The 56,273-nt window shown below is 71.5% G+C and carries 52 protein-coding genes and 1 riboswitch (2 of these 53 cut by a window edge); of the genes, 33 read left to right on the top strand and 19 right to left on the bottom strand.

Annotated elements, in window-relative coordinates:
- From ACGFYU_RS17890 to ACGFYU_RS17870, 5 genes are all read right to left on the bottom strand, one after another.
- A protein-coding gene (locus ACGFYU_RS17890) for a hypothetical protein (protein WP_393828226.1) crosses the window boundary here: on the bottom strand, window positions 1-666 show its 5' portion. It extends 48 nt beyond the left edge of the window; only the first 666 of its 714 coding nucleotides appear in the window; its start codon is at window positions 664-666; its stop codon lies off the left edge, out of view.
- The gene (locus ACGFYU_RS17885) at window positions 663-2,561 is read right to left on the bottom strand and encodes a phosphatidylglycerol lysyltransferase domain-containing protein (protein ID WP_393828225.1); all 1,899 of its coding nucleotides are present in this window, start codon (window positions 2,559-2,561) and stop codon (window positions 663-665) included. Before ACGFYU_RS17885 ends, ACGFYU_RS17890 begins: the two co-directional genes overlap by 4 nt.
- Window positions 2,562-2,645: 84 nt before the next feature.
- Window positions 2,646-3,710: a nicotinate-nucleotide--dimethylbenzimidazole phosphoribosyltransferase gene (gene cobT, locus ACGFYU_RS17880; RefSeq protein ID WP_393828224.1), complete on the bottom strand. Its 1,065-nt coding sequence runs from the start codon at window positions 3,708-3,710 to the stop codon at window positions 2,646-2,648.
- Between the two features lie 33 nt (window positions 3,711-3,743).
- A complete protein-coding gene (locus ACGFYU_RS17875) occupies window positions 3,744-4,640 on the bottom strand; it encodes a DMT family transporter (RefSeq protein ID WP_393828223.1) in 897 nt (298 codons plus the stop codon).
- 41 nt (window positions 4,641-4,681) lie between these two features.
- A complete protein-coding gene (locus tag ACGFYU_RS17870) occupies window positions 4,682-5,914 on the bottom strand; it encodes a bifunctional adenosylcobinamide kinase/adenosylcobinamide-phosphate guanylyltransferase (protein WP_393828222.1) in 1,233 nt (410 codons plus the stop codon).
- Window positions 5,915-6,007: 93 nt separating this feature from the next.
- On the opposite strand from ACGFYU_RS17870, the gene ACGFYU_RS17865 reads away from it, so the two are divergent.
- Window positions 6,008-6,220 carry a hypothetical protein gene (locus tag ACGFYU_RS17865; protein ID WP_393828221.1) on the top strand — a complete coding sequence of 71 codons (213 nt, stop codon included), beginning with the start codon at window positions 6,008-6,010 and terminating at the stop codon, window positions 6,218-6,220.
- A gap of 166 nt (window positions 6,221-6,386) precedes the next feature.
- Here ACGFYU_RS17865 and ACGFYU_RS17860 read toward each other — a convergent pair whose 3' ends face one another.
- Complete coding sequence (locus tag ACGFYU_RS17860) at window positions 6,387-7,094, bottom strand: class I SAM-dependent methyltransferase (RefSeq protein WP_393828220.1); 708 nt, start codon at window positions 7,092-7,094, stop codon at window positions 6,387-6,389.
- A 74-nt stretch (window positions 7,095-7,168) separates the two neighbouring features.
- Window positions 7,169-7,777, bottom strand: a complete 609-nt coding sequence (locus tag ACGFYU_RS17855) for a DUF3043 domain-containing protein (protein ID WP_393828219.1) — start codon at window positions 7,775-7,777, stop codon at window positions 7,169-7,171.
- A 243-nt stretch (window positions 7,778-8,020) separates the two neighbouring features.
- Between ACGFYU_RS17855 and ACGFYU_RS17850 the strand changes: the two genes are divergently transcribed.
- Window positions 8,021-8,815, top strand: coding sequence for a PspA/IM30 family protein (locus tag ACGFYU_RS17850; RefSeq protein ID WP_078987145.1), 795 nt, complete (start codon window positions 8,021-8,023; stop codon window positions 8,813-8,815).
- A 13-nt stretch (window positions 8,816-8,828) separates the two neighbouring features.
- On the top strand, window positions 8,829-9,107 hold the full coding sequence (locus ACGFYU_RS17845; protein WP_393828218.1) for a hypothetical protein: 279 nt from the start codon (window positions 8,829-8,831) through the stop codon (window positions 9,105-9,107).
- Window positions 9,108-9,169: 62 nt separating this feature from the next.
- On the opposite strand, the gene ACGFYU_RS17840 is transcribed toward ACGFYU_RS17845, so the two are convergent.
- Window positions 9,170-9,940, bottom strand: coding sequence for a hypothetical protein (locus ACGFYU_RS17840; RefSeq protein WP_393828217.1), 771 nt, complete (start codon window positions 9,938-9,940; stop codon window positions 9,170-9,172).
- 70 nt (window positions 9,941-10,010) lie between these two features.
- On the opposite strand from ACGFYU_RS17840, the gene cobS reads away from it, so the two are divergent.
- Window positions 10,011-10,832 (top strand): adenosylcobinamide-GDP ribazoletransferase, encoded by an 822-nt coding sequence (gene cobS, locus ACGFYU_RS17835; protein ID WP_393828216.1) that lies wholly within the window; start codon window positions 10,011-10,013, stop codon window positions 10,830-10,832.
- Between the two features lie 21 nt (window positions 10,833-10,853).
- Here the strand turns inward: cobS and ACGFYU_RS17830 are convergent, their stop codons facing one another.
- Window positions 10,854-11,750 (bottom strand): alpha/beta fold hydrolase, encoded by an 897-nt coding sequence (locus ACGFYU_RS17830; RefSeq protein ID WP_393828215.1) that lies wholly within the window; start codon window positions 11,748-11,750, stop codon window positions 10,854-10,856.
- A gap of 116 nt (window positions 11,751-11,866) precedes the next feature.
- On the opposite strand from ACGFYU_RS17830, the gene ACGFYU_RS17825 reads away from it, so the two are divergent.
- Together ACGFYU_RS17825 and ACGFYU_RS17820 are read left to right on the top strand one after the other, a co-directional pair.
- On the top strand, window positions 11,867-12,592 hold the full coding sequence (locus ACGFYU_RS17825) for a response regulator (RefSeq protein ID WP_393828214.1): 726 nt from the start codon (window positions 11,867-11,869) through the stop codon (window positions 12,590-12,592).
- 137 nt (window positions 12,593-12,729) lie between these two features.
- A complete protein-coding gene (locus ACGFYU_RS17820) occupies window positions 12,730-15,858 on the top strand; it encodes an efflux RND transporter permease subunit (protein WP_393828213.1) in 3,129 nt (1,042 codons plus the stop codon).
- Window positions 15,859-15,978: 120 nt separating this feature from the next.
- Here ACGFYU_RS17820 and nadA read toward each other — a convergent pair whose 3' ends face one another.
- The gene (nadA, locus tag ACGFYU_RS17815; RefSeq protein WP_393828212.1) at window positions 15,979-17,166 is read right to left on the bottom strand and encodes a quinolinate synthase NadA; all 1,188 of its coding nucleotides are present in this window, start codon (window positions 17,164-17,166) and stop codon (window positions 15,979-15,981) included.
- Between the two features lie 293 nt (window positions 17,167-17,459).
- Here nadA and erpA point away from each other — a divergent pair, with 293 nt between their 5' ends.
- Window positions 17,460-17,816, top strand: a complete 357-nt coding sequence (erpA, locus tag ACGFYU_RS17810; protein ID WP_030010511.1) for an iron-sulfur cluster insertion protein ErpA — start codon at window positions 17,460-17,462, stop codon at window positions 17,814-17,816.
- Window positions 17,817-17,917: 101 nt separating this feature from the next.
- Here the strand turns inward: erpA and ACGFYU_RS17805 are convergent, their stop codons facing one another.
- Window positions 17,918-19,366, bottom strand: a complete 1,449-nt coding sequence (locus tag ACGFYU_RS17805) for a hypothetical protein (RefSeq protein ID WP_393828211.1) — start codon at window positions 19,364-19,366, stop codon at window positions 17,918-17,920.
- A gap of 74 nt (window positions 19,367-19,440) precedes the next feature.
- Window positions 19,441-19,677 (bottom strand): hypothetical protein, encoded by a 237-nt coding sequence (locus ACGFYU_RS17800; RefSeq protein WP_393828210.1) that lies wholly within the window; start codon window positions 19,675-19,677, stop codon window positions 19,441-19,443.
- 132 nt (window positions 19,678-19,809) lie between these two features.
- On the opposite strand from ACGFYU_RS17800, the gene ACGFYU_RS17795 reads away from it, so the two are divergent.
- Window positions 19,810-20,784, top strand: a complete 975-nt coding sequence (locus tag ACGFYU_RS17795; protein WP_393828209.1) for a carbohydrate kinase family protein — start codon at window positions 19,810-19,812, stop codon at window positions 20,782-20,784.
- Between the two features lie 176 nt (window positions 20,785-20,960).
- On the opposite strand, the gene ACGFYU_RS17790 is transcribed toward ACGFYU_RS17795, so the two are convergent.
- Window positions 20,961-22,340: a cysteine desulfurase/sulfurtransferase TusA family protein gene (locus ACGFYU_RS17790; RefSeq protein ID WP_393828208.1), complete on the bottom strand. Its 1,380-nt coding sequence runs from the start codon at window positions 22,338-22,340 to the stop codon at window positions 20,961-20,963.
- A gap of 283 nt (window positions 22,341-22,623) precedes the next feature.
- Here ACGFYU_RS17790 and coxB point away from each other — a divergent pair, with 283 nt between their 5' ends.
- The 4 genes from coxB (at window position 22,624) to ACGFYU_RS17770 (ending at window position 27,080) form a co-directional block, all read left to right on the top strand.
- Complete coding sequence (gene coxB / locus ACGFYU_RS17785) at window positions 22,624-23,598, top strand: cytochrome c oxidase subunit II (RefSeq protein ID WP_393828207.1); 975 nt, start codon at window positions 22,624-22,626, stop codon at window positions 23,596-23,598.
- Window positions 23,595-25,322, top strand: a complete 1,728-nt coding sequence (ctaD, locus tag ACGFYU_RS17780) for a cytochrome c oxidase subunit I (RefSeq protein WP_393828206.1) — start codon at window positions 23,595-23,597, stop codon at window positions 25,320-25,322. Before coxB ends, ctaD begins: the two co-directional genes overlap by 4 nt.
- The gene (locus ACGFYU_RS17775; protein WP_382645177.1) at window positions 25,319-25,717 is read left to right on the top strand and encodes a cytochrome c oxidase subunit 4; all 399 of its coding nucleotides are present in this window, start codon (window positions 25,319-25,321) and stop codon (window positions 25,715-25,717) included. The genes ctaD and ACGFYU_RS17775 overlap by 4 nt, the downstream gene beginning before the upstream one ends.
- A 115-nt stretch (window positions 25,718-25,832) precedes the next feature.
- A complete protein-coding gene (locus ACGFYU_RS17770) occupies window positions 25,833-27,080 on the top strand; it encodes an Ig-like domain-containing protein (RefSeq protein WP_393828205.1) in 1,248 nt (415 codons plus the stop codon).
- Between the two features lie 79 nt (window positions 27,081-27,159).
- On the opposite strand, the gene ACGFYU_RS17765 is transcribed toward ACGFYU_RS17770, so the two are convergent.
- A complete protein-coding gene (locus tag ACGFYU_RS17765) occupies window positions 27,160-27,564 on the bottom strand; it encodes a hypothetical protein (protein ID WP_393828204.1) in 405 nt (134 codons plus the stop codon).
- A 198-nt stretch (window positions 27,565-27,762) separates the two neighbouring features.
- Here ACGFYU_RS17765 and ACGFYU_RS17760 point away from each other — a divergent pair, with 198 nt between their 5' ends.
- From ACGFYU_RS17760 to ACGFYU_RS17735, 6 genes are all read left to right on the top strand, one after another.
- Window positions 27,763-28,383, top strand: a complete 621-nt coding sequence (locus tag ACGFYU_RS17760; RefSeq protein ID WP_382645170.1) for a heme-copper oxidase subunit III — start codon at window positions 27,763-27,765, stop codon at window positions 28,381-28,383.
- A gap of 76 nt (window positions 28,384-28,459) precedes the next feature.
- A complete protein-coding gene (locus ACGFYU_RS17755; protein ID WP_393828203.1) occupies window positions 28,460-29,269 on the top strand; it encodes a c-type cytochrome in 810 nt (269 codons plus the stop codon).
- Window positions 29,266-30,324 carry a Rieske 2Fe-2S domain-containing protein gene (locus ACGFYU_RS17750; RefSeq protein WP_393828202.1) on the top strand — a complete coding sequence of 353 codons (1,059 nt, stop codon included), beginning with the start codon at window positions 29,266-29,268 and terminating at the stop codon, window positions 30,322-30,324. The genes ACGFYU_RS17755 and ACGFYU_RS17750 overlap by 4 nt, the downstream gene beginning before the upstream one ends.
- Entirely contained in the window at window positions 30,321-31,952 is a 1,632-nt protein-coding gene (locus tag ACGFYU_RS17745) for a cytochrome bc complex cytochrome b subunit (protein ID WP_393828201.1), read from the top strand. The genes ACGFYU_RS17750 and ACGFYU_RS17745 overlap by 4 nt, the downstream gene beginning before the upstream one ends.
- Window positions 31,953-32,126: 174 nt before the next feature.
- Window positions 32,127-33,218: an anthranilate phosphoribosyltransferase gene (trpD, locus tag ACGFYU_RS17740; RefSeq protein WP_393828200.1), complete on the top strand. Its 1,092-nt coding sequence runs from the start codon at window positions 32,127-32,129 to the stop codon at window positions 33,216-33,218.
- Between the two features lie 117 nt (window positions 33,219-33,335).
- Window positions 33,336-33,452, top strand: a riboswitch (SAM riboswitch).
- A 226-nt stretch (window positions 33,453-33,678) separates the two neighbouring features.
- The gene (locus tag ACGFYU_RS17735; RefSeq protein WP_393828199.1) at window positions 33,679-35,073 is read left to right on the top strand and encodes an aminotransferase class V-fold PLP-dependent enzyme; all 1,395 of its coding nucleotides are present in this window, start codon (window positions 33,679-33,681) and stop codon (window positions 35,071-35,073) included.
- A 651-nt stretch (window positions 35,074-35,724) separates the two neighbouring features.
- On the opposite strand, the gene ACGFYU_RS17730 is transcribed toward ACGFYU_RS17735, so the two are convergent.
- Both ACGFYU_RS17730 and ACGFYU_RS17725 read right to left on the bottom strand, forming a co-directional pair.
- On the bottom strand, window positions 35,725-36,006 hold the full coding sequence (locus ACGFYU_RS17730) for an Lrp/AsnC family transcriptional regulator (protein ID WP_008738815.1): 282 nt from the start codon (window positions 36,004-36,006) through the stop codon (window positions 35,725-35,727).
- Window positions 36,003-36,737, bottom strand: coding sequence for a rhomboid family intramembrane serine protease (locus tag ACGFYU_RS17725; protein WP_393828198.1), 735 nt, complete (start codon window positions 36,735-36,737; stop codon window positions 36,003-36,005). The genes ACGFYU_RS17730 and ACGFYU_RS17725 overlap by 4 nt, the downstream gene beginning before the upstream one ends.
- A 111-nt stretch (window positions 36,738-36,848) precedes the next feature.
- On the opposite strand from ACGFYU_RS17725, the gene ACGFYU_RS17720 reads away from it, so the two are divergent.
- The 7 genes from ACGFYU_RS17720 (at window position 36,849) to ACGFYU_RS17690 (ending at window position 45,741) form a co-directional block, all read left to right on the top strand.
- Window positions 36,849-37,091 (top strand): hypothetical protein, encoded by a 243-nt coding sequence (locus ACGFYU_RS17720; RefSeq protein WP_215020373.1) that lies wholly within the window; start codon window positions 36,849-36,851, stop codon window positions 37,089-37,091.
- Window positions 37,092-37,130: 39 nt separating this feature from the next.
- Window positions 37,131-38,495 (top strand): NYN domain-containing protein, encoded by a 1,365-nt coding sequence (locus ACGFYU_RS17715; RefSeq protein WP_393828274.1) that lies wholly within the window; start codon window positions 37,131-37,133, stop codon window positions 38,493-38,495.
- 253 nt (window positions 38,496-38,748) lie between these two features.
- Complete coding sequence (locus ACGFYU_RS17710) at window positions 38,749-39,777, top strand: NlpC/P60 family protein (RefSeq protein WP_393828197.1); 1,029 nt, start codon at window positions 38,749-38,751, stop codon at window positions 39,775-39,777.
- A gap of 253 nt (window positions 39,778-40,030) precedes the next feature.
- Window positions 40,031-41,092, top strand: coding sequence for an NlpC/P60 family protein (locus ACGFYU_RS17705; RefSeq protein WP_393828196.1), 1,062 nt, complete (start codon window positions 40,031-40,033; stop codon window positions 41,090-41,092).
- 25 nt (window positions 41,093-41,117) lie between these two features.
- Window positions 41,118-42,248, top strand: a complete 1,131-nt coding sequence (locus tag ACGFYU_RS17700) for a hypothetical protein (protein ID WP_393828195.1) — start codon at window positions 41,118-41,120, stop codon at window positions 42,246-42,248.
- Between the two features lie 353 nt (window positions 42,249-42,601).
- Window positions 42,602-43,744 carry a glycosyltransferase family 4 protein gene (locus ACGFYU_RS17695; RefSeq protein ID WP_393828194.1) on the top strand — a complete coding sequence of 381 codons (1,143 nt, stop codon included), beginning with the start codon at window positions 42,602-42,604 and terminating at the stop codon, window positions 43,742-43,744.
- A gap of 380 nt (window positions 43,745-44,124) precedes the next feature.
- Window positions 44,125-45,741, top strand: a complete 1,617-nt coding sequence (locus tag ACGFYU_RS17690) for a GMC oxidoreductase (protein WP_393828193.1) — start codon at window positions 44,125-44,127, stop codon at window positions 45,739-45,741.
- On the opposite strand, the gene ACGFYU_RS17685 is transcribed toward ACGFYU_RS17690, so the two are convergent.
- A complete protein-coding gene (locus tag ACGFYU_RS17685; RefSeq protein ID WP_393828192.1) occupies window positions 45,738-47,534 on the bottom strand; it encodes an AMP-dependent synthetase/ligase in 1,797 nt (598 codons plus the stop codon). The two genes, ACGFYU_RS17690 and ACGFYU_RS17685, sit on opposite strands and share 4 nt — an antisense overlap.
- Before the next feature lie 230 nt (window positions 47,535-47,764).
- On the opposite strand from ACGFYU_RS17685, the gene ACGFYU_RS17680 reads away from it, so the two are divergent.
- The 6 genes from ACGFYU_RS17680 to ACGFYU_RS17655 all read left to right on the top strand — a co-directional run bounded on the left by ACGFYU_RS17680 (window position 47,765) and on the right by ACGFYU_RS17655 (window position 52,745).
- Window positions 47,765-48,541: a metallophosphoesterase gene (locus tag ACGFYU_RS17680; RefSeq protein WP_382645131.1), complete on the top strand. Its 777-nt coding sequence runs from the start codon at window positions 47,765-47,767 to the stop codon at window positions 48,539-48,541.
- Window positions 48,542-48,620: 79 nt separating this feature from the next.
- On the top strand, window positions 48,621-49,061 hold the full coding sequence (locus tag ACGFYU_RS17675; RefSeq protein WP_393828191.1) for an SRPBCC family protein: 441 nt from the start codon (window positions 48,621-48,623) through the stop codon (window positions 49,059-49,061).
- 82 nt (window positions 49,062-49,143) lie between these two features.
- Window positions 49,144-50,382 carry an ArsA family ATPase gene (locus tag ACGFYU_RS17670; protein WP_393828190.1) on the top strand — a complete coding sequence of 413 codons (1,239 nt, stop codon included), beginning with the start codon at window positions 49,144-49,146 and terminating at the stop codon, window positions 50,380-50,382.
- A gap of 76 nt (window positions 50,383-50,458) precedes the next feature.
- Complete coding sequence (locus ACGFYU_RS17665; RefSeq protein WP_393828189.1) at window positions 50,459-50,905, top strand: DUF5304 domain-containing protein; 447 nt, start codon at window positions 50,459-50,461, stop codon at window positions 50,903-50,905.
- Between the two features lie 61 nt (window positions 50,906-50,966).
- Window positions 50,967-51,908, top strand: a complete 942-nt coding sequence (locus ACGFYU_RS17660) for an ROK family glucokinase (RefSeq protein ID WP_393828188.1) — start codon at window positions 50,967-50,969, stop codon at window positions 51,906-51,908.
- A 72-nt stretch (window positions 51,909-51,980) separates the two neighbouring features.
- Window positions 51,981-52,745: an endonuclease/exonuclease/phosphatase family protein gene (locus ACGFYU_RS17655; protein WP_393828187.1), complete on the top strand. Its 765-nt coding sequence runs from the start codon at window positions 51,981-51,983 to the stop codon at window positions 52,743-52,745.
- Window positions 52,746-52,998: 253 nt separating this feature from the next.
- Here ACGFYU_RS17655 and ACGFYU_RS17650 read toward each other — a convergent pair whose 3' ends face one another.
- Both ACGFYU_RS17650 and ACGFYU_RS17645 read right to left on the bottom strand, forming a co-directional pair.
- Window positions 52,999-53,553: a hypothetical protein gene (locus tag ACGFYU_RS17650; RefSeq protein ID WP_393828186.1), complete on the bottom strand. Its 555-nt coding sequence runs from the start codon at window positions 53,551-53,553 to the stop codon at window positions 52,999-53,001.
- On the bottom strand, window positions 53,546-54,325 hold the full coding sequence (locus tag ACGFYU_RS17645) for an alpha/beta hydrolase (protein ID WP_393828185.1): 780 nt from the start codon (window positions 54,323-54,325) through the stop codon (window positions 53,546-53,548). The genes ACGFYU_RS17650 and ACGFYU_RS17645 overlap by 8 nt, the downstream gene beginning before the upstream one ends.
- A gap of 172 nt (window positions 54,326-54,497) precedes the next feature.
- Here ACGFYU_RS17645 and ACGFYU_RS17640 point away from each other — a divergent pair, with 172 nt between their 5' ends.
- Together ACGFYU_RS17640 and macS are read left to right on the top strand one after the other, a co-directional pair.
- On the top strand, window positions 54,498-55,232 hold the full coding sequence (locus ACGFYU_RS17640) for a lysophospholipid acyltransferase family protein (protein ID WP_393828273.1): 735 nt from the start codon (window positions 54,498-54,500) through the stop codon (window positions 55,230-55,232).
- A 32-nt stretch (window positions 55,233-55,264) separates the two neighbouring features.
- Window positions 55,265-56,273, top strand: the 5' portion of a protein-coding gene (gene macS / locus ACGFYU_RS17635) for a MacS family sensor histidine kinase (protein WP_393828184.1). 209 nt of this gene lie beyond the right edge of the window; 1,009 of the gene's 1,218 nt are visible here — the first part of the coding sequence; the start codon lies at window positions 55,265-55,267; its stop codon lies beyond the right edge, outside the window.

The following is a 56,273-nucleotide window of genomic DNA, read 5'->3' as shown; positions in this document are numbered from 1 at the left end:
GCGCTCCGGGCCCCACTGGGCCCGGACCACGCAGACCGCCATGACGGCGGCGATGGCGGCCAGGTGTTCCTTGCCCGCCAGGTTGTCCTTGATCAGCACCTCGCCGATCATCACCAGGATCACGGCGGCGCCGGTGAGGTAGGCCCGGTAGCGCCAGCAGACGTAGATGGCGAGGCCGACCACCGCCGCCGAGGGCCCGGTGTCGTTGACGATCCGGTCGGACACCGGCAGGCCGAAGGGGTGGTCGGGGCCGAGCGAGAGCCCGATCCGCGCGTACGTGGTCCCGGCGAGCGTGGCGACGTAGCCGATCAGCAGGGTGCGCCACCAGCCGATGCAGATCTCGGAGATGCCGAAGACGAGCAGGATCTGCGCGAGCGCGCCCCACACCGGCAGGTCCAGGGCGGGCACGAACAGGGACAGGGGGGTGCGCAGCAGGGCGAGCCACAGGGGGTCGACCGCTTTGACCGACCCCAGGTTCTGGACCGGCTGGAAGCCCCACGACGTGTTCTGCACGATCTGGAAGACCGAGGTCAGGCAGACCGCGCCGAGGGTCATGGGGATCGCCCGCCACTTGTCGTGGACGAGCGCGTCCCGGACGGTCCAGAACAGGGGCCCCCACTCGCGGCGGGCGAACCGCCCGAGTGAGGAGGTGGCCAACGCTGTCAACGGCGGGTCTCCAGGTGTCTGCGGTGCAGCCACTTCGGCAGGCCGGGGGCCTCCAGGAAGCCCTCGGCCCGGCCCGCCGCGATACCGATCCGCAGCAGGTCCGAACTCTTCTCGAAGAGCATGAACCGCGGTTCCCAGATCGGCCGGTATTTGGCGTTGGCCCGGTAGAGGGACTCGATCTGCCACCAGCGGGAGAAGAAGCTCAGCAGCGAGCGCCACATCCGCAGCACCGGGCCCGCGCCGAGCCGCGACCCGCGCTCGAAGACGGACCGGAACATCGCGAAGTTCAGCGAGACCTGGGTGACCCCGATCTCCTTGGAGCGTTCCAGGAGTTCGATGACCATGAACTCCATCAGGCCGTTCTCGGAGTCCCGGTCGCGGCGCATCAGGTCCAGCGACAGGCCCTTGGGGCCCCACGGTACGAAGGACAGCACGGCCCGCAGGTCGCCGTTGCCGTCGGTGCACTCCAGCATCACGCACTGGCCGTCGCCGGGGTCGCCCAGTCGGCCCAGCGCCATGGAGAAGCCGCGCTCGGTCGCGCCGTCGCGCCAGTCGTCGGCGCGCTCCAGCAGGACGTCCATCTCGTCGGCCGGGATGTCGGCGTGGCGGCGGATCCGCACCGTGTAGCCGGCCCGCTTGACGCGGTTGTAGGCCTGCCGGACGGTCCGCATGGCGCGGCCCTCCAGCGTGAAGTCGGCGGTCTCGACGATCGCCTCGTCGCCCAGTTCCAGCGCGTCCAGCCCGTGCCGGGCGTAGATCTGCCCGGCCTCCTCGCTCGCGCCCATCACGGCCGGCACCCAGCCGTGCTCGCGGGCTTCGGCCAGCCAGGGCTCGATGGCCCCGGGCCAGGCCTCGGGGTCGCCGATCGGGTCACCGGAGGCCAGCGAGACCCCGCCGACGACGCGGTAAGTGACGGCGGCCTTCCCGGTGGGGGACCAGATGACGGACTTCTCGCGGCGCAGCGCGAAGTAGCCGAGCGAGTCGCGGTCGCCCTGCTTGGCGAGCAGGGCCCGCAGCCGGTCCTCGTCCTCCTCGGAGAGGGGGTCGACGGCGCGCCGCGAGCGGAAGGCCGCGAACAGCACGGCCAGCAGCAGGAGCATCGACATGACGTTGATGAAGACGTCCACCCAGCCGGGCGTGGTGATGGTCCGATAGGTCTTGGCGTCCGGGTCCAGGGTGATCAGGCGCATCACGCCGTACCGCCAGCGGGACAGGAAGGTGGCCTCGGCGCCGGCCGCCGCGGTGTTGGTGGCCCCGACGAGCAGGGCCGCGATCAGCGAGGTGACCAGCAGGCCCGCGGTGGCCACGATGGTGGCGAGCGCGGGGTTGGAGCGGTCGCCCTTGGCGTAGAACTCCCGGCGGCCCAGCAGCAGGGCGCCGACGAACAGGGCGGTCAGGACGAGCGAGACCCAGTTCTGCGTGTGCTCGCGGAACTCCGGGTAGCACAGGTTGAACTCGCCCCACTGGACGCACGGGGCGAAGGCCGCCCGCAGGAAGGCCAGCAGCAGCATGCCGCCCAGTACCAGGTTCAGGATCCACGCGGCGCGTTTGCGGCGGCCCATGGTGACGGCCAGCATCAGCGAGAACAGGCCGGACGCGAAGCCGGCGGTGAGCAGGTACGGGGTGTAGAAGTCCTCGATGTTGTGCTGGCGCAGATCCTGGCCGAGCGAAACCCACACCGCGCTGAGGAAGTTGACGAAGGTGACGGCGCGCAGGTACCAGACCGCGAACGCGGCGCTGCGCCGTGAGCGGGTGCTCCCCCGGCCGGTCTCCCGGCCGCCCCCCGCCGCCTTTCCGGCGGAGTCGCCGCCGGTCTCTTTCCTTCCGGATGCCGGCCCGGGCGCCCCTGCGGCGCCGCGGTCGGTTTCTACGCTGGTCAAACGGACCTCTCCCATAAAAAGCGATCATATGGGGCGTCGCGATCCATGGCGGGCCAGTCCGGGGACTGCGGCCTGGTCAGGACCGCGGGCCCCGGTGACTCATTCCGTCGGCTCCTGCGCCGCCTGCTCCGGGAGTTCCGCCGCGAGTGCGGCAGCCGCCTGGACCAGGGGGAGTGCCAGCAATGCCCCGGTACCTTCGCCCACTGTGACGCCGTGGTCGAGCACAGGGTTGAGTGCCATCCGGTCCAGTGCCTTCGCCTGGCCGGGCTCGCCGCTCGCCTGGCCGGCGAGCCACCAGTCGGGCGCCCGGAACGCGGCCCGCTGGGCGACCAGTCCGCAGGCCGCCGAGACGACGCCGTCGAGGATGACCGGCGTACGGCGCACCGCGCACTGGAGCAGGAAACCGGTGATGGCGGCCACGTCGGCGCCGCCCACCGCGGCCAGCAGCGCGATCTGGTCGCCCAGCACCGGCCGGGCCCGGCGCAGCGCGTCGCGGATCGCCGCGCACTTGCGCATCCAGGCCAGGTCGTCGATGGGCAGGCCGCCGCGGCCGGTCACCACGGAGGCGTCGGTGCCGCACAGGGCGGCGACCAGGGTGGCGGCGACGGTGGTCCCGCCGACGCTCAGGTCGCCGAGGACGACCAGATCCGTACCGGAGTCGGCCTCCTCGTCGGCGATCCGCATCCCGAGACGCAGCGCCGCCTCGGCCTCCTCGGCCGTCAGCGCGTCCTCCACGTCGATCCGGCCGCTGCCGCGCCGCACGCGGTCGCGGACCACGTCCTCGGGCAGCAGCTCCGGGTCGCAGTCGAGCCCCGCGTCGACGACCCGCACCGTGGTGCCGAGCCGGCCGGCCAGGATGGCGACGGGGCTGGTCCCGTCGAGCACCGCCCGTACGAGCTCGTGGCCGGTGGACGCGGCGCGCGCGGAAACGCCCTCGGAGGCGATCCCGTGGTCGGCGGCGAACAACACCACGCGCGGGTGCTCGATCGGCTTGACCGGCACCCGCCCCTGAGCGGCGGCGAGCCACTCGGCGAGCTCGTCGAGCCGGCCCAGCGCGCCGGGCGGCACCGAGAGGCGTTCACGGCGTTCCTCGGCATCACGCCGGACGCCCCCGTCGGGGCGCTCGATCAGATCGGAGAAGTCGTCGAGATTCAGCGTGCTCATCTGCCGAAGCGTACAGCCGGTGAGGCCCTCCCCTCAGGGGGTGCCCCGGTGCCGGCCGGGCCTCAGCGCTCCGAGGTGCACACCCGCCATCACGAGGGGCGCGCCCAGCAGCAGACCCACCGTCAGCTCCTCGTCGTCGAGCCAGGCGGAGAGCACGATCGTGACCACCGGGATCACGACGAAGACGTAGGCGGCGCGCGACGCGCCCCAGTGGCGGACCACCACCAGGTAGAGGACGAACGTCAGCACCGAGCCCGCCACGACCATGTAGGCCAGGGCCCACCAGGTCGCCGTCCGCTCCGGCAGCCGCCAGGTGTCCCCGGCGGCGAACGAGCCGGTGAGCAGCAGCGCCGTCGCGGCGCTCATGCCCACCGCGTTCATCGTCACCGGGTGGACCGGCGGCAGCCGGTGCACGAGCACGGTGGCCTCGGCGAAGGACAGGACGGCGCCCAGCACCGCCAGCAGGGACAGCACCGGCACATCGCCCTGCAGCGGAGCCCGCGAGGCCAGCGCCACCCCGGTGGCGGCGACGAGCGTGCCCGCCAGCGCGGACTTGCGGAAGGGCTCCTGCCGTTGGGCCACCACCAGCAGCAGCGCCACCAGCGGCACCAGGGCCAGCAGCGTCTGCCCCAGCCCCGCGTGGACACGGACCAGCGCGTAGTAGGCCAGCGCGAAGGTCACCCCGAAGTTGAGGACCCCGTACAGGACCGCGCCGGCCAGAGCCCGCCCGCGCGGCAGCGCGAGGCGCAGCACGGCCATGACCGCCAGCAGCACCACCGCGGACGCCCCGAACCGCAGCGACGCGCCCCACAGCGGGTCCAGTTCGCGGTTGCTGAACCGCACGCCCACCGCATTGCCGCCACCCAGCAGGCAGCACCCGGCGAAGGCGGCCAGCCCGGTCCTCTCTCCGGCGGATCTCGAGGGCTTCACGGCGTCACCCCTGCCATTTCCCGAGGCGCTGCTGTTCCTTGCTATTCCTTGAGTACGAGCACCTGCCCCGCGACGACGAGGAGCACCTGCTCGCACTCGTTCCCCACCGCGGTGTTGAGGCGGCCCAGCTCGTCGCGGAAGCGGCGGCCCGACGCGGTCGCCGGGACGATCCCGGACCCCACCTCGTTGCTGACCAGCACCACCGTGCGGCGGGTCGCGCGCACCGCGGCCACCAGCTCGGCCATCCGGTCGGCCAGCTTCAGCCGGCCGGTGGCGGCCCACTCCGCGTCGTCCCAGGCGCCCACCCGGTCCATCGCGTCCGTCAGCCACAGCGCCAGGCAGTCGATCAGCAGCGGCGGACCCGTCTCGGCCAGCAGCGGGACCAGGTCGCAGCTCTCCACCGTCCGCCAGCTCGCGGGCCGGCGCTCCCGGTGCAGGCCGATCCGCTGCGCCCACTCCGCGTCCCCTTCGCGGGTGCCGGCGGTGGCCACGTAAACCACCCCGGGGAAGGCCTCCAGCCGCCGCTCCGCCTCGTAGGACTTGCCGGAGCGGGCCCCGCCCAGCACCAGCGTGCGGCGCGGCAGGTCCGGCACCGCGTGGTACTCCCCGACGATCAGGGTGCTCCCGTCCGGCACGGCCCGGGCCCCGGCGGCCGCGCACCGGCGCTCCAGCTCCCGGCCGGGCGGGGTGTCGTGGTCGAGGTGGACGGCGACCACGTCCGTGGCCGGGCCCACCGCGCCGCTCGCCCGCAGCCGTGCCAGGGCCTCGGGCCGGCCCAGCACGTCGGCGAGGACCATGTCGTACGGCCGCTGCCCGGTCGCCCCGCCCCCAGACTCCGTCCGGGGGGACCCCCATGTCCCGGCCGGCGCCCCGCCGGGCGGGAGGTACAGCAGCCGGCCGCCGTCCGGGCCGGTCACCTCGTAGCCGGTGCCCGGCGCGTCCATCGGTACCGCCCGCACCCGGTGCCCGGAGATCACCGACAGCTCCCGCCCGTCGGGCACCCGCCCGGCGGCCGGCAGCCCGGGCGGCAGCTCCACCGCGGGCCCGTCGTGCGGGTGGGTCAGCAGGACCTGTCGTACGCCGGCCAGCGAATGCCCGGCCCGGGCGCCGGCCAGCACCGCCCCGGGGGTCAGGTCCAGCAGCAGCGCCCCGTCGACGAGGACGGCCGTCGCGGCGCGGGAGCGGGTGCCGACGGAGACCGCGCAGGCCGCACAGGGACAGCCGGGGCGGGGCAGGCCCTCGGGTGTGCCGGTGCCGAGCAGAGTGAGTTCCACAGGATGATCCTCCCGCGTCGCCGAGAGTGGTGCGCGCCCGGCTACTCTGCGGGCAGACTCAAGGCGAGCAGCGGACGAGCAACGGAGGCGGACATGGCGTGGACGTGGCGGTTCGAGACGGCCGAGGGCGCGGAGACGAGCCCGTCGGTGGTGCCGGAGGAGTTCACCACGCAGGGGGACGCGGAGTCCTGGATCGGCGAGTACTGGAAGGACCTGCTGGACGGCGGCGTCGAACAGGTCCGCCTGTCGGACGACGGCGGTACGGAGATCTACGCGATGTCGCTCCGCGAGGCCCTGGGGGCCTGATCCCCCGCGGCGCCGTTGCGGGGGCTCCGCCCCGCACCGGCGCACCCGGGCGGGCAAGATCCAGGCCCGCCTGGGGGCACCTCCCAGCGGTAGCTGGGGGAGTTTGAGACGCGGGGTCTGGGGCGGAGCCCCAGGTCCCGGCGCAGCCGGGCTCCCCGCAGCGGGGTCAGCCCCGGACACCGCACAGGTGCAAGAGGGCGGCCACACCCCGGTAGGGATCGGTACGGCCCGCCCGGTCCTCCGCGGCCAGCAGCCGCTCCAGCTCCTCGTCGGGCGGCAGCGTCTCGCCCGCCTCGGTGCCGTCGGTGAAGACGCGCACCCCGTACCAGGAGTGCAGCGGCGCCCCGATCCCGGCCAGCGTGGCCGTCAGGCCGGCCAGCCGGTCGGCGCGCACGTCCAGGCCGAGCCGGTTCGTGTAGTCGATGCTGTCGAAGGCGGCCAGCGCACCCTTCCAGTCGCCGTCCAGCCCCGGCCGCATGGCGAGGGCGTCGCCGTTGCGCACGAGCAGGGACAGCAGCCCGCCGGGGGCCAGCATCCGGGCCAGCCCGGCGAGCATGGCGTCCGGCTCGGGCACGTACATCAGCACCCCGTGGCACAGCACCACGTCGAAACTGCCCGGCAGGAAGTGCGCGCCCGTCTCGCGGCCGTCGCCCTCCATGAGCCGGACCCGGTCGCGGATGCCGGCGGGCTCCCGTTCCAGCGCCTCGCGCGCGACGGCGAGCATGGCGGGGTCCTGCTCCAGGCCCGTGACCTTGTGCCCGGCGCGGGCGAGGCGCAGCGCCTGCGTGCCCTGGCCCATGCCTACGTCGAGCACGCGCAGCCGCTGTCCCACCGGGAAGCGGTGCGCGATCTGCTCGTCGACCTGGCGGCCCACGAGCTCCTGCCGGACGGCGTTACGGAGCCCGCCCAGACCCTCCAGCCAGAGGCGGGCGCCCTCGGCGAATCCGCTCAGGGCCGCTCTCCACGCTTGACCTGCGGCTTCGGCAGGCGCAGCCGGCGCATCTGGAGGGTGCGCATGAGGCCGTACGCGACGGCGCCGCGGCGCGGCTCGTTCGCGAAGCGCTCGTTCAGCGCCTTGCGCAGGCGGAACACCAGGCCGATGGAGTCGACGATGATCAGGGCGATCACGGCCAGCCACAGCAGCAGCGCGATGTTCTGGATCGACGGCACCCGGATCATGCTCAGGACGAGGATGACCACGGCCAGCGGCAGGAACATTTCGGCGACCGAGAAGCGGGAGTCCACGAAGTCGCGGACGAACCGGCGCACGGGGCCCTTGTCACGGGCGGGCAGGTAGCGCTCGTCGCCGTTGGCCAGCGCCTCGCGCTGCTTGGCCATCTCCACGCGACGGCGCTCACGGGCTCGCTTGGCATCCTCCTTGCGGTTGCCGGTCGAGGCCACCACGGCCTTGCGCTGCGACTGGGCCACAGCACGCTTCGGCGTAGGGCGGCCCTTCGGGGCCTGCGGGTCACGGGGCTGCGAGAGGTCGGCGCTCACCTTGTCGGCGGCGGCGTCCTTCTCTTCCTTGGAGGAGCGGTTCCCAAACACAAAACCCAAGCCTACGTGGTTGCGGGCACGGGCCCCACCCCGGCGGGGAACGATCCGGCAACGGCGGGCGTCTTCCCATTGCACGGTTCGGGGGCCCACCTACTCCTTACGCCTGACACGGCGAGGACGCAGTCGTCCTGGAGGAGGAGCGCATCCGTCCTCGAACAGTGCGGTAATGGAGACAGGGCCCGTACTGTGGGTTCTGTCGGTGACCTGGAGCACAGTCCGTCTAGAAGGGGGCGCGCGAAGCCCATGAGCGGTGTCATGAAGCGTATGGGGATGATCTTCCGCGCGAAGGCGAACAAGGCCCTGGACCGGGCCGAGGACCCGCGCGAGACCCTCGACTACTCGTACCAGAAGCAGCTCGAACTGCTGCAGAAGGTGCGCCGCGGAGTCGCCGACGTGGCGACGTCCCGCAAGCGCCTGGAGCTTCAGCTGAACCAGCTCCAGGGGCAGTCCGCCAAGCTGGAGGACCAGGGCCGCAAGGCCCTCGCCCTGGGCCGCGAGGACCTGGCCCGCGAGGCCCTCTCCCGCCGTGCCTCGCTCCAGCAGCAGGTCAGCGACCTGGAGGTGCAGCACCAGACCCTTCAGGGCGAGGAGGAGAAGCTCACCCTCGCCGCCCAGCGGCTCCAGGCCAAGGTGGACGCCTTCCGCACGAAGAAGGAGACCATCAAGGCCACCTACACCGCGGCGCAGGCGCAGACCCGGATCGCGGAGTCCTTCTCCGGCATCTCGGAGGAGATGAGCGACGTCGGCCTGGCCATCCAGCGGGCCGAGGACAAGACCGCCCAGCTGCAGGCCCGCGCCGGCGCGATCGACGAGCTGCTGGCCTCCGGCGCGCTCGACGACCAGAGCGGGCTCGGCTCCAAGGACGACATCCAGGCCGAGCTGGACCGCCTGTCGGGCGGTACGGACGTGGAGCTGGAGCTCCAGCGCATGAAGGCGGAACTGGCGGGCGGCCCCTCCGCCCAACAGCAGGCCATCGAGGGCGGTGCCCCGGGCAGCGCCCAGCAGCCGCAGACCCAGCACCGGTTCGACAAGCAGTAGGACGGGGCCCGTCATGATTGTCCGCATCATGGGGGAAGGCCAGGTGAAGGTGGCCGACAGCCACTTCGCCGAGCTCAACAAGCTGGACGACGAACTGCTCGAGGAGATGGAGAGCGGTGACGAGGAGGGCTTCCGGCGCACGCTGGGCGCACTGCTCGATGCCGTACGGCGGCTCGGCGAGCCGCTGCCCGATGAGGCGCTGGAGCCGTCCGAGCTGATCCTGCCCGGGGATGACGCGACGCTGGACGAGGTCCGGGAACTGCTCGGAGACGACGGGCTGATTCCGGGCTGATTCCGGGCTGAAGCACCACGATGACGGGCCCTCCCCCTCCCGGGGAGGGCCCGTCGCCGTTCTCAATGCGTGGGCGGCTTCTCCACGGCGGCCCGTTCCGGGTCGGGGGTCCCGCCGATGAAGTTCTCGAACCTGCGCCGCGGCGCCGCCCAGCGCCGGTCGTGGTGGAAGGCCCGCAGTCCGGCCTTGGCGCGGGCGCGCGGGCGGTTGGCGTAGAACTTCTTCGCGTACGGGGACCCGGGCCGGGCCAGCCGGATCGCGCCGATCAGGGCCACGAAGGGGACGACCACGCCGAAGAGGGCGGTGCGCGCCTTGCCCTTCCACAGGGCGATCAGGGCCAGGAAGAAGTTGGTGGCGGTGTTCATGGCGACCAGCCCGCGGCTCTGGCGCTCCTCGGCGGTCAGGTCGTTCACCCCGAAGGGCACGAATCCGCCCAGGACCAGCGCCACCAGGGCGGCCGTCAGGACCACGATCTCCACGCTCTTGCGGCCCTGCTCGCTCCAGTAGACGTCGTCCAGGTGCAGGATCAGCGCGAACTCGTCCAGGACCAGGCCGGCGCCCAGCCCGAAGATGACGGCCGAGACCATCGCCCCGAAGCCGTAGCGGCCGCTGCCGACCGCGCCGAAGCCGCCGATGATCACGAGGATCACGCCGGGCACCACGTGGTGGACGTGCACGCCGCCCGGGGTGATGTTCTTGAAGGGGCCTCTCCCCGCCCGGATCAGCCGGGTGATCACGCGGGTGACCAGGAACGACAGCACGAAGGAGACCAGGGCGAGGAGCAGAGGGAGCTTCCCCGGTTCGACGATGTTGCGATACCACCAGTGACCCATCCCACTGACTCCCTATTTGGTACGTAATGGGTAATTTACCGTCCGTGGTGAGCGGGTAGCGTTCGCGCCGATGACAGATTCGTTCGAAGACCAGCCGCCGACGCCGCCCCCGGGGCGCGCCTCGCTGCCCGACGGCCTCCGCTTCGCGTTCGGCACCCTGACGGTGCTGCCCGCCCGCATCACCCGCTGGGACCGCCCCGCGGCCCGCACCGGGATGGCCTGCGCCCCGCTCGCCGGCCTGGTCGTCGGCCTGCTCGCCGCCGTGCCCGGGGTGCTGCTGCTCCTGCTCGGCGGGGGCCCGATGCTCGCCGCGGCCGTTACCGTCGCCGTACCGGCCGCCCTGACCCGCGGCCTGCACCTCGACGGGCTCGCCGACACGGCCGACGGGCTGGGCAGCGCCAAACCCGCCGGTGAGGCGCTGCGCATCATGAAGCAGTCCGACATCGGCCCCTTCGGCGTCGTGGCCCTGGTCCTCCTGCTGCTGGTGCAGGTGGCCGCCCTGTCCGAGGCGTACGCCGGCAGCTGGACCCGCGGCGCCCTCGCCGCCGCGACCGCCGCCGTGACCGCCCGCCTCGCCATGACCCTGGCCTCCCGCGAAGGGGTTCCGCCCGCCCGCCCCGAGGGGCTCGGCGCGGCGGTCGCCGGGGTGGTCCCGCGGCGGGCGGCCGCCGCCGTCGCCGCGCTCACCGTGGTCCTGGCCGCGGCCGCCGCACTCCCGCTGGGCCTCCCGGCCGCCGGTCGGCACGCCGCGGCCGTCCTGGCCGCCCTGCTCGCCGCGGAACTGCTGCTGCGCCGCTGCGTCCGGCGCTTCGACGGGGTCACCGGCGACGTCTTCGGAGCCCTGGCCGAGGTCTCCGCGACCACCGCCCTGATCGTCCTCGCCCTGGGCTGACGGCCGGGCGGTCACTTCGGGTCAGCCCCCGGTGCGCGATCGCTCCGCGTCGTCGAGGAACCCGGGAACCCGGGCGTTGAAGGTCCGCACGGGGATGCCGTGTCCGGCGCCGGGGACGACCTCGGTCCGTACGTCCGGGATCAGGCGGCGCGCACGGGCCTCGGCGCGGCGGGAGTCCACGATGCGGTCGGCGCCACCCAGCAGCACGAGGGTGGGCGCGGCGAGCGAGCGCAACTCCTCATCGCTCATGCGCTGCGGCCGCGGCAGTCGGATCCGGAAACCGCGGATCGCCTCCAGCGACAGCAGCATCCCCGCCTCGGCTTCCTCCGGGGACGCGCCCGTATCGCCGATGAGGTCGGCGAACCAGCGGCGTTGGACCTTCTCGGAGCCGCTCGCGAAGGCGGCGACGGAGCTCAGCAGGAAGCCCGGCTTGAGCGGGGCCAGGGCCCGGGGCGGTTCGTACACCGTGACGGAGACCGCGCGTTCGGGCTCGCGTACGGCGTGCTGCAGCGCGACGCCGCCGCCGTACGAGTGCCCGATCAGGTGGACGCGCCCCAGGCCCAGCCCGGCGAGGGTCTCCTCCAGCCAGGCGGCCGTGTCGTCGGCGTCGCCGATCCGACGGCTCTGCGTGCTGTATCCGGGCTCGCCCACCCGGTCGACGGCCAGCACGCGGCGGCCCTCCCGGGCCAACACGGCGACATGCGGGGCCCATTCGGCCGGGGTCGCGCTCTGCCCGTGCAGGAGCACCACCGGCGTCCGGTCGCCCGCACCGTAGGTGTGGACCCGGGTCGTTCCGAAACGGGTCGGGACGTCCCGCTCCTCGCGCGGCTCGGGCCAGAACGCCATGGCCCGGTCGTAGGCGGCCAGGACGCGCGCCCGCGCGGCGTCGTCGGTGAAACGGCCGATCGGTGCGGCCATGGTTGCCCTCCCCCTGTCCGGCGGCCCGTGCGGCCACCCGCAGAAACGATCTTCGCAAGGGCCGGCAGGGGCACGGCCCACCGGGGGCCGGTACGACGCGCACCTACTCTGGGCGTATGACCGAGCCCGTGCACGCCAGCCCCGCACGCCAGATCCGAGTGCTGCTCGCCGACGACCAGGCACTGCTGCGCAGCGCCTTCAAGGTGCTCGTCGACTCCGAGCCCGACATGGAGGTCGTCGGCGAGGCCTGCGACGGGGCCCAGGCCTTCGAACTCGCCCGCCGCGCCCGCCCCGACGTCGTACTCATGGACATCCGGATGCCCGGCACCGACGGACTCGCCGCCACCCGCATGATCAGCGGCGATCCCGAACTCGCCGCCGTGCGCGTGGTGATGCTGACGACCTTCGAGGTCGACGAGTACGTCGCCGCCGCCCTGCGGGCCGGCGCCTCCGGCTTCCTCGGCAAGGGCGCCGAACCGGAGGAGCTCCTCAACGCCATCCGGGTCGCGCACGCGGGCGAGGCCCTGCTCTCCCCGGCCGCCACCAAGGGGCTCATCGCCACCTTCCTCGCCCAGGGCGGCGGCGCCGACCCGGCCGCCGCCGCGGCCGCGGCCGGCACCCACGCGCAGCGGCTCGCCGCGCTGACCGTCCGGGAGCGGGAGGTCCTCGTACACGTGGCCGCGGGACTGTCCAACGACGAGATCGCCGGACGGCTGGAAGTCAGCCCGCTCACCGTCAAGACCCACGTCAACCGGGCCATGGCCAAGCTCGGCGCCCGCGACCGCGCGCAATTGGTGGTCATCGCCTACGAATCGGGACTGGTCCGGCCCCGCTCGGAGTAGCGGCGCAGTAGTGCGGCGTACTGCGGACGCGGTATGCCGCAGATAAGGACGGGACCTGCGAGCGACGCGGCGGCGCCACGGCATGGACCAGGCTGAAAAGGCCCTCGCCTTCGCCACTGCAGAGAGATCCCATACCCATGTCCTGGCTGTCCCGCTTCAGCCTTGCCCAAAGGGCGTTGATCGGCCTCGTGTCGCTCGTCGCGCTCCTCTTCGGCGCCATAGCCATCCCGCAGCTCAAGCAGCAGCTGCTGCCCTCCATCGAACTGCCCATGGTGTCCGTGCTCGCGCCGTACCAGGGCGCCTCGCCCGACGTGGTGGAGAAGCAGGTCGTCGAACCGATCGAGGCCACGCTCAAGGGCGTCGACGGCATCACCGGCATCACCTCCACCGCCAGTGAGGGCAACGCCCTCATCATGGCCACCTTCGACTACGGCGACAGCGGCACCAAGCAGCTCGTCGCCGACGTCCAGCAGGCCGTCAACCGGGCCCGCGTCCGGCTGCCCGCCGAGGTGGACCCGCAGGTGGTGGCCGGTTCCACCGACGACATCCCGACGGTCATCCTGGCCGTCACCTCCGACAAGGACCAGCAGGCGCTCGCCGACCAGCTGGAACGTTCCGTCGTCCCCGTCCTGTCGGACATCGAGGGCGTGGGCCAGGTCACCGTCGACGGCGTCCGGGACCTCCAGGTCACCGTCACCCCCGACAACGCCAGGCTCGCGGCCGCCGGCCTCGACGGTGCCACCCTCGCCCAGGGCCTCCAAGCGGGCGGCGCGACCGTCCCCGCCGGCTCCTTCGACGAGGAGGGCAAGAACCGGACCGTCCGCGTCGGCGCCGGCTACACCTCCCTCGCCCAGATCGAGGACCTGCGCCTGAGCGCCGGCCCCGGCAAGCCCGCCGTCCGCCTCGGCGACGTGGCCACCGTCCAGCAGGAGGCCGCCAAGGCCGTCTCCCTCACCCGCACCAACGGAAAGCCCAGCCTCGCCCTCGTCCTCACCATGGACAAGGACGGCAGCGCCGTCGCCATCTCCGACGCCGTCAAGGACAAGCTGCCCGAGCTGCGCTCCACCCTCGGCGCCGGAGCCGAGCTCACCGTCGTCAGCGACCAGGGCCCGGCCGTCGCCAAGTCCATCTCCAGCCTCACCACCGAGGGCATGCTCGGCCTGCTCTTCGCGGTGATCGTGATCCTGGTCTTCCTCGCCTCGCTGCGCTCGACGCTGGTCACCGCGGTCTCCATCCCGCTGTCCGTCGTCCTCGCGCTCATCGTGCTGTGGACCCGCGACCTCTCGCTCAACATGCTGACGCTGGGCGCCCTCACCATCGCCATCGGCCGCGTCGTCGACGACTCGATCGTGGTCCTGGAGAACATCAAGCGGCACCTCGGCTACGGCGAGGAGCGCGAGACCGCCATCATCACCGCGGTCAGGGAAGTGGCGGGCGCGGTCACCTCCTCCACCCTCACCACCGTCGCCGTCTTCCTGCCGATCGGCCTCGTCGGCGGCATGATCGGCGAGCTCTTCGGCTCCTTCTCGCTCACCGTCACCGCCGCCCTGCTGGCCTCGCTGCTCGTCTCGCTGACGGTCGTACCGGTGCTCTCGTACTGGTTCCTGCGCGCCCCGAAGGGTGTGGCGTCGGGGGACGCCGAGAGCGCCGCGCGGGCCCGGCGCGAGGCCGAGGAGAAGGAGGCGCGCAGCCGCCTCCAGAAGCTCTACGTCCGCGTCCTGGGCTTCGCCACCCGGCGCCGCCTGACCAGCGTGTCGATCGCGGTCGTCATCCTCGTCGGCACCTTCGGGATGACCCCGCTGCTGAAGACGAACTTCTTCGACCAGGGCGAGCAGAGCGTCCTGACGGTCAAGCAGGAGCTGGCCCCCGGCACCTCGCTGGCCGCCTCCGACGAGGCGAGCCGCAAGGTCGAGAAGGCGCTGGCCTCGGTCGAGGGCGTCAAGAGCTACCAGGTCACCGTCGGCTCCTCCGGCTTCCTCGCGGCCTTCGGCGGCGGTACGGGCTCCAACCAGGCCTCGTACCAGGTCACCCTGAAGGACTCGGGCGACGCCGAGGCCGTGAAGAAGCGGATCGAGGGCGAGCTGGCCAAGCTCGACGGCATCGGCGAGACCCGGATCGCCGCCGGCGACGGCTTCGGCAACCAGAACCTCAGCGTGGTCGTCAAGGCCGGAGACGCCGACGTCCTCGCCAAGGCCGCGGAGCAGGTCCGCGCCGAGGTCGCCACCCTCAAGAACGTCACCGACGTGCAGAGCGACCTGTCCCAGTCCGTGCCCCGGATCTCGGTGACCGCCACCCCCAAGGCCGCGGACGCGGGCCTGAACCAGGCAGCGCTCGGCGCGATCGTCGCCCAGGCCGTACGGGGCAACCCGGCGGGCAAGGCCGTACTGGACAACACCGAGCGGGACATCGTCATCCGCTCCGCGCAGCCCGCCACCACCCTGGCCGAACTGCAGGCGCTCCAGGTCGGCCCGCTCAAGCTCGGCGACATCGCCGACGTCAAGGTGGTCCCCGGGCCGGTCGCGATGACCCGGATCGACGGCGCCCGCGCCGCCACCATCACGGCGAAGCCGGTCGGCGACAACACCGGCGCGGTCAGCTCCGACCTCCAGACGAAGATCAAGGCCCTGGACCTGCCGGAGGGCGCCACGGCCTCCATCGGCGGCGTCTCGGAGGACCAGGACGAGGCCTTCGCCTCGCTGGGCCTGGCCATGTTCGCGGCCATCGCGATCGTGTTCATGCTGCTCGTCGCGACCTTCCGCTCGCTGGTCCAGCCGCTGATCCTGCTCGTCTCGATCCCGTTCGCGGCGACCGGCGCGCTCGGCCTGCTGTTGGTCACCGGCACTCCGATGGGCGTACCGGCGATGATCGGCATGCTGATGCTCATCGGCATCGTCGTGACCAACGCGATCGTCCTGATCGACCTGGTCAACCAGTACCGGGCGCAAGGCCTGGGCGTCGTGGAGGCCGTCGTCGAAGGCGGCCGCCACCGGCTCCGCCCCATCCTGATGACGGCCCTGGCGACGATCTTCGCGCTGCTCCCGATGGCGCTGGGCGTCACCGGCGAGGGCGGTTTCATCTCGCAGCCGCTCGCGGTCGTGGTGATCGGCGGCCTGGTCAGCTCCACCCTGCTGACCCTGCTCCTGGTGCCGACGCTCTACACGATGGTGGAACTCCGCAAGGAACGCCGCCGCGCGAAGCGCGCGGCGCGCGGCGCGGCCAAGCTGAGGGTGGTCTCCCCGAGGGAGGAGACCCCGACCGGCGTCTGACCGGACCGGACCGGACCCTGACGGGTCCGGGCCCCACCGCATGCCGAAAGGGCGGTCCCCGTACGGGGACCGCCCTTTCGTGTGCCTACGAGCCGGGGCCCGCTTGCTCGTATCCCGCCCCTACGGGAGCGCGAGCATCCGCTCCAGCGCGAGCTTCGCGAAGCTCTCCGTCTCCTTGTCGACCTGGATCTGGTTGACGAGGTTGCCCTCGGCCAGGGACTCCAGGGTCCACACCAGGTGCGGGAGGTCGATGCGGTTCATCGTCGAGCAGAAGCAGACCGTCTTGTCGAGGAAGACGACCTCCTTGTCCTCCGCGGCGAAACGGTTCGCCAGGCGGCGGACCAGGTTCAGCTCGGTGCCGATGGCCCACTTGGAGCCGGCCGGGGCCGCCTCCAGCGCCTTGATGATGTACTCCGTCGAGCCGACGTAGTCCGCGGCCGCCACGACCTCGTGCTTGCACTCGGGGTGGACCAGGACGTTCACGCCCGGGATCCGCTCGCGCACGTCGTTGACCGAGTCGACCGAGAACCGGCCGTGGACCGAGCAGTGGCCGCGCCACAGGATCATCTTGGCGTTCCGCAGCTGCTCGACGGTCAGGCCGCCGTTCGGCTTGTGCGGGTTGTACAGGACGCAGTCGTCCAGGGACATGCCCATGTCGCGGACGGCGGTGTTGCGGCCCAGGTGCTGGTCCGGGAGGAAGAGCACCTTCTCGCCCTGCTCGAAGGCCCACTCCAGGGCCTTCTTCGCGTTGGACGAGGTGCAGATCGTGCCGCCGTGCTTGCCGGTGAAGGCCTTGATGTCGGCGGAGGAGTTCATGTACGAGACGGGGACCGTCGCACCGGCGACGCCGGCCTCGGTGAGCACGTCCCAGCACTCGGCGACCTGCTCGGCGGTGGCCATGTCGGCCATCGAGCAGCCGGCGGCCAGGTCCGGCAGGACGACCTTCTGGTCGTCCGAGGTCAGGATGTCCGCGGACTCGGCCATGAAGTGCACGCCGCAGAAGACGATGTACTCGGCTTCCGGCTTGGCGGCCGCGTCCTTGGCCAGCTTGAAGGAGTCGCCGGTGACGTCGGCGAACTCGATCACCTCGTCGCGCTGGTAGTGGTGGCCGAGGATGAAGACCTTGTCACCGAGCTTCTCCTTGGCCGCGCGGGCGCGCGCCACGAGGTCGGGGTCCGACGGCGAGGGCAGGTCGCCGGGGCATTCGACGCCGCGCTCGCTCTTGGGGTCGGCCTCACGGCCGAGCAGCAGCAGGGCAAGGGGCGTCGGCTGGACGTCCAAAGGCTGGGCGGTGGTCACTGCACGCACCCTTTCTGTTCTGCGACAAGGGACTGCTTGAGGTATCGCTTCGAGTTCTCGTCTATTTGACGCTATCTATCATAACCTCTTCATGTCAGTTTGACGATGTCCATAGTGTCGATGTGACGCATCAGCCCACGGATCGATCGGCTCCGCCCCCCGCGCGGTGTGCGAGCATGAATATCTGAAACAAGCGTCGGGTCCCGGAATGAATCCGCGGTCCCGCTCGTTGCCACCGACGGCAAGAGTCCGACGTTTCCCCGCCCCCGGCGGGGAGCCGCCCACTTCGGGAGTGAATGCAGATGTCCGTACAGGACGACAAGACCACTGTGAGCGACGGCATCCTCCTGTCCGACGCCGCCGCCGAGAAGGTCAGGACCCTGCTGGAGCAGGAAGGCCGCGATGACCTGGCGCTCCGCGTCGCCGTCCAGCCCGGCGGCTGCTCTGGCCTGCGCTACCAGCTCTTCTTCGACGAGCGGTCCCTCGACGGCGACGTCGTCAAGGACTTCGACGGCGTGAAGGTCGTCACGGACCGGATGAGCTCCCCGTACCTCCACGGTGCCTCCATCGACTTCGTCGACACCATCGAGAAGCAGGGCTTCACGATCGACAACCCGAACGCCACCGGCTCCTGCGCCTGCGGCGACTCGTTCAGCTAAACCTGTACGGCCTGTACGACGACGAGGGCCCGCCCCCCGGTCCGACGAGACCGGAGGGCGGGCCCTCTCGCATGCCCCGGGGGTTCCCGGGGCCCTGTGGGCTACTGCCGGGGGAGCGACTGGCCCGAGGTCGCGTCGACCACCTTGCGGTCGCCCAGCGGCTGCTGGAGGGTCACCGTGAGGGACATCTCCTTCGCGATCATGATGCAGGCCTGGCCCGGCTTGTTCGGGGTGTCCGTGATCCTCACCAGGACCGACTCGGGCTGCTCCCGCGCCTCCAGGGCGTAGGTGCTGCACACGCCGCCCCAGAAGTTCACGGTCAGCGTCCGGTCGGAGGCCGCGTACGAGAATCCGGGCACGGTCGGACCGTCCTTCCGGCCGGGAGCGGGCGTGGGCCCGGTGTCCTGGGCGGAGGCCGGCTGGGCCACCGTGTGGCCCGGAGCGCCGTCCTTGCCCGCCACCTCGAAGAGCCAGGCGGGGACCAGGCCGCGGGCCCCGTCCACCGTCCCGGGCGCCAGACCGAGCGCGGCGCCCTTGACCGTCTCCGTGCGCGGCGGCTTCATAGGCCGCGGCTCCGGATTGCAGGGCGGTACGTCCGTCGGCCCCAGGGGGGTGTCCGGGTCCAGCGGCACCGAGGTCGCGCAGCCGCTCGGCCCGGTGTCCGTGCCCTTCGTGCCGCCCGATTTCGCGTTCAGCCGGGCCAGCGCCTCCACGGCCCCGACCACCGGCTGCTCGGCGGCCCGTACGGGGGTCTTCAGCTCGCCGCTGCCCGCCACCACCGAGGCGTCGGCGCCCACGCTCACCTTCGTGGACCAGCCCTGCGTGGCCAGGCCGCCGACCACCGGGTCCGCGGTCACGACCCGCACCGAGCGCTGGGTGAGGCGGGCGTCCAGCCGTGCCCCGGTCTGCCCGACGGCGGCCAGCACCGGGGCCGCGGCGGCCTTCGCGGCCTCCTCGGACACCGGCTTGTCGGTGCCCGGCCCGGCGTCCCCCTGGGGGAGGGTCGCGGGGCCGCAGGTGTCCTTGCCCCGCACGCAGTCGTCCCCGGCGCCGTTGCCACTGCCGTCCCCCGGCACCTGGAAGCGGCTGAAGTTCCAGGTCCCCGGAGCCTTGCGGGTCACCGTGAGCCGGGGCCCGGAACCGTCGGCGGCCTCTCCGGCCAGCCAGACGTCGCCGTTCTGTCGCGGGGCGCCCGCGATGCCGAGCGCGGCGGCGAGCCTGGCCACCTCCTCCGAGGTGACCTCCCCGGACACGGCGAAGGAGGGCGCGCTGTCCGGCCCGTCCGGCAGCTTCACGTCCGCCCGGTAGACCACCCCGCCGCCGGACGGGTCGGGCTCCCCGGGCGCGATGCCGGGCCCCGACGGGGTCCCCGCGTCACGAGGCGCGGAGGCCGCGCTGTCGGCCGTACGGGGAGAGCCGTCGCCGTACGCGGTGGAGGCCCAGTACGCGGTACCGCCGCCGGCCAGCAGCACGGCGGCCGCGATCGAGCCGACGGCCCAGGCCGGCCGCCGTCGTGTGCCGCGTGATGTCTCGGGTTGTTCGCTGGTCACCGCATCGCTCCTTCGCCTGTCCCGGCGTGCTTGATGCGGGTGTGACGGAACAGACGCCCGACCGGTTCCCCGGATCAGTCCCCGTAGGCCGCCGTGGAGGCGATCAGACGCGCCGAGGCCGGCGGGACGCTGATCCCGTGGATCTGCGAGGGGGCCACACGGGTCGGCAGCGGGGCCGCCGGAACGGCCCAGTGCGGGGCCATCCGGGCGCAGTCACCCAGCAGGCGGGCGAAGCCGGGCCGCCGCGAGACTTCCGCGCCGCGCGTCTCGGCGGTGTACTCGGTGTAGCCGAAGCCATCGGTGTAGGTCATGAACGCACCGTAGGCACCGCGCCTCATGCGAAGAAAGACCTACTACGGGGTAGTTTCGGCCGTTCGGCCCGGGGCCCTCGACCGGGTAGTTTTGACTGTCCCCTTACTGTCCTCCGCAGGAGCGTCCACGCCGTGCGCATCGCAGTCACCGGCTCCATCGCCACCGACCACCTCATGACCTTCCCCGGCCGTTTCGCCGACCAGCTGGTCGCGGACCAGCTGCACACGGTCTCCCTGTCCTTCCTCGTCGACAACCTCGACGTCCGGCGGGGCGGTGTCGGCCCGAACATCTGCTTCGGCATGGGGCAGCTCGGCATCCGCCCGATCCTGGTCGGAGCCGCCGGCTCCGACTTCGACGAGTACCGCGCCTGGCTGGACCGGCACGGCGTCGACACCGAGTCCGTCCGGATCTCCGAGGTGCTGCACACCGCGCGCTTCGTGTGCACCACGGACTCCGACCACAACCAGATCGGCTCCTTCTACACGGGCGCGATGAGCGAGGCCCGACAGATCGAGCTGAAGGCCGTCGCCGACCGCGTGGGCGGGCTCGACCTCGTCCTGATCGGCGCGGACGACCCCGAGGCGATGCTGCGCCACACGGAGGAGTGCCGGACGCGGGGGATCCCCTTCGCGGCCGACTTCTCGCAGCAGATCGCCCGGATGGACGGCGAGAACATCCGCACCCTGATGGAGGGCGCGACGTACCTCTTCTCGAACGAGTACGAGAAGGGCCTCATCGAGTCGAAGTCGGGCTGGTCGGACGAGGAGATCCTGGCGAAGGTCGGGACCCGGGTCACGACGCTGGGCTCGCAGGGCGTGCGGATCGAGCGCGTCGGGGAGGAGCCGATCGTCGTCGGCTGCCCCGAGGAGACCGCGAAGGTCGACCCGACGGGCGTGGGCGACGCCTTCCGCGCGGGCTTCCTGACCGGCCTGGGCTGGGGCGTCGGCCTGGAGCGCGCCGCGCAGGTGGGCTGCATGCTGGCGACCCTGGTCATCGAGACCCTGGGCACCCAGGAGTACACCCTGGCCCGCGCGCACTTCATGGAGCGCTTCACGAAGGCGTACGGCGACGAGGCCGCGGCCGAGGTCCAGGCCCACCTCTCCTGACCCCTCCGCCGGGGTAACGGGGGCCTCCGCATGCGTGCGGCCCGTTCCGGAGGTTCCCCCCAGCCCGCTCCGGTCCCGACCGGGGGCAAATCCAGCCTCGCCGGCGTTTGAGGCGCGGGGGTGCGGGGGCGGAGCCCCCGGAGCGGCGCCGCAGCCGGACGAGCCCCGCCCGGGGGTCACCGCAGGCGGCGGACCGTGTAGGCGGAGCCGGACTCGCGGGGGGTTTCGCCCACGTACTCGTGGCCCCGCATCGCGCACCACGCCGGGATGTCCAGCCGCGCCACCTCGTCGTCCGACAGGACCGTCACCGTGCCGCCCACCGGAACGGTGACGATGGCCCGGGCCAGCTCGATCACCGGCTGCGGGCAGCGCAGCCCCAGCGCGTCCACCTCGACCGAGTCCGCCACCGGCGCCACCGCTGGCGGGGCCGTCACGCCCAGCCGCTCGCGCACCCCGGACACCGCACCCGGCAGCACCTCCAGGAACGCGTTCACCTCCTCCGCCGTGGTCCCCGGCGGCAGCGAGACCCGTACGTTCCCCTCCGACAGCACCCCCATCGCCCGCAGCACGTGACTCGGGGTCAGAGTGGAGCTGGTGCAGGAGGAGCCGGAGGACACTGAGAAACCCGCCCGGTCCAGCTCGTGCAACAGCGCCTCCCCGTCGACGTAGAGGCAGGAGAAGGTGACCAGGTGCGGCAGGCGCTGGTCGGCGTCCCCGACCACCTCCACGTCCGGGACGAGACGGACCACCCGCCGCCGGATCCGGTCCACCAGGATCCGCAGCCGGGCCGCCTCCGCGTCCGCCTCGGCCCGTACGGCCCGCAGCGAAGCCGCCGCCGCCACGATCGCCGGCAGGTTCACGAATCCGGGGGAGCGCCCCGACTCCCGCTCGTCCGCCGGGCCTTGGGCCGCGAAGCGGACCCCCTTGCGGACCGCGAGCAGGCCGACCCCGGGCGGGCCGCCCCACTTGTGCGCGCTCGCCGCCAGGACGGACCACGCGCCCTCCACCGGACCCCAGCCCAGCGACTGCGCCGCGTCCACCAGCAGCGGCACCCCGGCGGCCCCGCACGCCTCGGCCACCTCCGCCACCGGCTGGACCGTGCCCACCTCGTGGTTGGCGGACTGGAGGCAGGCCAGCGCGGTCGCCGGACCGAGCGCCCGCGCGTACTCGGGCGGGGTCACCGCCCCCGACCGCTCCACCGGGACCTCCGTCACCGTCCCGCCGCGCGCCGCGTGCGCCTCGGCCGCGTGCAGGACAGAACTGTGTTCGACCGCTGATACGACCAGATGGTCGCCGACGCGCCGGCGCCCGGCGAGTACCCCCGCGACCCCCGTGTGAACCGCGTGCGTCCCCGAAGGAGTGAACACGAGCTCGTCGGGCCGGCACCCCACCGCCTCCGCGGCCGCCTCCCGCGCCGCGTCCAGCAGCAGCCGGGCCCGCCGCCCCTCCCGGTACAGCCGGGCCGGGTCGGCCCAGCCCTCGTCGAGGGAGGCCTGCAACGCCTGCCGGGCCACGGGGTGCAGGGGAGCGGCGGACGCGCTGTCGAAGTACGGCATCCGGTCACGCTAACCGGCGGCCGCGTCCGTTCGAGGTCAGGGGGTGTCAGATGTCTTCCGGAGCCCATCATTCAGGGCCGTTCGCGCCATCCCCCGTACGGCGGATCCATCCCTTCGGGGGCTGTAGCGGCGCGTTGGGCACCCTCCCCGCGCGACCCCAAATAGCGTCCAGTAGGGTTTGGTCCGCATAAACATCCAAACCCCTGCCTGCGTCAGGGCCGGCGACCGACCCGAACACGGCCGCGGCCGGCCGCGCGGGCCGAGACTCTCGGGAAGGCGCTACGTGAGTCCCTACGGCTCCGACCGCTCGCCGCGGCGCCCGATGCGGCGGAAGCTGCTGCAGGCGCTGACTGCGGGCGTGGTCCTGGCGACCGCAACTGGTTGCTCGTATACCTGGAAAAACTTCCCCCGCCTCGGATTGCCGACTCCGGTAACCGAGGAGGCGCCTCGCATCCTCTCCCTGTGGCAGGGATCCTGGGCGGCCGCGCTCATCACGGGCATCCTGGTGTGGGGCCTGATCATGTGGAGCGTCATCTTCCACCGGCGCAGCCGGACGAAGGTGGAGGTCCCCCCGCAGACCCGGTACAACATGCCCATCGAGGCGCTGTACACCGTGGTCCCGCTCATCATCGTCTCGGTGCTCTTCTACTTCACCGCGCGTGACGAGTCGAAGCTGCTCTCCCTCTCCGCCAAGCCGGCGCACACGATCAACGTGATCGGCTACCAGTGGAGCTGGGGCTTCAACTACATCGAGAACGTTGACGGTGACGCCGCGACCCCGAAGGCGGGCGAGGTCCCCAAGGAGCTCTCCGCCATCCCGGACCGCTACACCAAGGACTTCCCCGCGGGCGCCGAAGGCGTCTACCAGAAGGGCGTCCCCGGCGACCGGAACCCGGACACCAACAACCCCGGGCCGACCCTCTGGCTGCCCAAGGGCGAGAAGGTCCGCTTCATCCTGTCGTCGAACGACGTCATCCACTCCTTCTGGGTGGTGCCCTTCCTCTTCAAGCAGGACGTCATCCCGGGCCACACCAACGTCTTCGAGGTCACCCCGACCGAAGAGGGCACTTTCGTGGGCAAGTGCGCCGAGCTCTGCGGTGTCGACCACTCCCGGATGCTCTTCAACGTCAAGGTGGTCTCGCCCGAGCTGTACCGGGCGCACCTGAAGGAGCTGGCCGAGAAGGGGCAGACCGGCTTCCTCCCGGCCGGCATCAAGCAGACTGACCCGGCCCGGAATGCGGAGACGAACAAACTGTGAGCATCCTCAACGAATCTCAGGGTGCCGCCGCCGACTCGTATGAAAACGAGCTGCCGGTGCGGCGCAAGCAGCCGGGCAACGTGGTCGTGAAGTGGCTCACCACCACCGACCACAAGACCATCGGCACGATGTACCTGGTCACCTCGTTCGTGTTCTTCCTCATCGGCGGCCTCCTCGCGCTCTTCATGCGCGCCGAGCTGGCCCGTCCGGGTTCGCAGATCATGTCGAACGAGCAGTTCAACCAGGCGTTCACGATGCACGGCACGATCATGCTGCTGATGTTCGCGACGCCGCTGTTCGCCGGGTTCGCGAACTGGATCATGCCGCTGCAGATCGGCGCGCCCGACGTGGCGTTCCCGCGGCTGAACATGTTCGCGTACTGGCTCTACCTCTTCGGCTCGACCATCGCGGTCGCCGGCTTCGTCACCCCGCAGGGTGCGGCCGACTTCGGCTGGTTCGCCTACTCCCCGCTGTCGGACGCCGTCCGCTCGCCGGGCATCGGCGCCGACATGTGGATCATGGGTCTGGCCTTCTCCGGCTTCGGCACGATCCTCGGCTCGGTCAACTTCATCACCACCATCATCTGCATGCGCGCACCCGGCATGACCATGTTCCGCATGCCGATCTTCACCTGGAACGTGCTGCTGACCGGTGTCCTGGTCCTGCTCGCCTTCCCGGTGCTGGCCGCCGCGCTCTTCGCACTGGAGGCCGACCGCAAGTTCGGTGCGCACGTGTTCGATGCCGCGAACGGCGGGGCATTGCTGTGGCAACACCTCTTCTGGTTCTTCGGACACCCAGAGGTGTACATCATCGCGCTGCCATTCTTCGGAATCGTTTCCGAGGTCATCCCGGTCTTCTCCCGTAAGCCGATGTTCGGTTACATCGGTCTGATCGCCGCGACGATCTCGATCGCCGGTCTCTCGGTGACCGTGTGGGCCCACCACATGTACGTCACCGGCGGTGTGCTGCTGCCGTTCTTCTCCTTCATGACCTTCCTGATCGCGGTACCGACCGGTGTGAAGTTCTTCAACTGGATCGGCACCATGTGGAAGGGCTCGCTGTCCTTCGAGACCCCGATGCTCTGGACGATCGGCTTCCTGGTCACCTTCACCTTCGGTGGTCTGACCGGCGTCATCCTGGCCTCGCCCCCGATGGACTTCCACGTCTCCGACTCGTACTTCGTCGTCGCGCACTTCCACTACGTCGTCTTCGGCACCGTGGTCTTCGCGATGTTCGCCGGCTTCCACTTCTGGTGGCCGAAGTTCACGGGCAAGATGCTGGACGAGCGCCTCGGCAAGATCACGTTCTGGACGCTGTTCATCGGCTTCCACGGCACCTTCCTGGTGCAGCACTGGCTCGGCGCGGAGGGCATGCCGCGTCGTTACGCGGACTACCTCGCGGCCGACGGCTTCACCCTGCTGAACACGATCTCGACGATCAGCTCCTTCCTGCTCGGCCTGTCGATGCTTCCGTTCATGTACAACGTGTGGAAGACCGCCAAGTACGGCAAGAAGATCGAGGTCGACGACCCGTGGGGCTACGGCCGTTCGCTCGAGTGGGCGACGTCCTGCCCGCCGCCGCGGCACAACTTCCTCACCCTGCCGCGCATCCGCAGCGAATCGCCGGCGTTCGACCTGCACCACCCTGAGATCGCGGCCCTCGACCACCTCGAGGACCACGGCTCCGTCAAGGCCGTCGCTGGTGGCAAGGAGGCCGGCAAGTGAAGATCCAGGGCAAGATGTTCCTCTGGCTCTCCTTCTTCATCCTGATCATGGCCGTCGTGTACGGCGTGTGGTCGAAGGAGCCCGTCGGTACCACCGCGCTCTTCCTGGCCTTCGGCCTGAGCGTCATGATCGGCTACTACCTGGCCTTCACGGCCAAGCGCGTGGACGAGATGGCCCAGGACAACAAGGAGGCCGACGTCGCCGACGAGGCGGGCGAGCTGGGGTTCTTCTCCCCGCACAGCTGGCAGCCGCTCTCGCTGGGCATCGGTGGCGCGCTCGCGTTCATGGGTGTCATCTTCGGCTGGTGGCTCATGTACTTCTCGGCCCCGATCATCCTGATCGGCCTGTGGGGCTGGGTGTACGAGTACTACCGCGGTGAGAACGCGAACCAGTAGCAGCACCGCTTCAGCACAGCACTTGGGGCCCGGACACCTCTTCGGAGGAGTCCGGGCCCCTCGTTTGCAGTCCCCCCGCGCGCCGTATTTGTCATATCTTCATAGCGTTGGGTCCATGAAGCACTCACCGCGTCTTTGGACGGTACTCAGCTGCTCCCTGCTGGTCGCGTCCCTCGGGGCCGGCGCCACCGCATGCGGGTCCGGCGACAACAACCCGCTGTCAGCCCGCCCGTACGACGCGGGCGATCAAGTTGCCTTCAACCAGGCCACCGGCGGCCGCCCCGTCGATCCCGACAAACCCTTCGAGGTGACCGTGAAGGGGGGTGAGAGCCGCATCACCGACGTGACCGCCGTGGACACCCACGGCCGCCGCCTCGCGGGCGAACTGTCCGCCAAGGGAGACCGCTGGCACAACACCGTCCCCATGGCTGCCGGCGTCCGCTACACCGTCACCGTCAGTACGGAGAACGCCAAGGGCGCCCCAGGGCAACGCACGGCCACTTTCGACACCACTCCGGCCAAGGGGGTCCTCAAGGTCGAATTCGGCCCGGACGAGGGCAAATACGGGGTCGGACAGCCCCTCACGGCCGAACTCAGCGAACCCGTCAAGGACAAGGCCGCCCGAGCCGTCATCGAACGGGGCCTGGAGGTCAAGGCCCCGGCCGGCGTCGTGGGCGCCTGGTACTGGGTCGACGACAAGACGATCCACTACCGGCCCAAGGACTACTGGCCCGCCAACACCGAGGTCTCCGTACGGAGCAACCTGGAGGGCGTCCGCATCTCCGACCACCTCTACGGGGCCGCGGCCAAACCGCTGAAGCTGGAGATCGGCGACCGCGTCGAGGTCACCACCGACGCCTCCTCGCACTACCTCACGTTCAAGCGCAACGGAGAAGTGATCAACACCATTCCGGTGACCACCGGAAAGCCCGGCTTCTCCACCCGCAACGGCATCAAAGTGGTGCTCGGCAAGCAGTACTTCGTACAGATGCGCGGCGACACCGTCGGCATCGGCGGCAGCGAGTACTACAACCTGCCCGTCTACTACGCCACCCGCGTCACCTGGAGTGGTGAATACGTCCACGCCGCGCCGTGGTCCGTCGGCTCCCAGGGCTACGAGAACGTCAGCCACGGCTGCACCGGCATGAGCACCGGCAACGCCGCCTGGTTCTACGAGAACATCACCGAAGGCGACATCGTCCAGGTCATCAACAGCATCGGCGAGGACATGGACACCTTCGGCAACGGCTACGGCGACTGGAACATGGACTGGAAGGACTGGCGCCAGGGCAGCGCCCTCCTCAAGGGCACCCAGGAAGGCCGCAGCCCCGTCGACCGGGCACGCCTGCGCCCGACTGTCTGAAGCGAGGCCGCACGAGGGCCCGTACGGACCCGAACCGAAGCGCGGGGGTCCGTACGGGCCCCCGCGCTCCGTCGTCGCCTCAGGCGGCGTTGGAGGCCAGCCGGGAGCGCAGGAGTCCCGCCAGGGCCTCCGGGAACTCCACCGGGTCCACCGGAAGGGTCACGGCGGCGTCCGCACGGCTCCAGGTGGCCAGCCAGGCGTCCTGCGGACGCCCCATCAGCAGCAGTACCGGCGGGCACCGGAAGATCTCGTCCTTGATCTGCCGGCACACCCCCATGCCCCCGGCCGGAACCGCCTCGCCGTCCAGCACGCACACGTCGATACCGCCCGCGTCCAGCGCCGACAGGACCGCCGGAAGCGTCGCGCACTCCAGGAACTCGACCGGCGGCAGATCCGCGGCCGGCCTGCGCCCTGCCGCCAGCCGCACCTGCTCCCGGGTGCCCGCGTCGTCGCTGTAGACCAGAACCCGCGCAGTCGCCCGCATTTCGTTCCTCCACGGTCCCGTGAATCACGTTGATGTTGCGCGGGATGCTACTCCTCCCCATGCGCTGTCAACATCGGTTCGGACAGGCTCGCCGACGGCGCCCGGAGGGCGATCTGATGGGCCGTTCGGGCCTTGCACACGCCTCGGACACTCCGAACGGCACCCCCCGGGGTGAGGGCGGGATAAGCGACCGACATAATGTCGGTCGTGGCGACAGCAACGACAGTAGATACCGGGCACGCGCACCCGACGGTCAACCGGCCGAACCTCGTCAGCGTCGGAACCATCATCTGGTTGAGTTCCGAGCTGATGTTCTTCGCGGCCCTCTTCGCGATGTACTTCACCCTGCGATCCGTGACAGGCGCCGAGTACTGGTCAGAACAGGCTTCATTCCTGAATCTGCCCTTCTCGGCGACGAACACGACGATCCTGGTGCTCTCCTCCCTCACCTGCCAGCTCGGCGTATTCGCCGCCGAGCGCGGTGACGTGAAGAAGCTCCGGACGTGGTTCATCATCACGTTCGTCATGGGTGCGATCTTCATTGGCGGCCAGGTGTTCGAGTACACCGAGCTGGTCAAGCACGAGGGCCTGAGCCTCTCGTCCGGTCCGTACGGCTCGGTGTTCTACCTGACCACCGGCTTCCACGGTCTGCACGTGACGGGCGGACTCATCGCCTTCCTGCTGGTCCTCGGCCGGACGTACGCGGCCAAGAGGTTCACCCACGAACAGGCCACGTCGGCCATCGTCGTGTCCTACTACTGGCACTTCGTCGATGTCGTCTGGATCGGCCTCTTCGCCACGATCTACCTGATCAAGTAGCGAACACGTCACCGGGCCCGACCCGGCACTCCATCCAGACACACCGACGCAGAAGATCCTGACACCGGGGTAATCCGTGAAAAAGCTCTCCGCACGACGACGCCATCCGCTGGCGGCGGTCGTCGTTCTACTCCTCGCGCTGGCGGCCACTGGGGGGCTGTACGCCGCCTTCGCCCCCGCGGGCAAGGCACAGGCCGGCGAAACCGCCCAGTCCCTCGCCATCGAGGAGGGCAAGAAGCTCTACGCCGTGAGTTGCGCAAGCTGCCACGGAACCGGCGGTCAGGGTTCCTCTGACGGCCCGAGCCTGGTCGGCGTCGGCTCCGCGGCCGTCGACTTCCAGGTGAGCACGGGCCGCATGCCCGCCCAGCAGCCCGGCGCCCAGGTGCCGAAGAAGCCGGCGATCTACACCCAGGCGCAGATCGACCAGCTGGCCGCGTACATCGCGTCCCTCGGTGCCGGTCCGATCACGCCGACCGAGAAGCAGTACGACCCGACGGGTGCCGACATCGCCAAGGGTGGTGAGCTGTTCCGCAACAACTGCGCGCAGTGCCACAACTTCACCGGCGAGGGAGGCGCGCTGACGAACGGCAAGTACGCCCCGAACCTTGAGGGTGTCTCGCCGAAGCACATCTACGAGGCCATGGTCACCGGCCCGCAGAACATGCCCTCCTTCCCGGACAGCACCATGCCGGAGAAGCAGAAGAAGGACATCATCGCGTACCTCCAGAACGTCAACGGCGAGAAGTCGACCAGCCCCGGTGGCCTCAAGCTCGGCGGCCTCGGCCCCGTCTCCGAGGGTCTCTTCGGCTGGATCTTCGGTCTGGGTGCGCTGATCGCTGTCGCCGTCTGGGTCGCGGCCCACACCGCTAAGGCCAAGAAGTCATGAGTAGCCAAGACATTCCCGAAGAGAAGCACCTGCCGAGCGAGCAGGGCGACGCGCACCACGGTGCCGTAGCGGTCGCGGACGACCCGTTCGCCGATCCGGGCCTGCCGGTCCACAAGCCGCGCATCCAGGACATCGACGAGCGTGCGGCGAGGCGTTCCGAGCGCACCGTCGCGATGCTGTTCACGCTGTCGATGCTGGCCACGATCGGTTTCATCGCCGCCTACGTGACCATCCCGGTCGAGAAGATCGTGTACGTCTTCCCCATCGGGAAGGTGAGCGCGCTCAACTTCGCCCTGGGCCTGACCCTGGGCGCGGCCCTCTTCTGCATCGGCGCGGGCGCGGTCCACTGGGCCCGCACCCTGATGTCCGACGTGGAGGTCGCCGACGAGCGCCACGAGATCGCCGCTCCGGCGGAGGTCAAGGCCAAGGTCATGCAGGACTTCGCGGACGGCGCGAACGAGTCCGGCATCGCCCGCCGCCCCCTGATCCGCAACACGATGCTGGGCGCGCTGGCCATGCTGCCGCTCTCCGCCCTCATGATCATGCGCGACACGGGCCCCCTGCCCGAGGACAAGCTCCGCAAGACCGTGTGGTCCAAGGGCAAGCTGCTGATCAACGACAACACCAATGAGCCGCTGCGTCCCGAGGACGTGCTCGTCGGTTCGCTGACCTTCGCCCGGCCGGAAGGCCTGGAGGAGGACCAGCACGACTTCCAGACGCAGATCGCCAAGGCCGCCCTGATGATCGTCCGGCTCAAGCCCGAGGACATCAAGGACAAGCAGGAGCTGGAGTGGTCCCACGAGGGCATCGTGGCCTACTCCAAGATCTGCACCCACGTCGGCTGCCCGATCAGCCTGTACGAGCAGCAGACGCACCACGTGCTCTGCCCGTGCCACCAGTCCACCTTCGACCTCTCCGACGGCGCCCGTGTCATCTTCGGCCCGGCCGGTCACGCGCTTCCGCAGCTGCGGATCGGCGTCAATGACGAAGGCTTCCTCGAAGCGCACGGCGACTTCGAAGAGCCCGTCGGTCCTGCATTCTGGGAGCGCGGATGAGCACTGCGACCACTGACACGAAGGCGCGCAAAGCGCCTGCCGGCGAGCGCGTAGCGGACTGGGCGGACGGCCGCCTGGGCATCTACACCCTGGCCAAGTCCAACATGCGCAAGATCTTCCCGGACCACTGGTCCTTCATGCTGGGTGAGGTCGCGCTCTACAGCTTCATCATCATCATCCTCACGGGTGTGTACCTGACGCTGTTCTTCCACCCGAGCATGAACGAGGTCGTGTACCACGGCTCGTACGTGCCGATGCAGGGCGTCCAGATGTCCGAGGCCTTCGCCTCGACGCTGGACATCAGCTTCGACGTCCGCGGCGGTCTGCTCATCCGGCAGATCCACCACTGGGCGGCCCTGATCTTCGTGGCCGCGATGGTCGTGCACATGATGCGCGTCTTCTTCACCGGCGCCTTCCGCAAGCCGCGCGAGGTCAACTGGATCTTCGGCTTCCTGCTGCTGGTCCTCGGCATGTTCACCGGCTTCACCGGTTACTCCCTGCCGGACGACCTGCTCTCGGGCACCGGCGTCCGGTTCATGGAGGGCGCGATCCTGGCCATGCCGATCGTCGGCACGTACATCTCGTTCTTCCTCTTCGGCGGCGAGTTCCCCGGCGGTGACTTCGTCGCCCGGTTCTACTCGATCCACATCCTGCTGCTGCCCGGCATCATGATGGGCCTGCTGGTGGCCCACCTGATCCTGGTCTTCTACCACAAGCACACCCAGTTCGCGGGTCCCGGCAAGACGAACAACAACGTCGTCGGCATGCCGCTGCTGCCGGTCTACATGGCCAAGGCCGGAGGCTTCTTCTTCCTGGTCTTCGGTGTCATCGCGGCCATCGCGGCGATCGCCTCGATCAACCCGATCTGGGCGCTCGGCCCGTACCGCCCGGACCACGTGTCCACCGGTGCGCAGCCCGACTGGTACATGGGTATGCCGGAAGGCCTGATCCGAGCCATGCCCGGCTGGGAGATCAACCTGTGGGGCCACACGCTCGTCCTGGGCGTGCTCATCCCGCTGATGCTCTTCCCGCTGGTCCTGGGCGCGATCGCCGTCTGGCCGTTCATCGAGTCCTGGGTCACCGGGGACAAGCGCGAGCACCACATCCTGGACCGCCCGCGCAACGTCCCGACCCGTACGGCCTTCGGTGCCGCCTGGATCGCGGAGTACGTCGTGCTCCTCATCGGCGGTGGCAACGACATGTTCGCCCAGTACTTCCACCTGTCGATCAACTCGATCACGTGGTTCGTCCGGATCGGCTTCTTCGTCGTCCCGGTCCTGGTCTTCATCGCCACCAAGCGGATCTGCCTCGGCCTCCAGCGCCGGGACCACGACAAGGTGCTGCACGGTCGCGAGACCGGCATCATCAAGCGCCTGCCGCACGGTGAGTTCGTCGAGGTCCACGAGCCGCTCCCGCAGGGCCAGCTGCACAAGCTCACCGCGCACGAGCAGTACAAGCCGATCGAGATCGGCCCGACGGTCGACGAGAACGGTGTCGAGCGCAAGGTGAAGGCCATGGAGAAGCTGCGCGCGAAGCTCAGCAAGGGCTTCTACGCGGAGAACAACCAGATTCCGAAGCCCACGGTGGAGGAGTACAAGGAGATCCAGAGCGGCCACGGCCACCACTGATCTCCCGCACGACCCGCATGACCGCATGAGGGATTGATTTCGGTCAGTCCTGGTGTCGCCACGGCGAGAGCCCCGTCCAGTGTCTGGACGGGGCTCTTTGCCGTCTCCCCGGCTGGATAGGCTGAAGGCCTTCCCATTCGACGTGGAATCCCCTACGAACAGCAGGAGCGGACCATGAACGTTGTGACCCCGGCAGGCGGCGACAGCGTGGCGGCCCTCCCCCAGACTCCGTCCGGGGGGACCCCCACCTGGCCGGGCGTCCTCGACGCCCTGCTGACCGGCCGGGACCTGGGTGCCGACGACACCGCCTGGGCCATGGACCGGATCATGCGCGGGGAGGCCACCGACGCCCAGATCGCCGGCTTCGCGGTCGCGCTGCGGGCCAAGGGGGAGACGGTCGAGGAGATCAACGGCCTCGTACGGGCCATGTACGCGCACGCCAACCTCATCGAGGTGCCGGGCCGGACGGTGGACATCGTCGGCACGGGCGGCGACGGGGCCAAAACGGTGAACATCTCCACGATGTCGGCGCTCGTGGTGGCCGGTACGGGCGCCAAGGTGGTCAAGCACGGCAACCGGGCCGCCTCCTCCGCGAGCGGCTCCTCCGACGTGCTGGAGAAGCTCGGCGTCAATCTCAACCTCACCCCGGAGCGGGTCGTGCAGGTCGCGGAGGAAGCCGGCATCACCTTCTGCTTCGCCGTGAAGTTCCACCCGGCGCTGCGGCACGTGGCGGCGGCCCGCAAGGAACTGGGCATCCGGACCACCTTCAACTTCCTCGGCCCGCTGACCAACCCGGCGCGGGTCCGCGCCCAGGCCACCGGTGTCGCAGACGCCCGGGTCGCCCCGATCGTGGCGGGCGTGCTCGCCGAGCGGGGCTCGTCCGCGCTCGTCTTCCGCGGCGACGACGGCCTGGACGAGCTGACGACGACCGCCACCTCGCGGGTGTGGTGGGTGCGCGACGGCAAGGTCTCGGAGCAGTCCTTCGACCCGCGCGACGTGGGCATCGAGCTCGTCGACGTCTCGGCACTGGCCGGCGGGGACCCCTCGTACAACGCGGACGTGGCCCGCCGCCTGCTGGCCGGTGAGACGGGCCCGGTCCGCGACGCGGTCCTGCTGAACTCGGCGGCGGCCCTGGTCGCTCTGGACCCGGGCACGGGCACCCTGGAGGAGCAGATCGCCGCCGGCATCGCCCGTGCGGCGGAATCGATCGACTCGGGTTCTGCGCGGGCCGCGCTGGAGCGGTGGGTGGCCGCGAGCAACGCGTAGCCCCTGCGGCGGGCCCGATTCCGCCCGATTTCCCGCTGATCGTTTTGAGCCAAGCCCCGGTCCGCCATGTGGACCGGGGTCTTGTGTTCGGAGGATCTTGTGGCAGGATGCTGACCAGGTCACGAGTGACAGCGTTTAGGCCCCGGCTTGCTGTCCGGCAACCCTCCTTCCGTGGCGGGGTGCCCCGGGTGATGACCAGGTCGTAGGCAGCAAGGCCTACGGCAAGCGCGGATCCCTCGACACCAGGGGTCCTGGTCTCTCGAGGAGCGTTTTCCGTGAGCAAGCGAATGCGATAGGGCGACTCCGCCCCTTCTTCACCCCTCGGATCAGGGTCGCTTCCGCGTACCCCGGATCGGTCCGAGGATTTCCCGTACCCCGGTCGCGCCGGCCGCAGAGCCGCGTCGTACCCGCGTACGGGCACACCGAAGCCATTCAGACCTGCCTGCCGGGAGATACCGCCATGTCCGCTGCCCTGAACGCCGCCACCACCACCTCTGTCGCCGACGCTGCCGCCTGCGACTCCGCCTGTGCCGAGCCGCTGCCGGTCCTCGGCCGGGACGTCACCGTCCCGCTCGTCACCGGCGGCGAGGTCACCTACGCGGCCCTCGACTACGCGGCCAGCGCCCCCGCCCTCCAGCGGGTCTGGGACGACGTCGCCGCCTACGCCCCCTACTACGGCAGCGTGCACCGCGGCGCCGGCTACCTCTCGCAGCTCTCCACCGACCTCTTCGAGCAGAGCCGGGTCACGGTCGCCGAGTTCCTCGACTGCCGCCCCTCCGACCAGGTGATCTTCACCCGGTCCACCACCGACTCCCTCAACCTGCTCGCCGCCGTACTCCCGGCCGACTGCCAGGTCTTCGTCTTCGAGACCGAGCACCACGCCTCGCTGCTGCCCTGGACGAACGCGCAGGTCACCTACCTCAACGCCCCGCGCACCCCGGACGAGGCCGTCGCCACCCTGGAGCGGGCCCTCGCCGACCGCGACCCTTACGGCCCGGCGCTCGTGTGTGTCACCGGCGCCTCCAACGTCACCGGTGAGCTGTGGCCGGTGAAGGAGCTCGCCGCCGCCGCGCACGCCCACGGCGCGCGGATCGTCCTGGACGCCGCCCAGCTGGCCCCCCACCACCCGGTCTCCGTCCGTGACCTCGACGTGGACTGGGTCGCCTTCTCCGGACACAAGCTGTACGCGCCCTTCGGCTCGGGCGTGCTCGCCGGCCGCGCGGACTGGCTCCAGCAGGCCGAGCCGTACCTCGCGGGCGGCGGCGCCTCCCGCAAGGTGGCCCGGCGCGGGGACGGCGGCGTGGACGTCGAATGGCACACCACCGCCGCCCGCCACGAGGCGGGTTCCCCGAACGTCATCGGCGTCTACTCCATCGCCTCCGCCTGCCGGGCCCTCACCGAGGCGGGCTTCGACACGCTGGTCGCCCGTGAGCAGGAGCTCATCGGCAAGGTCCGCGCGGGTCTGGCCGAGGTCCCGGCGGTCCGCGTCCTGTCCCTCTTCGGGGACGACGCGCCGCGGGTCGGCGTCATCTCCTTCGTGGTGGACGGCTGGAACAGCTCCCACTTCGCCGCCGCCCTCTCCGCCGAGTACGGGATCGGCGTGCGCGACGGCCTCTTCTGCGCCCACCCGCTGGTCCGCACCCTGCTGGGCAGCGAGCCGCAGGCCCAGGGCGAATGCGGAGCCCCCGAGGCGGCGCCGGGCGAGCGCTCGCTGAACGCGATCCGCGTCAGCTTCGGCGCGGGCACCGCCGACGAGCACGTCGAGCGCTTCGTCCGCGCGGTGAAGGAACTCGTCGCGGACGGCGCCAAGTGGCAGTACCGCACGCAGGAAGGCCGCTGCGTCCCGGCCGTCTGAGGGCGCGGCACCGCTCCGGGGGCCCCGCCCCCGCGCCTCAATCGCCGACGGGGCTGGGGTGACGCCCCTGCGCGTGCGCGGCTGCCCCGTTCGGCGGGGCCGGGGGTTCGCCTCAATCGCCGGCGAGGCTGGGGGGTGTCCCCGGGTGGGGCCGGAGCGGGGCTTGGGGCGGTGCCCCTCCGGAGTGTCTCCTCGGCTCGCGCACCAAGGCACCGCTTCGACACTTCAGGGTGGTTGCGCGCTCGTCCTGCGGGGACCCTCCTGCGTGTCCCCACCCCAAGCCCCACTCCGACCCCACCCGGGCGCGGGTGTACATCGACTGCGATGCCCCCGGGCCGGGGTCCCTTGTCTGGGCGTGGGGTGGATTCGTCACTCTCCCGCTCCGCGGGCCGGGGTCGTTGCTCGCGGGGGGAGTGGGGGCGCGCAGGGGCGTCCCCGCAGGACGAGCGCGCAACCACCCTTACGCCACGCAGCACGCCTTGGTGCGCGAGCCGAGGAGACGTCCCGGAGGGACCCCGCGGACCGCACCGGCGGACAAGACCCCGTCCGGGGAGACCACCCCAGCCCCGCCGGCGATTGAGGCGCGGGGGTGCGGGGGCCGGGGCCCCGGAGGGGGCACCCCGAGGGCCCGCGCGCACGCCCGGCGGAGGGCTACGCGTCGAGGCCGATGGCGAAGGCGGCTTCCAGGTCGTGCTGGGAGTACGTGCGGAACGCCACGTGCGTGTCCGTCGCCTCGACGCCCGGGATCTTGCTGATGCGGCCCGGGATGATGTCCGCCAGGTTCTCGTGGCGGGCCACGCGGACCAGCGCGATCAGGTCGTACGTTCCGGTGACGGAGTAGACCTCGCTGACGCTGTCCAGCGCGGCGATGGACTCGGCGATCTCGGGGATGCGGTCCACGCTGGTCTTGATGAGCACGATCGCGGTGATCACGGTTGGCTGTCTCCCTCGGTGGCCGTCGCTGGTCGCCTCACTCTAGTCGTACGGCGGTAGCGGGCCCACGCGTAGCAGAAGCCGAGGGAGAAGCCCACCACGTGGGCCAGGTACGCCACCCCCGGGCCGCTGCCCGCGCGGTGCGCCGCCAGCCATTGGAGGGCGAACCAGAACAGCAGCACGATCCACGCCGGGAACCGCAGCGGCAGGAAGAGGAGGAAGGGGAACAGGCTCGTCACCCGGGCCCTCGGCAGGAGACAGAGGAACGCGCCCAGGACCGCCGAGATGGCTCCGGAGGCCCCGACCAGGGAATGCGGGGAGCCCGCGTTGGCCGCCGCGTAGGCCGCCAGGGCCACGTAGCCCGTACACACGTAGAAGACGAGGAACGCCGGCCGGCCCATCCGCTCCTCCGCCATCGCGCCGAAGACGTAGAGGAAGAGCATGTTCCCCAGCAGGTGCAGCCAGCTGCCGTGGACGAACAGCGCGGTCAGCGGTGTCAGCCAGGCCCGGGGGCTGCCCGGGAACAGCTCGTTCGGGACCACGCCCCAGCGCCGGAAGTACTCCGTCCCGGCTGCCAGCAGCTCGTCGCCCGCCCCGTAGACCGGGTTCAGCCCCGAGGCCGGGCTCAGGACGAACACCACCGCGCAGCCCGCGATCAGCGCATGGGTGACCACCGGTCCCCGGGCGGCCTCCAGAACGGCCTGCCACCTTACGATCATGTGACAGAGCATGACGCAACCAAGCCCACCTGAAGCGGTGCCAGGCCGTAGGGTTACGAGCTGCGGTCTCCCCCAGCGTCGCGGGCGGCTTTAATTGAATCAGCTACGAAGGAGAGCGGCCCGATGACGACGGTTCCCCTGCCGACCGACACCACCCGGTGGCGCTGCACCCTGTGCGGCAACCTCACGCGCTTCGACGTCACCCGTTCGTCGAAGGTCGTCGAATACGTCCACCTGGACCTCGCCGGGGAGCCCAAGGTCGAGGAGCGCGAGGTGGTCAATGAGACCATCGAGTCGGTCCGCTGCCGCTGGTGCAACGCGGTGGACCAGATCGAGCTCGTGGACAGGCCGGGCGCGGACTCCTGATGGAGCCGCGCCCACAGTAGATCACGGTAGGGGTGACGGATTGTGGAGCCAGCAAGCGGCGCTGAGCCGGCCGACGCGGCCGGCGACGCCGCCGAGGTGCTCGACCGCCCGCTGCCGGAAGGCGTGCGGCGCCGGGTCGTCGCGCTCGTCTCGGAAGCCTTCGGCGGACTGACGGTCGCGGACCTCCCCGCGCAGCTGCGCCAGTACGCCCGGTTCACCCCGACCCGGCGGGCCAAGTTCGCCGGCAACGCCATGGCCGCGGCGGTCGAGACCGACGCCGTCTTTCGCAGCCGGGTCGCCGAGAAGCTCCGCGAGGCGCAGGCCGACCTGGCCGGGGCGCTGGAGTCCGGCGCCCCGCCCGCCGCCGCCGATCCGCTGGACGTGGCGGCCGCCGCGTACGTGCTGAGGCCGACCGGGTGGGTCAAGCTGGTCGCCGCCGCGGGCGAGGAGGCGCAGCGCGCCGACGCCGAGCGGGTCGGCGAGGAGACCCGGCGCGAGCTGGACCGGCTCCGCGAGGAACTGGCCCACGTACGGGACCTGCAGCGCGCCGGCGGCGAGCAGGTGCGGGCCGAGCTGGAGTCGACGCGCAGGGAAGCGGAATCGCTTCAGCGCAAGCTGCGCAGCGCGCTCAGCGACGTCAAGCGCGGCGAGGCGGCCCTGCGCAAGGTGAACTCCGAGATCGACGGGATCCGCGGCGACGCGGCCGCGCGGGTGGCCGCCGCCGAGAGCGAGGCCCGGCGGCTCAAGTCCCGGCTGGCGGAGGTGGAGACGGCGCTGGAGACCTCGCGCCGGGCCACCCGTGAGGGGCGCAGCATCGAGGACATGCGGCTGCGGCTGCTGCTGGACACCGTGCTGGACGCGGCGGCGGGGCTGCGCCGCGAGCTGGCGCTGCCGCCGGTGAACACCCGCCCGGCGGACACCGTGGACGCGGTGGAGCCGGGCCGGATGACGCCGAAGGACATCGCGGCGCGTGCGCTGTCCGAGACCGATCCGGCGCTGCTGGACCAGCTGTTGGCGCTGCCGCAGGCCCATCTGGTGGTCGACGGCTACAACGTGACCAAGACGGGCTATCCGACGATGCCGCTGGAGAAGCAGCGGCTGCGGCTGCTGGGCGGGCTGTCGATGCTCGCCGCGCAGACGGGCGCGGAGATGACCTGTGTCTTCGACGGGGCGGAACTGGCGGCTCCCGTGCTGCTGGCGCCGCCGCGCGGGGTGCGCGTGCTGTTCTCCAAGGCCGGGGTGACGGCGGACGAGCTGATCCGCCAGCTGGTGCGCGCGGAGCCGCCCGGCCGTCCGGTGGTCGTGGTCTCCACCGACCGGGAGGTCGCCGACGGGGTGGCCAAGGCGGGTGCGCGGCCGGTGACGTCCGCCTTGTTGCTGAAGCGGCTTTCGCGCGTTTCGTAAGTCCTGGCCCCAATGCCCGATTTGGCGGGGCGTGTGGGGGACGTACCGTCAAGTGCCCGGCACGCAGCGTGCGCTGTAGGTAAAGAAGCTGGTCGGCGGCCGACTTTTTTCCCGACAGGATTTGAACTGATCACAGCGAGGTCACTAGGGTCTGTTCAAACCTTCGTGCGGTAGATCACTCATTCGGGGTGTCGGCGGAGGTGCTGCCGAGTTGCGTTCCTTCGGCGGCTCTAGGAAGAAGGAGCTCGCCTTCGTGGCGTCCCACCGTCGACCCAAGCAGCCGAACCGCACCCGTGTGACCGTGCTCACCGCCACCGCGGCCGCGGCCGTCGCCCTCTCCGCCCAGGCCGCCTCCGCCGCCCCGGCGAAGCCGAGCAAGGACGAGGTCAAGTCCCAGGTCGACGCCCTCTACGAAGAGGCGGAGCAGGCCACCGAGAAGTTCAACGGGGCCAAGGAACGCCAGGAGACGCTCGAAAAGGAGATCGCGCAGCTCCAGGACCAGGTCGCGCGCGGCCAGGGCGACCTCAACGAGCTGCGCGGCACGCTCGGGTCGATGGCGAGCGCCCAGTACCGCAACGGCGGCATAGACCCGTCGATCGCCCTCCTCCTCTCCTCGAACCCCGACAGCTACCTCGACAAGGCCTCCAGCCTGGAGCACCTGAGCGGCAAGCAGGTCGAGGCGGTCCAGAAGATCCAGGCCAAGCAGCGCAGCCTCGCGCAGCAGCGCCAGGAGGCCGCCGGCAAGCTCGCCGACCTCGACGCCACCCGCAAGGAGCTCGGCGAGAAGAAGAAGGTCGCGCAGGACAAGCTCGCCGAGGCCCAGGCCCTCCTCAACACCCTCACCGCCCAGGAGCGCGCCGCGCTCAAGGACGAGGAGACGCGCGCCAGCCGCAGCGACAGCAGCCGCGTCGACCTCGGCAACGTGAAGGCCTCCGGCCGCGCCGGAGCCGCCCTGGAGGCCGCGAAGACCAAGCTGGGCGGCGCCTACGTCATGGGCGCCACCGGCCCGAGCGCGTTCGACTGCTCCGGGCTCACGCAGTGGGCGTACAAGCAGGCCGGCGTGAACATCACCCGCACCACCTACACCCAGGCCAACGACGGCACGCGCATCGGCCGCAGCCAGCTCCAGCCCGGTGACCTGGTCTTCTTCTACGGGGACCTGCACCACGTCGGCCTCTACGCCGGCAACAACATGACGCTGCACGCCTCCAACCCGCGCGGCGGCATCAAGTACGAGTCCATGGACAACATGCCCTTCCAGTTCGGCGTCCGCGTCGGCTGACGCCTCCCGTACGCCGCGTCCCCGCCCGGGGACGCGCCGTACACCGCCCATCCGGGCGAATTGCGGGGCCCCGCTCTGACCACACGCCCCGCCGGTGACCTGCGTCTCCGGCGGGGCGTCACTGTGCGTACCCGTCGGCGGTCGTTGGCCGGTGCCCGGTGGCGCGGCTACTGTCTGCCAGCGCGGAACCCGGCACACGGCCGTCCACGGGGGGCGGACCCGGGCCCCGCGCAGCGGAAGGGAGCGGTTTCACGTGGCGTCCCATCGCCGGCCCGGCCCCAGCGGCCTCACCGGTCTTGCCGGTCTCGACCGGAACGCGAAGGTCACCGTCCTCACCGCCGCCGCGGCCACCGCCGCGGTCGCCATGGCGGGCGCACCCGCGAGCGCGGCCCCCGGCCTGCCGCAGGACCCCGCCGACAGCGCCCGCGCCCAGGTCGACCGGCTCCTCGAAGAGGCCGAGCAGGCCACCGAACGCTTCAACGAGGCGGGCGAGAAGGCCGATCGGCTCCGCGCCGAGGTCGACCGCGCCCAGGACGCGGTCGCCCGCGGCCAGGAGCGCATCAACACCATGCGCGGCGTCCTCGGCACCTTCGCCGGAGCCCAGTACCGCAGCGGCGCCATCGACCCCACCGTCGGCCTGATGCTCTCCGAGGACCCCGACGCGTACCTGGAACAGGCCGCCGCCCTCGACCGGCTGACCGGCCGCCAGGCCCGGCAGCTCGACGAACTCCGCGAGGAGCAGCGCCGGCTCGGCCAGGAACGCCGGGAGGCCTCCCGCAAACTCGCCGAACTCGACGCCCTGCGTTCCGACGTGGCCCGGCACAAGCGGTCCGTCACGGCGAAGCTCGCGGCCGCCCGGCGGCTGCTGAACGCCATGCCGTCCGAGGAACGCGCCGACTACGAGCGGGCCTCCCGCTCCGGCGGCCGCCCCGACGCGCTGCCCGACCTCTCCTCGCTGGGCCCCTCGTCGGGGCGGGCCGCCGCCGCGGTGATGGCCGCCCGGGCGGCGGTCGGCCGGCCGTACGTATGGGGCTCCACCGGCCCCTCCGGCTTCGACTGCTCCGGGCTGATGGTCTGGTCGTACCGGCAGGCCGGGGTCTCGCTGCCGCGCACCTCGCAGGCCCAGCGGCACGCGGGGCGCCAGGTGCCGCTGTCGCAGGCGCGGCCGGGCGACCTGGTGACCTACCGGTCCGACGCCAGCCATGTCGGCATGTACGTCGGCAACGGGCAGGTGGTGCATGCCCCGTATCCGGGGGCCCGGGTGCGGTACGACCCGGTGGGGATGATGCCGGTTTCGGCGGTTACGCGGCCCTGAGGGCGGGGGTGCGTACGATCGGCTGATGTCTGCTGTCCGCCGTGGTCCGGGTTTGCGCTGGGTGCTTCCGCTGCTGTGCGTTCTGCTGGCCGGATGCGGGGCGCGGCCGGTCGACACCGCCGGCCGGGACATCCGGCGGGCCGTCGCCGAGTGGTCGAGGGTGCCGCCGCAGCGGCTCGCCGGGATCCCGCTGGAGGACTGGTCGTACGAGGTCGCCTCGGTACGGCGGGACGGGGCGCGAGCCCTCGTACGGGCCGAGCTGCGCTACCGGCTGGCCGGCTACGACGCGGCCCCGGGCGGCTCGGCGCGCGTGCTGGAGCTGGAGCTCGTACGTGAGGCGGGCGGGGAACGCGCGCGGTGGCGGGTCACCGCCGACCGGCCCGCGCCGGGGGCGCTGCCGCAGCTGTGGGACCAGGGGCCGGTGTCGGAGGTCCGGGGTACGCACTCGCTGGTGCTGGGCGGCGCCGGGGCCCCCGACCTGGCCCCGATCGCCGCCGAGGCCGACCGGGCGGTGCCCGCGGCGAGCGCCGCCTGGCCGCGGTCGTGGGCCGGGCGGGTGGTCGTGCTGGTCCCCGGGTCCCTGGACCGGATGGCGGAGCTGCTGGGCCGGCCGGCCGACGACTACCGGGGGCTGGGGGCCGTCACCACCGGCCGGGTGGGGGCGGCGCCCGCGCCCGCCGACCGGGTGGTGGTCAACCCGGAGGGCTGGGCCGAGCTGGGGGAGGAGGGGCGGCGCGTCGTCCTGACCCACGAGGTGACGCACGTGGCCACCCGGGCGGCGACCACCGCGATGACGCCGCTGTGGCTCTCCGAGGGCTTCGCGGACTGGGCGGCGTACCGCGGCACCCCCACCACCCCGGAGCAGGGCGCCCCCGCGCTGGCGCGGGCCGTACGGCGGGGCGAGGTGCCGGCCGCCCTCCCGGACACCGGGGCCTTCGCCTTCGGAGGCGACCCCGATGCGCTGGCGCGGGCGTACGAGGGCGCCTGGCTGGCGTGCCGGCTGATCGCGGAGAAGTGGGGGGAGGGGGCGCTGGTGGAGCTGTACGAGCGGGCGGGGCGGGAGGCGTTCGCCACGGCGCTGGAGGGGACGCTGGGGGTGGATCAGGGGGAGCTGACCTTGGCTTGGCAGGAGAGTCTGCGCGGTGAGCTGCGGTGAGCTGCGGTGACAGGCGTTTGTGGGCGGCGTTGGGGCCGGGGTTGGTGTCCGGCGTCGGTGTGCGGTGCTGGTGTCCGGTGTCGGTGTGCGGTGCTGGTGTCCGGCGTCGACGTCCGGCATTGGTGCCTGGCACCGCTGACTGGCGTGGCTGACCGGGGTACCGGTGAGTGGCGTCGCCGCCTGGCTTCCCCGCGTGGCGCCGCTGACTGGCGTGGCTGACCCTGACCGCGTACCGCTGACTGGCGTCGCGGCGTGGCGCCGCTGACTGGCGTCGCCGCCCGGTACCGCTGGCCGGCCACTGCCTACCGGCATCGTCGAAGCCCGCGGCGGCGGGAAGGTATCGTCGGCTGGCGATGCACAAGACGCTGATCGTGACCAACGACTTTCCGCCGCGACCCGGCGGCATCCAGGCCTTCCTGCACAACATGGCGCTGAGGCTGGATCCCGACCGGGTCGTCGTCTACGCCTCCACCTGGAAGCGGGGTGAGGAGGGGCGCGAGGCGACGGCCGCCTTCGACGCCGAGCAGCCGTTCCCCGTGGTGCGCGACCGTACGACGATGCTGCTGCCGACGCCGCGCGTGACGGCGAGGGCGGTTTCCCTGCTGCGCGCACACGGCTGCGAGTCGGTGTGGTTCGGCGCGGCGGCCCCGCTCGGCCTGATGGGCCCCGCGCTGCGGCGGGCGGGCGCGCGGCGGATCGTGGCCACGACGCACGGGCACGAGGCGGGGTGGGCCCAGCTGCCGGCCGCGCGGCAGCTGCTGCGGCGGATCGGCGAGGGCACGGACACGCTGACGTACCTGGGGGAGTACACGCGCTCGCGGATCGCCTCGGCGGTCACGGAGCGGGCGGCGGGGCGCATGGTGCAACTCCCGCCGGGGGTGGACGAGAAGACCTTCCACCCGGAGTCGGGCGGGGCGGAGGTCCGGGCCCGGCTGGGGCTGACGGACCGGCCGGTGGTGGTGTGCGTCTCCCGGCTGGTGCCGCGCAAGGGGCAGGACACGCTGATCGAGGCGATGCCGAGGATCCTGGCGGCGGTGCCGGACGCGGTGCTGCTGATCGTGGGCGGGGGGCCGTACGAGGCGGACCTGCGGGCGTTGGCGGCGGCCAAGGGGGTGGCGGCGTCCGTACGGTTCACCGGGGCGGTGCCGTGGGAGGAACTGCCCGCGCACTACGGGGCCGGGGACGTCTTCGCCATGCCGTGCCGGACCCGGCGGGGCGGGCTGGACGTGGAGGGTCTCGGGATCGTCTACCTGGAGGCTTCGGCGACGGGCCTGCCGGTGGTCGCGGGCGACTCCGGCGGGGCGCCGGACGCGGTACGGGACGGCGAGACGGGCTGGGTGGTCCGGGGCGGCTCCCCGGAGGACGCGGCGGACCGCGTGGTGGCCCTGCTACGGGACCCGGCCCTGCGGGAGCGGATGGGGGCCGCGGGCCGGGCGTGGGTCGAGGAGCGGTGGCGGTGGGACCTGCTGGCGGGGCGGTTGCGGGGGTTGTTGTAGGGGCCCCGCTTGGGCGGGGCCTTTGACCGTTGGTCGCGTCGGCATTTCGCTCAGGCGGGCGGTGACATGGGTGCGGGGCTTCGCGCTCGGTCGGCGTCTTTACCCCCCTCTCACCAGCGTGGCGGCGCGGTGGTTGCCCACCCGCCTCCCTAGGCGGCGAGGCTGAGCCTCGGTAACCCGGTGAGCGGGGTCGGTCCCGTCGTGCGGGCGGTGGACGCGGAGGCGGCGCGTGCTGTGCTGACCTTGGATGGGTACGCCGATATCGAGGTGCACGAGTGGGAGTTCGGCGGGCGGCGATGAGTCGCCATGGCTGACTGTCTCTCAGATGCCTGTCAAGGCGGGGTATGGATGGACGGCTGGATTCCGCTCATGATGCGGCCATGACATCTCATCTGACGCGTCGTCAAATGCTGGGCATCGGCGCCCTCCAGACCGCTGCCATGCTCGGCTTCACGCGGATCGGGCTCGCCTCGGCCGCCGCTGCCGAGCCCGCGGCCGCGCAGTACGCACCCGCCATCGTCGTGGGGTCAGGGTACGGGTCCGCCGTGGCCGCGCTCCGGCTCGGGCAGGCCGGTGTGCGGACCGTCGTGCTTGAGATGGGGCGGCTCTGGGACAGTCCCGGGGCGGACGGGAAGGTCTTTCCGTCCACGGCCGCCCCCGACGAGCGCTCCATGTGGTTCCGGAACCGGACCGAGGCGCCTCTGGCGCAGTTTCTTTGGCTTGATGTCGTCAATCGGGACATCAGGCCGTATCCCGGTGTGCTCGACCGGGTGAACTACGGGGACATGGCTGTGTACGTGGGGAGGGGGGTGGGTGGGGGGTCGCTGGTCAACGGGGGGATGGCGCCCACGCCGAAGAGGTCCTATTTCGGTGAGGTGTTTCCGCTCGTTGACGCCGACGAGATGTACGGGACCTATTTCCCGCGGGCGCGGGCCATGCTCGGCGTGAATGAGATCGACCCGGGGTGGTTCGAGTCCACGGAGTGGTACCGGTTCGCGAGGGTTTCGCGCAAGCACGCGCAGAACACCGGGCTCAAGACCGTGTTCGTGCCGAACGTGTACGACTTCGAGTACATGAAGCGGGAGGCCGCCGGGACGGCCGTCCGGTCAGCGCTGGCCGGGGAGGTTATTTACGGCAACAACCACGGGAAGAGGAGTGTCGACAAGACCTATCTCGCCGCGGCCATCGGTACCGGGAACGTCACCATCGAGACCATGCAGCGGGTGGTGGGTGTCCGGCCCGATCCGGGGGGTGGGTACGTCGTCACCGTGCAGACCAGCGATGTGACGGGGCGGGTCACGCAGGTGCGGGAGCTCGGGTGCCGGCAGCTGTTTCTGGGGGCCGGAAGTCTTGGGACCACCGAGATTCTGCTGCGGGCCCGGGAGACCGGGACGCTGCCCGGGCTCAGTGAGCGGGTCGGGTTGGGGTGGGGGCACAACGGCAATGTCATGACCGCCCGGGCCAACCATGTGTGGGACACCGTCGGGGCCAATCAGGCGACCATGCCCGCCATGGGGATCGACGATTGGGACAACGTCGCCAATCCGGTCTTCGCCGAGATCGCGCCGCTGCCCATGGGGCTGGAGCACTGGATCTCGATGTACCTGGCCATTACGAAGAATCCCGAGCGGGGGTTCTTCACCTATGACGCCGCGAGTGATTCGGCTCGGTTGAACTGGAGCAGGGATCAGAACACGCCGTCGGTGGAGGCCGCCAAGTGTTTGTTCGATCGGATCAATCGGCGGAATGTGACCGTGTACCGGCATGATCTGTTCGGGGGGAACAAGGCCTTCGCCGATGACTTTACGTACCACCCGCTCGGGGGGTGTGTTCTCGGAGAGGCGACGGACTCCTACGGGCGGGCGAAGGGGTACCAGGGGCTGTACGTCGTGGACGGCTCCCTGGTACCCGGCTCGCTCGGGGTGAATCCGTTCGTCACCATTACCGCTCTTGCGGAGCGGAACATGGCGCGGGTTCTGAGTGAGGATCCGCGTTAGGGGCGGTAGAGCGCTTCGATTTCGTCTGCGAAGTCCTTGGCCACCACGTTGCGCTTGAGTTTGAGGGACGGCGTGATGTGGCCTGATTCCTCCGTGAACTGGGAGGGGAGAATGCGGAATTTCCGCACCGATTCCGCCTTGGAAACCGCCGCGTTGCCGTCGTCCACTGCCTTCTGGACGGCGGCGATGAGGTCCGCGTCCTCGCGCAGCTCGGCCGCCGTGACCCCGGCCGGCTTGCCGTTCTCCGTGGCCCAGCGGCCCAGGAACTCCTCGTCGATGGTGACCAGCGCGGCCACGAACGGCCGTCCGTCGCCCACCACCATGCACTCCGCCACCAGCGCGTGGGCGCGGATGCGGTCCTCGATGACGGCGGGGGCCACGTTCTTGCCGCCCGCCGTGACGATGAGTTCCTTCTTGCGGCCGGTGATCGCGAGGTAGCCGTCCTCGTCGAGGGTGCCGACGTCGCCCGTGTGGAACCAGCCGTCGGTCAGCGCGTCCGCGGTGGCCGTCTCGTTCTTCCAGTACTCCTTGAAGATGTGCTCGCCGTGCAGCAGCACCTCGCCGTCGTCCGCGATGCGCACCACGGAACCGGGGAGCGGCTGGCCGACCGTACCGATCTTCGTCTTGTCCCACGGGTTGAAGGCCGTGGCCGCGCAGGACTCGGTCAGGCCGTAGCCCTCCAGCACGGTGAAGCCGATGCCGCGGAAGAAGTGCCCGAGGCGCTCGCCCAGCGGGGCACCGCCCGAGATCGCGTACTCGCCGCGGCCGCCGAGGACCGTGTGCAGCTTGCTGTAGACCAGCTTGGAGAACAGCTTGTGCTTGAGGCGGAGCCCGAAGGACGGGCCGGAGGGGGTGTCCAGGGCGCGGCTGTACGCGATCGCCGTCTCGGCCGCCGCGTCGAAGATCTTGCCCTTGCCGTCGGCCTGCGCCTTGGCGCGCGCCGAGTTGTAGACCTTCTCGAAGACGCGCGGCACACCGAGGATGAGGGTGGGCTTGAAGGACGCCAGCTCGTCGGTCAGGTTCTTGATGTCCGGTACGCAGCCCAGGCGGATCGGCGCCAGCACGGACGCCACCTCCACCAGGCGGCCGAAGACGTGCGCGGCCGGGAGGAAGAGCAGCACGGAGCACTCGCCGGTGCGGAAGAGCGGGCTGAGGCGCTCCACCACGTTCCCGCACTCGGCGAAGAAGTTGCGGTGGGTCAGCACGCAGCCCTTGGGGCGGCCGGTGGTGCCCGAGGTGTAGACGATGGTGGCCGGGTCGTCGGCGTTGGCGAGGCTGCTGCGCTCCTCGACCTCGGCGTCGGTGACCGAGGCGCCCGCGCTCTTCAGCGTGTCGAGGGCGCCCCGCTCGATCTCCCAGACCTCGCGCAGCTCCGGCAGGCGGTCGCGCAGCGAGGCCACGGCCGTGCTGTGCCCGGGGCTCTCGACGACCGCGGCGACGGCGCCGGAGTCGCCGAGGATCCACTGGATCTGCTCGGGGGAGCTGGTCTCGTACACGGGGACGGTGACGCCGCCCGCGCTCCAGATCGCGAAGTCGATCAGCACCCACTCGTAGCGCGTGCGGGAGATGAGGGCGACGCGGTCGCCCGGGCGGATGCCGGCCGCGATCAGGCCCTTGGCCGTGGCCCGGACCTCGGCGAGGAACTCGGTCGCGGTCACGTCCTGCCACCGGCCGTCGACCTTGCGGCTCATGACGGCGGTGTCTGGATGCTGCGCGGCATTGCGGCGGATGAGATCCGTCAGGTTCCCGTCCGACGGGACCTCGTACAGGGCCGGAAGGCTGAACTCGCGCAAGACTGCTGCTCCTCTGGGCGCCATCGCCACCGTGTGGACCGACCGGACGTTACCCACCGGTAGTGGGTTCCCGATAGAGGGAACCGGCCAGATGTTCCCTGCGTCACATGACGCAGCCATACCGTGCCGACAGTAGTCGACCCCCTTCGCGACTCGGAAGTAACCGCAGGTCCGGCCGCATTCACCCCCCGCACTACCCCTCCGTCACCAGGCGCCCCTAGGGTGACCGCATGGCTGGCAGCACGCGAGTTCACGTCGTGAGCGACGTACACGGCAACACCGAGGCCCTCGCCAGGGCAGGGGACGGCGCCGACGCGCTGATCTGCCTCGGTGACCTGGTCCTCTTCCTCGACTACGCCGACCACTCGCGCGGGATCTTCCCCGACCTCTTCGGCGTCGAGAACGCCGACCGGATCGTCGAGCTGCGCACCGCGCGCCGCTTCGAGGAGGCCCACGCCCTCGGGCGGCGGCTGTGGGCGGGGCTCGACCGGGAACGGATGATCGAGGGCGCGGTGCGCCGCCAGTACGCCGAGATGTTCGCCGCCTTCCCCACCCCCACGTACGCCACCTACGGCAACGTCGACATCCCGGCCCTGTGGCCGGAGTACGCCGACCGCCCCGGCCTCACCGTCCTCGACGGGCAGCGGGTGGAGATCGGCGGCCGGGTCTTCGGCTTCGTGGGCGGCGGACTGCCCTCGCCGATGCGGACCCCCTACGAGGTGTCCCTGGAGGAGTACGCCGCCAAGGTGGAGGCCCTGGGGGAGGTGGACGTACTGTGCTCGCACATCCCGCCGGAGGTGCCGGAGCTCTGCTACGACACGGTGGCGCGGCGCTTCGAGCGGGGCAGCGAGGCCCTGCTCGCCGCGATCCGGCGGACCCGGCCCCGGTACGCCCTCTTCGGGCACGTGCACCAGCCGCTGGCGCGGCGGATGCGGATCGGGAGCACGGAGTGCGTGAACGTCGGGCACTTCGCGGCGACCGGAAGGCCCTGGGCCCTGGAGTGGTGAGCTCCGCACGCACGGTAGCCTTCGAGCGGCGGCCGGAGGCCGCACATTTCCTCGAATACATCCCGGAGGATCGACCGCGATGGCGGAACACACCAGCTCAAGCATCACGATCGAGGCTTCGCCGGCCGACGTGATGGCCGTGATCGCCGACTTCGCCCGCTACCCGGAGTGGACCGGCGAGGTGAAGGAGGCCGAGGTCCTGGCCACCGACGCCGAGGGCCGCGCCGAGAAGGTCCGGCTGCTGCTGGACGCGGGCGCGATCAAGGACGACCACACCCTCGCGTACACCTGGAAGGGTGCGGACGAGGTCAGCTGGACCCTGGACAAGTCGCAGATGCTGCGACAGCTGGACGGCTCCTACCGGCTGACGCCGGTGGACGGCGGCAGGCGCACCGAGGTCACCTACTCGCTGACCGTGGACGTCAAGATCCCGATGCTCGGCATGATCAAGCGCAAGGCCGAGAAGGTGATCATCGACCGTGCCCTGGCCGGCCTGAAGAAGCGCGTCGAGTCCCACTGACCCACCGCTGCCGGAGCTCCCGCCCGGACCCAGCGGGGTCCGGGGCGGAGCACCGGGTCCTGTATCCGGAGTAACCCCCACCATGCCGCACACCCTGCTGATCACCGGTCCCGGCGGATCCGGCCGGACCACCGTCGCCGCCGCCACCGCCCTCGCGGCGGCCCGGCAGGGGCGGCGGGTGCTGCTGCTGTCCGGAGACGTCGGGGACCCGGCCGGCGCGCTGACGGGCGAGACGGCCGGCGAGGCCGAAGAGGTCGCGCCCGGCCTGCGGGCCACCACCGCCGCACACGGGCTCCGCGTGGCCCGCGTGGACTCCGGCGAGGAGTTCCGCGAGGAGCTCGTCGCCCTCCAGGAACGCGGATCCACCCTCCTCGGCATGCTCGGCGCCCGCCCGCTCGGCGCCGAGGAGCTCACCGAGCTGCCCGGCGCCGAACAGTTCGCGCTGCTGCGCGCCCTGAGGCGGGCCGCCACCGCCCCCCGGACCGACCTCGTCGTCGTCGACCTGCCCCCGCTCCACCAGGCCCTGGCCACCCTCGCCCTCCCCGCCCAGCTGCGCCGCTACCTCGCCCGGCTGCTCCCCGCCGAGCGGCAGGCCGCCCGCGCCCTGCGGCCCGTCCTGGCCCAGCTGGCCGGGGTGCCCATGCCCGCGCAGTGGCTCTACGAGGCCGCCGCCCGCTGGGACGAGGAGCTCGCCGCCGTCCAGGCCGTCGTCGAGGCCGACACCACCGAGGTGCGCCTGGTCGCCGAGCCGGGGCCGGCCGCCGCCGACGCCGTCCGGCTGGGGCGGCTCGGGTTCGCCCTCCAGCAGCTGCCCGTCGCCGCCGTCGTCGCCAACCGCACCCTGCCCCAGGGCTCCGCCGACCCCTGGCTCGCCGGGCTCGCCGCCGAGCAGGAGAAGTGCGCCGCCCAGTGGGCCGGGGAGCTCCCCGTGATCCGGCTGCCCCACCTCGGCCGGGCCCCGCGCGGCCCGCAGGACCTGGCACTGCTCGCCGATGGCGCTACCGATACCGACGCCGATACCGGCGCCACCGACGGTCTCGTCCCGCCCCCGCCCGCGCCCCGTCCGGCCTGGGCCGTCGAGGACCGGCTCGCCGAGGACGGGGTACTCGTCTGGGTGGTGCCGCTGCCCGGCGCGCACAAGCGCGAGCTCGACCTCATCCGCCGCGGCGACGAGCTGCTGCTCACGGCCGGCCCGTACCGCAGGATCGTTCCGCTCCCCGCAGCGCTGCGCCGCTGCACCGTTTCCGGCGCCGCCCTGGCCGAAGACGCGCTCCGCATCCGCTTCACCCCGGACCCGGGTCTCTGGCCGCGCACGCGCTGATCCCCGTACCGCCGTTCGGGTAACGTCGAAGGTAGCCCGTACCGCACGCACAGCAGCCGCCGCAGGAGAGTCCGCCATGAGCGAGGCCACCGACCGACCCACCGACGACGACGCCTGGGCCAAGGCCTGCGCCGAGGACCTCGCCGCCGAGAAGGAGCGCCTGCGCGGGCAGGGCGCGGGGGCCACCGGGACCGCCGCCGAAGAGCTGTTCAAGCTCTTCGAGGCCGTCGCGGACAAGGTCTCCGGGCTGAACAACCCGCTCTTCGGCACCGCCGCCCAGGGAGCCGTGCGCCAGTTCGTCAACCAGGCGAAGACCGCCGCCAAGCCCGTCATCGAGCGCAACCCCGAGGTCTTCGACCACCTCGCCGCCGCCGGCTCCGAACTGCTCGCCGCCTACCGCTCGGCCGTCGAGGGCCACGAGCGCCGCTGGACACGGGGCGAGCCCCCGGCCCCCCGCAAGGAGCGCGACCCCCGGGACGAAGGCCCTGGTGACGGCCCGACGGAGCGGATCGATCTCGACTGAACCCCTGCCGCCCTCGGGTACCGTTGGCCGTGGCGGGGTTTGACCGGAAACCGAGGGACTAATGGGACTCACCATCGGCGTCGACATCGGCGGCACGAAGATCGCGGCCGGCGTGGTCGACGAAGAGGGCACCATCCTTGAGACGTACAAGGTGCCCACCCCGCCGACCGCGGACGGAGTCACGGAGGCCATCTGCGCCGCCGTCTCCGAAGTCAGCAGCAACCACACCATCGAGGCCGTCGGCATCGGCGCCGCGGGCTACGTGGACGACAAGCGTGCGACGGTGCTCTTCGCACCGAACATCAACTGGCGCCACGAGCCGCTGAAGGACAAGGTCGAGCAGCGCATCGGCCTCCCCGTCGTCGTCGAGAACGACGCGAACTGCGCGGCCTGGGGCGAGTACCGCTTCGGCGCCGGCCAGGGCCACGAGGACGTCATCTGCATCACGCTCGGCACCGGCCTCGGCGGCGGCATCATCATCGGCAACAAGCTGCGGCGCGGACGCTTCGGCGTCGCCGCCGAGTTCGGGCACATCCGGGTCGTCCCGGACGGCCTGCTGTGCGGATGCGGGAGCCAGGGCTGCTGGGAGCAGTACGCCTCCGGGCGCGCGCTCGTCCGGTACGCGAAGCAGCGCGCGAAGGCCACCCCCGAGAACGCGGTGGCCCTGCTCGCGCTCGGCGACGGCACCCCCGAGGGCATCGAGGGCAAGCACATCAGCGCGGCCGCGCGGGCAGGTGACCTGGTCGCCATCGACGCCTTCCGCGAGCTGGCCCGCTGGGCGGGCGCCGGACTGGCCGACCTCGCCTCGCTCTTCGACCCGTCGGCCTTCATCGTCGGTGGCGGGGTCTCCGACGAGGGCGACCTCGTCCTCGACCCGATCCGCAAGTCCTTCAAGCGCTGGCTGGTCGGCGGCGCCTGGCGCCCGCACGCGCAGGTCCTCGCCGCCCAGCTGGGCGGAAAGGCCGGGCTCGTGGGCGCGGCGGACCTGGCGCGCCAGGGCTGACGCCCCTTCCTTCGCCGTGACCGCCCGCCGCGCCCCCTGGGGGAGCGGCGGGCGTTTGCGTATCTTGCGGGCATGGACCAACAGCTGCTGCCTTCGCTGCCGAAGTCTCGTACGGAGCCGGACGGTTCCGCCGTGATCCGGGTGCTCAGCTACAACATCCGCTCGCTGCGCGACGACGAGGAGGCGCTGGCCCGGGTCATCCGGGCGTGCGCGCCGGACCTGGTCTTCGTACAGGAGGCGCCGCGGTTCTTCCGCTGGCGCAAGCACGCGGCGCGGCTCGCCGCGAAGACCGACCTGGTGGTGCTGGGCGGGGGTGCGACGGCGGCGGGGCCGCTGCTGCTGTGCTCGCTACGGGCCTTCGTGGAGCGGACGGAGGACGTGCTGCTGCCGCGCACCCCCGGGCTGCACCGGCGCGGCTTCGCCACGGCCGTGGTCCGCTTCGGGGCGGCCCGGGTGGGGGTCATCAGCGCCCACCTGTCGCTGGACGCGGCGGAACGGCGGGCTCAGGCGGGGCTGCTCCTGGACCGGGCCGCGGCGCTGGAGGCTCCGCAGGTGATCGCCGCGGCCGACGTCAACGAAGGCCCGGGGGGTCCGGCCTTCGACCGCCTCTCCGCTGCGCTGCAGGACTGCTGGACGGTGTCCCCGTGGGGCGGCGCCGACACGTTCCCGGCGTCGGCGCCGGACCGCCGCATCGACGCGGTGTTCGCCTCGCCGGGGGTGGAGGTGCTGGCCTGCGGTGTCCCTGCGGGGCTGCCGGGTTTGGCCGGGGCCGACCTCCGCGCCGCGACGGACCACCTCCCGGTCCTGGCGGCCCTCCGCCTCCCGGCTGGGCCGTAGCCCCGTCCCACCTGCGGCGCCGCTACTCAGACCCCGCGCCTCAAACGCCGCTCGGGGGGTTGTGAGCCGCAGCTGAAGGCCTACGGCAGCAAAAACCAGCCCCTCCGGCGTTTGAGGGGTGGGGGTCCCCCCGGACGGAGTCTGGGGGAGGGTACGGGGCGGAGCCCCGGGTCTTTGGGGCGCGCCGGCGCCGCCTGAGGGCCCCGCCCCGCGGCGGTGCAGGGGCTGGGGCGGAGCCCCAGGGGGGCGGGGGCTAGACGACCGCGCCGCGGCCCGGGTCGTCGTCCTCGTCGTCGCCCTGCTGCATGCGTGCGATCAGCGTCGCGAACCCGCCCAGGAAGCCGCCGATGCCCAGCGTCGTCAGCCACCAGGTCATCTCCCACTGCAGCAGTACCGCCAGGAGCAGCAGCACCGGGCCGCCGACCACCGCGAGCCAGGCGAACTTCGACGTGGTGTCCGCCTCCGGCAGCTCCGGTTCCGGCTGGACGAAGTGGCCCTCGTCGTCCTTCGGCTCCGCCGGCGAGTGGTCCCGCGGGCCCGTGCCGACGCCCGGCGCGAAGACCACCGAGCTGCCCAGGGCCGGGGGCCCGGGGTCCGGCTCGGAGGGCTCCGGCTCCGGCTCCTGCTCCGGCCCGGAGGGCAACGGCTTGACGTCCTCCTCCGGCAGCATCAGGTTCTCGATCGGCCGGAAAGGTCTCGCCCCCGGCGGGTCCGGCGGCTCCTGCCCGTACCCGGCGACGATCGCCGCCCACGCCGCTTCCTCGTCCAGCGGCGGAACTCCGCCCGACTGCTCCTCGTGCTCAGCCACCAGCCTCCGCCCCCTCCCTGCCCACGCTCTCCGCCAGCCGGCCGACGAACGCAAAACTGTCCGCGAAGATCCGCTCCGCGTCATGGTCCAACGTCGCGACGTGGTAGCTCTGTTCCAGCAGGGTCTCGGTGACGTCCGTCGACGAGATCCGGGCCAGGATCCGCGCCGAGTCCACCGACGGGACGACATGGTCCTGCGGGCTGTGCAGCAGCAGCACCGGCTGCGTCACCTGCGGCAGATCCGCGTCCACCACCTGGAAGAGCTTGCGCAGCGAGTCCGCGGCCCGGGTCGGGACCCGGTCGTAGCCGACCTCCTCCGAGCCCGGCTTGGCGATGTCGCTCGCGATGCCCGGTGTCGACCGGATGAAGTGCTTGGCCACCGGCAGGGCGAAGGCCAGCGGGTCGTGGACCTTGTTGGCCGGATTGACCAGCACGATGCCGCTGATGGCGTCCCCGTGCTTGGCCGCCAGCCGCAGGGTGAGCGCGCCGCCCATCGACAGCCCGAAGACGAACACCTGCTCGCACCGGTCCAGCAGGTCCCGCAGCGCGCGGTCCACCTCGGCGTACCAGTCCTGCCAGCCCGTGAGCTGCATGTCCTGCCACCGCGTCCCGTGCCCGGGCAGCAGCGGCAGCGACACCGTGAGCCCGCGCCCGGCCAGATACTCGGCCCAGGGGCGCATCGACTGCGGGGAACCGGTGAAGCCGTGGCAGAGAAGGACGCCGACCTCTCCGCCCTCGTGGCGGAACGGCTCGGCTCCAGGGAGGACAGGCACCGGGGTCTCCTTGATCATGATGTGCGTCGAGTGGGGTGCGTTGCTCTGTGTGACTTCACCGTACGCGACCGGGGTGACACCGACCAGGGCCGTCGGGCCGCTCCCGCGGGAGCCAGGGGATAAGGTCTGTTCGACAGGACACAGGAAGGTTTTCGAGTTGATCTACGGCGCAATGAAGTTCTCCATCGGCGGGTCCCTGAAGCTCGCCTTCAGGCCGTGGGTGGAGGGCCTCGAGAACATTCCCGCCGAGGGGCCGGCGATCCTCGCGAGCAACCACCTGTCCTTCTCGGACTCCTTCTTCCTGCCCGCCGTACTGGACCGCAAGGTCACCTTCATCGCGAAGGCGGAGTACTTCACCTCCCCCGGCGTCAAGGGCAAGCTGACGGCCGCCTTCTTCAAGGGCGTCGGCCAGCTCCCGGTGGACCGCTCCGGCGCCCGCGGGGCCGGCGAGGCCGCGATCAAGAGCGGCATCGAGGTCATCGAACGCGGGGAGCTGTTCGGTATCTACCCCGAGGGGACGCGTTCACCCGACGGACGCCTCTACCGGGGTAAGCCCGGCGGCCTGGCCCGCGTGGCGCTGGCCACCGGAGCCCCCGTGATCCCCGTGGCGATGATCGACACGGAGAAGATCCAGCCGCCCGGCAAGGTGGTCCCCAAGCTGATGCGCCCGGGCATCCGGATCGGCAAGCCGCTGGACTTCAGCCGCTACCACGGCATGGACGGCGACCGCTTCATCCTCCGCTCGGTGACCGACGAGGTCATGTACGAGATCATGAAGCTGTCCGGCCAGGAGTACGTCGACATCTACGCGACGGCGGCCAAACGCCAGATCGCCGACGCCGAGAAGGCGGAGAAGGCGGCCAAGGCGGAGGCCGCCAAGGCCGAGAAGGCGGACAAGGGCGAGTAGCAGGGCGGCACCGCCCGCGGGGGGTGGGGGAGATGGCGAAACGCGAGCGCGTCGTACGCATGTCGGTCGAGCAGCCGCTGTGGCGGGCCCTGACGGCCTATCGGCTGCTGACCATGCTCTACGCGGTGGGGCTGTTCGCCTCCGCCTACAAGAAGTTCGACCGCCCGGGGATCGCCGTCGGCTATCTCGCGGTCCTCGCGCTGTGGACCCTCGCCACCCACCGCAAGGTGGTGAACGCCACCAGCTGCACCAAGAGCTTCCTCGGCGCCGACCTCACGGTCGCCCTCGCCGGGATCCTGCTCACCCCGGTCGCCGACACCGCCGAGCGGATCGCCAGCGGCGGCCCCACCCTCCCCAGCATCTGGACCGCCGGTTCGGTCCTCGCCTTCGCCATCAAGGGCGGCTGGCGCTGGGCCGGCTTCGCCTCCACCTTCGTGGCCGTCGCCAACATCGTCATCCACGGCGGCGAGCCCACCCGGGACACCCTGCACAACGTCCTGCTGGTCTGGGTCGCCTCGATAGCGATCGGCTACGTCGTCGAGGTCGCCCGGGCCAGCGAGAACACCCTCGCCCGCGCCCTGGAGATCGAGGCCGCCACCCGCGAGCGCGAGCGCCTCGCCCGCGACATCCACGACGGGGTCCTCCAAGTCCTCGCCATGGTCCAGCGGCGCGGTACCGACCTGGGCGGGGAGGCCGCCGAGCTCGGCCGGATGGCGGGGGAGCAGGAGGTGGCCCTGCGCACCCTGGTCTCCACAGGGCTGGTGAACCCCTCCCGGGTCTCCCGCGACGAATCGCGGGGCGCGCTGGTGGACTCGTACGAGGTGGACGACGCGGACGAGGGCGCTGACCAGGGCGAGCTGGACCTGCGGACGCTCCTCGCCCCGCACGCCGGCTCCCGGGTGAGCTTCGCCGAGCCGGGCACCCCGGTGCCGCTGCCGGTGCCCGCCGCGAAGGAGCTGGCCGCGGCGGTCGGCGCCGCCCTCGACAACGTGCGCAAGCACGCCGGGGAGGGGGCCAGCGCCTGGATCCTGGTCGAGGACT

The organism is Streptomyces sp. NPDC048337 (genome assembly GCF_043201175.1).
In the GTDB taxonomy this organism is placed as follows: domain Bacteria; phylum Actinomycetota; class Actinomycetes; order Streptomycetales; family Streptomycetaceae; genus Streptomyces.
This window is presented reverse-complemented; position numbering and strand designations above follow the sequence as displayed.

Coding starts and splice junctions, on each gene's coding strand:
- ACGFYU_RS17665 (WP_393828189.1), top strand. CDS start 50,459: ATGAGCGAGGCCACCGACCGACCCACCGACGACGACGCCTGGGCCAAG.
- ACGFYU_RS17680 (WP_382645131.1), top strand. CDS start 47,765: ATGGCTGGCAGCACGCGAGTTCACGTCGTGAGCGACGTACACGGCAAC.
- ACGFYU_RS17850 (WP_078987145.1), top strand. CDS start 8,021: ATGAGCGGTGTCATGAAGCGTATGGGGATGATCTTCCGCGCGAAGGCG.
- ACGFYU_RS17735 (WP_393828199.1), top strand. CDS start 33,679: ATGTCCGCTGCCCTGAACGCCGCCACCACCACCTCTGTCGCCGACGCT.
- ACGFYU_RS17745 (WP_393828201.1), top strand. CDS start 30,321: ATGAGCACTGCGACCACTGACACGAAGGCGCGCAAAGCGCCTGCCGGC.
- ACGFYU_RS17770 (WP_393828205.1), top strand. CDS start 25,833: ATGAAGCACTCACCGCGTCTTTGGACGGTACTCAGCTGCTCCCTGCTG.
- ACGFYU_RS17670 (WP_393828190.1), top strand. CDS start 49,144: ATGCCGCACACCCTGCTGATCACCGGTCCCGGCGGATCCGGCCGGACC.
- ACGFYU_RS17675 (WP_393828191.1), top strand. CDS start 48,621: ATGGCGGAACACACCAGCTCAAGCATCACGATCGAGGCTTCGCCGGCC.
- ACGFYU_RS17695 (WP_393828194.1), top strand. CDS start 42,602: ATGCACAAGACGCTGATCGTGACCAACGACTTTCCGCCGCGACCCGGC.
- ACGFYU_RS17865 (WP_393828221.1), top strand. CDS start 6,008: ATGGCGTGGACGTGGCGGTTCGAGACGGCCGAGGGCGCGGAGACGAGC.
- ACGFYU_RS17660 (WP_393828188.1), top strand. CDS start 50,967: ATGGGACTCACCATCGGCGTCGACATCGGCGGCACGAAGATCGCGGCC.
- ACGFYU_RS17830 (WP_393828215.1), bottom strand. CDS start 11,750: ATGGCCGCACCGATCGGCCGTTTCACCGACGACGCCGCGCGGGCGCGC.
- ACGFYU_RS17655 (WP_393828187.1), top strand. CDS start 51,981: ATGGACCAACAGCTGCTGCCTTCGCTGCCGAAGTCTCGTACGGAGCCG.
- ACGFYU_RS17700 (WP_393828195.1), top strand. CDS start 41,118: ATGTCTGCTGTCCGCCGTGGTCCGGGTTTGCGCTGGGTGCTTCCGCTG.
- ACGFYU_RS17825 (WP_393828214.1), top strand. CDS start 11,867: ATGACCGAGCCCGTGCACGCCAGCCCCGCACGCCAGATCCGAGTGCTG.
- cobT (WP_393828224.1), bottom strand. CDS start 3,710: ATGAGCACGCTGAATCTCGACGACTTCTCCGATCTGATCGAGCGCCCC.
- ACGFYU_RS17750 (WP_393828202.1), top strand. CDS start 29,266: ATGAGTAGCCAAGACATTCCCGAAGAGAAGCACCTGCCGAGCGAGCAG.
- erpA (WP_030010511.1), top strand. CDS start 17,460: ATGTCCGTACAGGACGACAAGACCACTGTGAGCGACGGCATCCTCCTG.
- ACGFYU_RS17840 (WP_393828217.1), bottom strand. CDS start 9,940: ATGGGTCACTGGTGGTATCGCAACATCGTCGAACCGGGGAAGCTCCCT.
- ACGFYU_RS17760 (WP_382645170.1), top strand. CDS start 27,763: ATGTCGGTCGTGGCGACAGCAACGACAGTAGATACCGGGCACGCGCAC.
- ACGFYU_RS17690 (WP_393828193.1), top strand. CDS start 44,125: ATGACATCTCATCTGACGCGTCGTCAAATGCTGGGCATCGGCGCCCTC.
- ACGFYU_RS17765 (WP_393828204.1), bottom strand. CDS start 27,564: ATGCGGGCGACTGCGCGGGTTCTGGTCTACAGCGACGACGCGGGCACC.
- ACGFYU_RS17725 (WP_393828198.1), bottom strand. CDS start 36,737: ATGCTCTGTCACATGATCGTAAGGTGGCAGGCCGTTCTGGAGGCCGCC.
- ACGFYU_RS17845 (WP_393828218.1), top strand. CDS start 8,829: ATGATTGTCCGCATCATGGGGGAAGGCCAGGTGAAGGTGGCCGACAGC.
- cobS (WP_393828216.1), top strand. CDS start 10,011: ATGACAGATTCGTTCGAAGACCAGCCGCCGACGCCGCCCCCGGGGCGC.
- trpD (WP_393828200.1), top strand. CDS start 32,127: ATGAACGTTGTGACCCCGGCAGGCGGCGACAGCGTGGCGGCCCTCCCC.
- ACGFYU_RS17885 (WP_393828225.1), bottom strand. CDS start 2,561: ATGGGAGAGGTCCGTTTGACCAGCGTAGAAACCGACCGCGGCGCCGCA.
- ACGFYU_RS17720 (WP_215020373.1), top strand. CDS start 36,849: ATGACGACGGTTCCCCTGCCGACCGACACCACCCGGTGGCGCTGCACC.
- ACGFYU_RS17820 (WP_393828213.1), top strand. CDS start 12,730: ATGTCCTGGCTGTCCCGCTTCAGCCTTGCCCAAAGGGCGTTGATCGGC.
- ACGFYU_RS17640 (WP_393828273.1), top strand. CDS start 54,498: ATGAAGTTCTCCATCGGCGGGTCCCTGAAGCTCGCCTTCAGGCCGTGG.
- ACGFYU_RS17800 (WP_393828210.1), bottom strand. CDS start 19,677: ATGACCTACACCGATGGCTTCGGCTACACCGAGTACACCGCCGAGACG.
- ACGFYU_RS17790 (WP_393828208.1), bottom strand. CDS start 22,340: ATGCCGTACTTCGACAGCGCGTCCGCCGCTCCCCTGCACCCCGTGGCC.